The 56,416-nt window shown below is 72.2% G+C and carries 54 protein-coding genes and 1 rRNA gene (1 of these 55 cut by a window edge); 39 read left to right on the forward strand and 16 right to left on the reverse strand.

Features of this window, described 5'->3' with window-relative positions; genetic code table 11:
• The first annotated feature begins 93 nt into the window (after positions 1-93).
• From rrf to IE305_RS20790, 7 genes are all read left to right on the forward strand, one after another.
• Positions 94-210, forward strand: a 5S ribosomal RNA gene (gene rrf, locus IE305_RS20760).
• A gap of 76 nt (positions 211-286) precedes the next feature.
• Positions 287-1,465: an acetoin utilization protein AcuC gene (locus IE305_RS20765; RefSeq protein WP_190131194.1), complete on the forward strand. Its 1,179-nt coding sequence runs from the start codon at positions 287-289 to the stop codon at positions 1,463-1,465.
• A gap of 146 nt (positions 1,466-1,611) precedes the next feature.
• Entirely contained in the window at positions 1,612-2,472 is an 861-nt protein-coding gene (locus tag IE305_RS20770) for a phosphatase (protein WP_229891290.1), read from the forward strand.
• Between the two features lie 128 nt (positions 2,473-2,600).
• Entirely contained in the window at positions 2,601-2,810 is a 210-nt protein-coding gene (locus IE305_RS20775; protein ID WP_190131195.1) for a helix-turn-helix domain-containing protein, read from the forward strand.
• 110 nt (positions 2,811-2,920) lie between these two features.
• Positions 2,921-3,019, forward strand: a complete 99-nt coding sequence (locus IE305_RS20780) for a 30S ribosomal protein bS22 (protein ID WP_003948845.1) — start codon at positions 2,921-2,923, stop codon at positions 3,017-3,019.
• Positions 3,020-3,322: 303 nt separating this feature from the next.
• The gene (locus IE305_RS20785) at positions 3,323-4,369 is read left to right on the forward strand and encodes an NAD-dependent epimerase/dehydratase family protein (RefSeq protein WP_190131196.1); all 1,047 of its coding nucleotides are present in this window, start codon (positions 3,323-3,325) and stop codon (positions 4,367-4,369) included.
• A gap of 14 nt (positions 4,370-4,383) precedes the next feature.
• Positions 4,384-5,496 (forward strand): lysophospholipid acyltransferase family protein, encoded by a 1,113-nt coding sequence (locus IE305_RS20790; RefSeq protein WP_190131197.1) that lies wholly within the window; start codon positions 4,384-4,386, stop codon positions 5,494-5,496.
• A gap of 54 nt (positions 5,497-5,550) precedes the next feature.
• Here the strand turns inward: IE305_RS20790 and IE305_RS20795 are convergent, their stop codons facing one another.
• The 4 genes from IE305_RS20795 to IE305_RS20810 all read right to left on the reverse strand — a co-directional run bounded on the left by IE305_RS20795 (position 5,551) and on the right by IE305_RS20810 (position 9,679).
• Positions 5,551-6,735 carry a DUF5667 domain-containing protein gene (locus IE305_RS20795; protein WP_190131198.1) on the reverse strand — a complete coding sequence of 395 codons (1,185 nt, stop codon included), beginning with the start codon at positions 6,733-6,735 and terminating at the stop codon, positions 5,551-5,553.
• A 285-nt stretch (positions 6,736-7,020) separates the two neighbouring features.
• A complete protein-coding gene (locus tag IE305_RS20800) occupies positions 7,021-7,836 on the reverse strand; it encodes an ECF subfamily RNA polymerase sigma factor, BldN family (protein ID WP_190131199.1) in 816 nt (271 codons plus the stop codon).
• 444 nt (positions 7,837-8,280) lie between these two features.
• The gene (locus IE305_RS20805) at positions 8,281-9,234 is read right to left on the reverse strand and encodes an HAD family hydrolase (RefSeq protein WP_190131200.1); all 954 of its coding nucleotides are present in this window, start codon (positions 9,232-9,234) and stop codon (positions 8,281-8,283) included.
• Between the two features lie 157 nt (positions 9,235-9,391).
• The gene (locus IE305_RS20810; RefSeq protein WP_190131201.1) at positions 9,392-9,679 is read right to left on the reverse strand and encodes a glutaredoxin family protein; all 288 of its coding nucleotides are present in this window, start codon (positions 9,677-9,679) and stop codon (positions 9,392-9,394) included.
• 370 nt (positions 9,680-10,049) lie between these two features.
• Here IE305_RS20810 and IE305_RS20815 point away from each other — a divergent pair, with 370 nt between their 5' ends.
• The 6 genes from IE305_RS20815 (at position 10,050) to IE305_RS20840 (ending at position 16,600) form a co-directional block, all read left to right on the forward strand.
• Entirely contained in the window at positions 10,050-10,895 is an 846-nt protein-coding gene (locus IE305_RS20815; protein WP_190131202.1) for a redox-sensing transcriptional repressor Rex, read from the forward strand.
• Positions 10,892-12,274: a glutamyl-tRNA reductase gene (locus tag IE305_RS20820; RefSeq protein WP_190131203.1), complete on the forward strand. Its 1,383-nt coding sequence runs from the start codon at positions 10,892-10,894 to the stop codon at positions 12,272-12,274. Before IE305_RS20815 ends, IE305_RS20820 begins: the two co-directional genes overlap by 4 nt.
• Positions 12,271-13,263: a hydroxymethylbilane synthase gene (gene hemC, locus IE305_RS20825; protein ID WP_190131204.1), complete on the forward strand. Its 993-nt coding sequence runs from the start codon at positions 12,271-12,273 to the stop codon at positions 13,261-13,263. Before IE305_RS20820 ends, hemC begins: the two co-directional genes overlap by 4 nt.
• The gene (locus IE305_RS20830) at positions 13,260-14,909 is read left to right on the forward strand and encodes a bifunctional uroporphyrinogen-III C-methyltransferase/uroporphyrinogen-III synthase (RefSeq protein ID WP_190131205.1); all 1,650 of its coding nucleotides are present in this window, start codon (positions 13,260-13,262) and stop codon (positions 14,907-14,909) included. Before hemC ends, IE305_RS20830 begins: the two co-directional genes overlap by 4 nt.
• On the forward strand, positions 14,906-15,901 hold the full coding sequence (hemB, locus tag IE305_RS20835) for a porphobilinogen synthase (RefSeq protein ID WP_190131206.1): 996 nt from the start codon (positions 14,906-14,908) through the stop codon (positions 15,899-15,901). Before IE305_RS20830 ends, hemB begins: the two co-directional genes overlap by 4 nt.
• A 249-nt stretch (positions 15,902-16,150) precedes the next feature.
• Positions 16,151-16,600 (forward strand): ATP-binding protein, encoded by a 450-nt coding sequence (locus IE305_RS20840; protein WP_190131207.1) that lies wholly within the window; start codon positions 16,151-16,153, stop codon positions 16,598-16,600.
• A gap of 4 nt (positions 16,601-16,604) precedes the next feature.
• Here IE305_RS20840 and argS read toward each other — a convergent pair whose 3' ends face one another.
• A complete protein-coding gene (gene argS / locus IE305_RS20845; protein WP_190131208.1) occupies positions 16,605-18,362 on the reverse strand; it encodes an arginine--tRNA ligase in 1,758 nt (585 codons plus the stop codon).
• A 160-nt stretch (positions 18,363-18,522) separates the two neighbouring features.
• Between argS and lysS the strand changes: the two genes are divergently transcribed.
• Complete coding sequence (gene lysS / locus IE305_RS20850; protein ID WP_190131209.1) at positions 18,523-20,238, forward strand: lysine--tRNA ligase; 1,716 nt, start codon at positions 18,523-18,525, stop codon at positions 20,236-20,238.
• A gap of 87 nt (positions 20,239-20,325) precedes the next feature.
• On the opposite strand, the gene IE305_RS20855 is transcribed toward lysS, so the two are convergent.
• On the reverse strand, positions 20,326-21,048 hold the full coding sequence (locus IE305_RS20855) for a hypothetical protein (protein WP_190131210.1): 723 nt from the start codon (positions 21,046-21,048) through the stop codon (positions 20,326-20,328).
• A 141-nt stretch (positions 21,049-21,189) separates the two neighbouring features.
• The gene (locus tag IE305_RS20860) at positions 21,190-22,041 is read right to left on the reverse strand and encodes a hypothetical protein (RefSeq protein WP_190131211.1); all 852 of its coding nucleotides are present in this window, start codon (positions 22,039-22,041) and stop codon (positions 21,190-21,192) included.
• Between the two features lie 173 nt (positions 22,042-22,214).
• Between IE305_RS20860 and IE305_RS20865 the strand changes: the two genes are divergently transcribed.
• Positions 22,215-23,408, forward strand: coding sequence for an RtcB family protein (locus IE305_RS20865; RefSeq protein ID WP_190131212.1), 1,194 nt, complete (start codon positions 22,215-22,217; stop codon positions 23,406-23,408).
• A gap of 18 nt (positions 23,409-23,426) precedes the next feature.
• Here the strand turns inward: IE305_RS20865 and IE305_RS20870 are convergent, their stop codons facing one another.
• Both IE305_RS20870 and IE305_RS20875 read right to left on the reverse strand, forming a co-directional pair.
• Positions 23,427-24,191: an SDR family NAD(P)-dependent oxidoreductase gene (locus IE305_RS20870; RefSeq protein WP_190131213.1), complete on the reverse strand. Its 765-nt coding sequence runs from the start codon at positions 24,189-24,191 to the stop codon at positions 23,427-23,429.
• Positions 24,192-24,250: 59 nt separating this feature from the next.
• Positions 24,251-24,823 carry a hypothetical protein gene (locus IE305_RS20875; RefSeq protein ID WP_190131214.1) on the reverse strand — a complete coding sequence of 191 codons (573 nt, stop codon included), beginning with the start codon at positions 24,821-24,823 and terminating at the stop codon, positions 24,251-24,253.
• A 127-nt stretch (positions 24,824-24,950) separates the two neighbouring features.
• Here IE305_RS20875 and hemL point away from each other — a divergent pair, with 127 nt between their 5' ends.
• The 9 genes from hemL to IE305_RS20920 all read left to right on the forward strand — a co-directional run bounded on the left by hemL (position 24,951) and on the right by IE305_RS20920 (position 34,026).
• Positions 24,951-26,276 carry a glutamate-1-semialdehyde 2,1-aminomutase gene (gene hemL, locus IE305_RS20880; protein WP_190131215.1) on the forward strand — a complete coding sequence of 442 codons (1,326 nt, stop codon included), beginning with the start codon at positions 24,951-24,953 and terminating at the stop codon, positions 26,274-26,276.
• A 50-nt stretch (positions 26,277-26,326) separates the two neighbouring features.
• Complete coding sequence (locus IE305_RS20885; RefSeq protein WP_190131424.1) at positions 26,327-26,974, forward strand: histidine phosphatase family protein; 648 nt, start codon at positions 26,327-26,329, stop codon at positions 26,972-26,974.
• A 198-nt stretch (positions 26,975-27,172) separates the two neighbouring features.
• Positions 27,173-28,393 (forward strand): polysaccharide deacetylase family protein, encoded by a 1,221-nt coding sequence (locus tag IE305_RS20890; RefSeq protein WP_190131216.1) that lies wholly within the window; start codon positions 27,173-27,175, stop codon positions 28,391-28,393.
• Between the two features lie 86 nt (positions 28,394-28,479).
• Positions 28,480-29,100: a TlpA family protein disulfide reductase gene (locus IE305_RS20895; RefSeq protein ID WP_190131217.1), complete on the forward strand. Its 621-nt coding sequence runs from the start codon at positions 28,480-28,482 to the stop codon at positions 29,098-29,100.
• A 13-nt stretch (positions 29,101-29,113) separates the two neighbouring features.
• Positions 29,114-29,887, forward strand: coding sequence for a cytochrome c biogenesis CcdA family protein (locus tag IE305_RS20900; protein ID WP_190131218.1), 774 nt, complete (start codon positions 29,114-29,116; stop codon positions 29,885-29,887).
• Positions 29,888-29,892: 5 nt separating this feature from the next.
• Positions 29,893-31,695, forward strand: a complete 1,803-nt coding sequence (gene resB / locus IE305_RS20905; protein WP_190131219.1) for a cytochrome c biogenesis protein ResB — start codon at positions 29,893-29,895, stop codon at positions 31,693-31,695.
• A complete protein-coding gene (gene ccsB / locus IE305_RS20910) occupies positions 31,692-32,777 on the forward strand; it encodes a c-type cytochrome biogenesis protein CcsB (protein WP_190131220.1) in 1,086 nt (361 codons plus the stop codon). The genes resB and ccsB overlap by 4 nt, the downstream gene beginning before the upstream one ends.
• Positions 32,778-32,909: 132 nt before the next feature.
• Complete coding sequence (locus IE305_RS20915; protein ID WP_190131221.1) at positions 32,910-33,470, forward strand: Uma2 family endonuclease; 561 nt, start codon at positions 32,910-32,912, stop codon at positions 33,468-33,470.
• A 37-nt stretch (positions 33,471-33,507) separates the two neighbouring features.
• Entirely contained in the window at positions 33,508-34,026 is a 519-nt protein-coding gene (locus IE305_RS20920; protein ID WP_190131222.1) for an SRPBCC domain-containing protein, read from the forward strand.
• Here IE305_RS20920 and IE305_RS20925 read toward each other — a convergent pair.
• A complete protein-coding gene (locus tag IE305_RS20925) occupies positions 34,023-34,319 on the reverse strand; it encodes a PLD nuclease N-terminal domain-containing protein (protein ID WP_190131223.1) in 297 nt (98 codons plus the stop codon). The two genes, IE305_RS20920 and IE305_RS20925, sit on opposite strands and share 4 nt — an antisense overlap.
• A gap of 87 nt (positions 34,320-34,406) precedes the next feature.
• Between IE305_RS20925 and IE305_RS20930 the strand changes: the two genes are divergently transcribed.
• The 3 genes from IE305_RS20930 to IE305_RS20940 all read left to right on the forward strand — a co-directional run bounded on the left by IE305_RS20930 (position 34,407) and on the right by IE305_RS20940 (position 37,655).
• Positions 34,407-35,861, forward strand: coding sequence for a menaquinone biosynthesis decarboxylase (locus tag IE305_RS20930; RefSeq protein WP_190131224.1), 1,455 nt, complete (start codon positions 34,407-34,409; stop codon positions 35,859-35,861).
• A 79-nt stretch (positions 35,862-35,940) separates the two neighbouring features.
• Complete coding sequence (gene mqnP / locus IE305_RS20935; protein ID WP_190131225.1) at positions 35,941-36,849, forward strand: menaquinone biosynthesis prenyltransferase MqnP; 909 nt, start codon at positions 35,941-35,943, stop codon at positions 36,847-36,849.
• A gap of 125 nt (positions 36,850-36,974) precedes the next feature.
• Entirely contained in the window at positions 36,975-37,655 is a 681-nt protein-coding gene (locus IE305_RS20940) for a UbiX family flavin prenyltransferase (RefSeq protein WP_190131226.1), read from the forward strand.
• An 8-nt stretch (positions 37,656-37,663) separates the two neighbouring features.
• Here IE305_RS20940 and IE305_RS20945 read toward each other — a convergent pair whose 3' ends face one another.
• Positions 37,664-37,804, reverse strand: coding sequence for a hypothetical protein (locus IE305_RS20945; protein WP_190131450.1), 141 nt, complete (start codon positions 37,802-37,804; stop codon positions 37,664-37,666).
• A gap of 141 nt (positions 37,805-37,945) precedes the next feature.
• On the opposite strand from IE305_RS20945, the gene IE305_RS20950 reads away from it, so the two are divergent.
• The 4 genes from IE305_RS20950 (at position 37,946) to IE305_RS20965 (ending at position 41,578) form a co-directional block, all read left to right on the forward strand.
• On the forward strand, positions 37,946-38,401 hold the full coding sequence (locus IE305_RS20950; protein ID WP_190131227.1) for an Lrp/AsnC family transcriptional regulator: 456 nt from the start codon (positions 37,946-37,948) through the stop codon (positions 38,399-38,401).
• Positions 38,402-38,461: 60 nt separating this feature from the next.
• Positions 38,462-39,625 (forward strand): aminofutalosine synthase MqnE, encoded by a 1,164-nt coding sequence (gene mqnE / locus IE305_RS20955; protein WP_190131228.1) that lies wholly within the window; start codon positions 38,462-38,464, stop codon positions 39,623-39,625.
• Between the two features lie 94 nt (positions 39,626-39,719).
• A complete protein-coding gene (locus IE305_RS20960; RefSeq protein WP_190131229.1) occupies positions 39,720-40,052 on the forward strand; it encodes a DUF4229 domain-containing protein in 333 nt (110 codons plus the stop codon).
• Between the two features lie 191 nt (positions 40,053-40,243).
• Positions 40,244-41,578: a dicarboxylate/amino acid:cation symporter gene (locus IE305_RS20965; protein WP_190131230.1), complete on the forward strand. Its 1,335-nt coding sequence runs from the start codon at positions 40,244-40,246 to the stop codon at positions 41,576-41,578.
• A 77-nt stretch (positions 41,579-41,655) separates the two neighbouring features.
• Here IE305_RS20965 and IE305_RS20970 read toward each other — a convergent pair whose 3' ends face one another.
• On the reverse strand, positions 41,656-41,847 hold the full coding sequence (locus tag IE305_RS20970) for a DUF1918 domain-containing protein (RefSeq protein WP_190131231.1): 192 nt from the start codon (positions 41,845-41,847) through the stop codon (positions 41,656-41,658).
• A 273-nt stretch (positions 41,848-42,120) separates the two neighbouring features.
• Between IE305_RS20970 and IE305_RS20975 the strand changes: the two genes are divergently transcribed.
• On the forward strand, positions 42,121-42,741 hold the full coding sequence (locus tag IE305_RS20975) for a TetR/AcrR family transcriptional regulator (protein WP_190131232.1): 621 nt from the start codon (positions 42,121-42,123) through the stop codon (positions 42,739-42,741).
• Between the two features lie 97 nt (positions 42,742-42,838).
• On the forward strand, positions 42,839-44,731 hold the full coding sequence (locus tag IE305_RS20980) for an AMP-dependent synthetase/ligase (protein WP_373311698.1): 1,893 nt from the start codon (positions 42,839-42,841) through the stop codon (positions 44,729-44,731).
• A gap of 54 nt (positions 44,732-44,785) precedes the next feature.
• On the opposite strand, the gene IE305_RS20985 is transcribed toward IE305_RS20980, so the two are convergent.
• Both IE305_RS20985 and IE305_RS20990 read right to left on the reverse strand, forming a co-directional pair.
• Positions 44,786-45,946: a lipase family protein gene (locus IE305_RS20985; RefSeq protein ID WP_190131234.1), complete on the reverse strand. Its 1,161-nt coding sequence runs from the start codon at positions 45,944-45,946 to the stop codon at positions 44,786-44,788.
• A 119-nt stretch (positions 45,947-46,065) separates the two neighbouring features.
• The gene (locus IE305_RS20990) at positions 46,066-47,124 is read right to left on the reverse strand and encodes an AraC family transcriptional regulator (RefSeq protein ID WP_190131235.1); all 1,059 of its coding nucleotides are present in this window, start codon (positions 47,122-47,124) and stop codon (positions 46,066-46,068) included.
• Between the two features lie 149 nt (positions 47,125-47,273).
• On the opposite strand from IE305_RS20990, the gene IE305_RS20995 reads away from it, so the two are divergent.
• The gene (locus IE305_RS20995) at positions 47,274-49,055 is read left to right on the forward strand and encodes an AMP-dependent synthetase/ligase (RefSeq protein WP_190131236.1); all 1,782 of its coding nucleotides are present in this window, start codon (positions 47,274-47,276) and stop codon (positions 49,053-49,055) included.
• Positions 49,056-49,251: 196 nt separating this feature from the next.
• Here IE305_RS20995 and IE305_RS21000 read toward each other — a convergent pair whose 3' ends face one another.
• Positions 49,252-49,458 carry a cold-shock protein gene (locus tag IE305_RS21000; RefSeq protein WP_190131237.1) on the reverse strand — a complete coding sequence of 69 codons (207 nt, stop codon included), beginning with the start codon at positions 49,456-49,458 and terminating at the stop codon, positions 49,252-49,254.
• 308 nt (positions 49,459-49,766) lie between these two features.
• Between IE305_RS21000 and IE305_RS21005 the strand changes: the two genes are divergently transcribed.
• A complete protein-coding gene (locus tag IE305_RS21005) occupies positions 49,767-50,660 on the forward strand; it encodes a menaquinone biosynthetic enzyme MqnA/MqnD family protein (protein WP_229891293.1) in 894 nt (297 codons plus the stop codon).
• Between the two features lie 92 nt (positions 50,661-50,752).
• On the opposite strand, the gene IE305_RS21010 is transcribed toward IE305_RS21005, so the two are convergent.
• Positions 50,753-51,718 (reverse strand): alpha/beta hydrolase, encoded by a 966-nt coding sequence (locus tag IE305_RS21010; protein ID WP_308440268.1) that lies wholly within the window; start codon positions 51,716-51,718, stop codon positions 50,753-50,755.
• 572 nt (positions 51,719-52,290) lie between these two features.
• Here IE305_RS21010 and IE305_RS21015 point away from each other — a divergent pair.
• From IE305_RS21015 to IE305_RS21030, 4 genes are all read left to right on the forward strand, one after another.
• Positions 52,291-53,922 (forward strand): serine/threonine-protein kinase, encoded by a 1,632-nt coding sequence (locus IE305_RS21015; RefSeq protein WP_190131239.1) that lies wholly within the window; start codon positions 52,291-52,293, stop codon positions 53,920-53,922.
• 78 nt (positions 53,923-54,000) lie between these two features.
• Positions 54,001-55,197, forward strand: coding sequence for a cyclic dehypoxanthinyl futalosine synthase (gene mqnC / locus IE305_RS21020; protein ID WP_190131240.1), 1,197 nt, complete (start codon positions 54,001-54,003; stop codon positions 55,195-55,197).
• 31 nt (positions 55,198-55,228) lie between these two features.
• Complete coding sequence (locus tag IE305_RS21025) at positions 55,229-55,897, forward strand: amidohydrolase family protein (RefSeq protein ID WP_190131241.1); 669 nt, start codon at positions 55,229-55,231, stop codon at positions 55,895-55,897.
• A 124-nt stretch (positions 55,898-56,021) separates the two neighbouring features.
• Positions 56,022-56,416, forward strand: the 5' portion of a protein-coding gene (locus tag IE305_RS21030) for a Uma2 family endonuclease (protein ID WP_190131242.1). Its footprint extends 211 nt past the window's final position; only the first 395 of its 606 coding nucleotides appear in the window; it begins with the start codon at positions 56,022-56,024; its stop codon lies off the right edge, out of view.

The raw sequence follows: 56,416 nt of genomic DNA on the forward strand, positions 1-56,416 counted from the left end.
CCGAGGGCTTGTCCATAGTTGCTCGCGTTCACTGTGTTGGTTCTGAAACAACAACCAAGATTGCCATGTGTCTGGTTGACAGTTTCATAGTGTTTCGGTGGTTATAGCGTTAGGGAAACGCCCGGTTACATTCCGAACCCGGAAGCTAAGCCTTTCAGCGCCGATGGTACTGCAGGGGGGACCCTGTGGGAGAGTAGGACGCCGCCGAACAATTTTTGAGCCGTAGGCCCTGGTTTTTGACCGGGGCCTACGGCGTTTTTGCGTTCCGGGATATACCGTGGCCGCCATGAGTGGTGGTCGTGCGCAATTGATGTGGGACGAAGCGGTGACGGGCTATGACTTCGGGCCCGGGCATCCCATGGATCCCGTCCGGCTTTTCCTGACCATGCGGCTCGTCGAGGCATTCGGCCTCGACCGCGTCGCCCGCACCGTCGCGGCGCCGCCGGCCGGGGAATCGACCCTGCGGCTCGTCCACCGCCCCGACTACATCGCCGCGGTGCGTGCGGCGTCCGCCGATCCGCAGACGGCCGACGCGTCGTACGGCCTCGGCACCCCCGACGACCCCGCGTTCGCCGGCATGCACGAGGCCGCCGCACTGATCGCCGGTCAGTCCGTCGCGGCCGCAGAAGCGGTGTGGGCCGGCGAGGCCCTGCACGCGGTCAACTTCACGGGCGGGCTGCACCACGCGATGCCGGGCTCCGCCTCCGGCTTCTGCGTGTACAACGACGCCGCCCTCGCCGTCGCCCGGCTGCTCGAACTGGGCGCCGAGCGCGTCGCGTACGTCGACGTGGACGTCCACCACGGCGACGGCGTGCAGGCCGCGTTCTGGGACGACCCCAGAGTGCTGACCGTCTCCCTCCACGAGGACCCCGGCACGCTCTTCCCCGGCACCGGGCGCGCCCACGAGACCGGGGCCGAGGGCCCCGCCGCCGGGTCCGCGGCCAACCTGGCCCTGCCCGCCGGCACCGGGGACGCCGGCTGGTTGCGGGCCTTCCACGCCGTCGTACCGGAGCTGCTGACGGCCTTCCGGCCGCAGGTGCTGGTCACCCAGCACGGCGCCGACACCCACTTCGAGGACCCCCTCGCGCACCTCGCCGTCTCCGTCGACGCCCAGCGGGCCGTCGCCGACACCTGCCACCGGCTCGCCCACGACCTCTGCGACGGCCGGTGGGTGGCGCTCGGCGGGGGCGGCTACGACGTCACGGACGTCGTACCGCGCTCCTGGACCCACCTCGTGGCCCTCGCCGCCGGCCGGCCCGTCGACCCCGCCACCCCCGTACCCGAGGACTGGCGCCACGAAGTGTTCCGCCGCACCCGGCAGTTGGGGCCGCTGCGGATGACCGACGGCGCCGCGGCGCAATGGCGGGACTTCGAGACCACCGGCTACGACCCGGCCGACCGCCTCGACCAGGCGGTCCTCGCCACCCGCCGCGCCGTCTTCCCCCACCACGGCCTCCTGCCCTAGTCACGGCGAAGCCCCTCCAACCCCGGACCACCCCCGCCCCGTAACCCTCCCGGGTAACTCCCCGGTCCCTTCGCCGTTAGCCCGCGCGGGGGACCGGGCACCCGATCCCGTACCGCCCGCCCCTCCCGCCGCCCAGCATCGGAGGCGTGTTGGACCGCACCAACCCCACCGACCCGGCCCCCAGCGGGGCCCGCACCGACCGCGACGCCCTCCGGGCCCACCTGCTGGCCGCCGGGCTGGCCGGCACCGTGGCGACGTCGCGGGAGCGGAGCCTCGCCCGGTACCGGATGTTCGCCGCCCGCGACCCCCGGGTCCTGATCGGTTTCGAGCCTGAATATGACTGGCGTTTCGCCGACTTGCTTCACCTGATGAGCCAAAGGTGTGGAGTTTCGGCCGATTCCAAGGACACTTCAGGGCAGGATGTGATCGACCCCGATCGCACTCTGGTGGCACTCGATGCCTTCGCGGACCGCCTGGCGACCGTCGCCGCGACCGGCGCGCCCGTGCTGCTCGGCACCGGGCACCCCCACTGCCTCCTCGGCTTCTACGCCGCGTTGGCCGCAGCCCTCTCGTCGGCGGGGTGCGGTGTCCTCACCCCGGCGCAGGGTCAAAGTGTCGACATAACGACCCGGTTCGGCGTACGCACCCATCACCTGACCTACGTCCGGGGAGTCGCGCTGATGCGTGAACCCGGCGCACGGCCCGAGGCGAGTGAGCCGGGCGTGCACACGCATTCGCCGCTCCCGGTTCGGCTCGCGCTGGCCGCCGCGGCCGAGGCCGGAGGACCCCTTCCGGCGCTGGTCATCGGGGACCACGGATGGGCCTGCGGGGCAGGTCAGCTGGGTTTTGAGGCCATCGGGCTGGCCGACTCGGACGACCCCGCGCCGTTCGCCGCGGAGGCCGAGGGCCGCCTGTCGGTGGCCGTTCCGCTTGATGACACAGTGCGGTCTGATTACTACGGACCGCTTACTCGCTATGTACTCAATCGAGCGTGTCTGTCACAGTAGGCGGCCGATGGCTGCTCCTCTTCCCCACTCGTATCACGCGCCCCTAACCTGGGGAGTGAGCGCGCAGCGACGAGGAGTCACCGGAGGGGAAGCCGGTGCGCGTCATGTGCGGAAGGTACAGGTGTGTCATGGCTGCTGGCGAAAGGCCTCTCAGCGACGTTGTGTTCCTGACCGTGGCGGAAGTAGCCGCGGTGATGCGAGTATCCAAGATGACCGTGTACCGCCTGGTGCACAGTGGTCATCTGCCGGCGATCCGGGTCGGTAGGTCGTTCCGGGTGCCGGAGAACGCGGTGCACGAATACCTGCGAGAGTCCTTCGTGGGGGTGGAAACAGCCTGAGCGGCCCCCCGGATTACTCTGATTGCCCGGTGCCGGGTAGGCTGGCCCGATGTAGGTCGTGTGGGCTCGGACGCCCCGCACCGAGTGATTCGATGTAAGCGAGGGTAGTCGTGGGCTCTGTCATCAAGAAGCGGCGCAAGCGGATGGCCAAGAAGAAGCACCGCAAGCTGCTGAAGCGTACGCGCGTTCAGCGCCGCAACAAGAAGTAAGAGCGGCGGCAGCAGCGCCGCTCGGTTCGTGCCGCAGCCCTCCCACCGTCACCGGTGGGAGGGCTGCGGTGCGTTCGGGGGACCCTCGGCCGGCCCCTGCCGGCGCAGCCGCCGATGTAGCGATCAGTGAGCTTCTCGCTACGGCTTGAAATGTCGCCAGGTGCCCCCGGCGGTCATCACAGTGCAACAACGACCCGCTACGGTGGCCGCGACAGGGCGCCGGACAGGCACCGCCCGACCACCGGGCCGCCTGCCGGTTCGTCCCCCGACCCGTCCGCCGAGGGTGGAAGGAAGGCGCTGATCTTGGGCAAGGTCGTGCTCGTCACCGGAGTCGCACGGCAGCTGGGCGGCCGGTTCGTCCGCCGCATCCTGCGCGAGCCCGACGTCGACCGGGTCATCGGGGTGGACGCAGTGCCACCCGAGCACCATCTCGGCGGGGCCGAATTCATACGGGCGGACATTCGCCACCCCACGATCGGGCGGGTGCTGGCCGAGCAGGGCGTGGACACCGTGGTGCACATGGACGTCAACGGCACGCCGCTGGGCCGCAGCGGCAGCCGGACGACGGTCAAGGAGACCAACGTCATAGGCACCATGCAGCTGCTCGGCGCCTGCCAGAAGACGCCGTCGGTCCGGCGTCTCGTGGTGAAGTCGAGCACGAACGTCTACGGCTCCGCGCCCCGCGACCCCGCCGTGTTCACCGAGACGACGCCGCCGAAGTCGCTGCCCGGCGGGGGGTTCGCCAAGGACGTGGTGGAGGTCGAGGGGTACGTCCGGGGCTTCGCCCGGCGCCGGCCCGACGTGGCGGTGTGCGTGTTGCGGTTCGCGAACGTCCTGGGGCCCTGCGTCGACTCGCCGCTCGCCGAGTACTTCGCGCTGCCCGTCCTGCCCACCGTCCTCGGCTTCGACCCGCGGCTCCAGTTCGTGCACGAGGACGACGCGATCGAGGTGCTGCGGATCGCGGCCGGCGAGCCCGCCCGGGGGACGCTCAACAGCGGGACGTTCAACGTGGCGGGCGACGGCGTCCTGCTGCTCTCCCAGGCCGCCCGGCGCCTCGGCCGGCCCACCCTGCCGTTCTTCCTGCCCAGCGTGACGTGGGCCGGCTCCGCCCTGCGGGCGCTGGGCGTGCTGGACTTCTCGCCCGAGCAGATCCGGCTGCTCACCCACGGCCGGGTCGTGGACACCGCGCAGATGCGCGAGACCCTGGGCTTCCACCCCCGCTACACCACCCCGGAGGCGTTCGCCGACTACGCACGCAGCCGCGGACCGGGGCTGCTGCCGCCGGAGACCCTCGCCCGTACCGTCGACCGGATCGCCGCGCTGATGCCTGCCGGCCGCGGCCAGAACTGAGGAGCGCACGCACGATGGCCGATGCGAAGGTGATTCCGTTCGGCGACGAGCCGCGGGCCAAGAGGCGGACGAAGCGCACGGGCCGGGCCCGTACGGGCCGGGTGCCGGCCCCGCTGGCCCCGGTGGCGCCCGGCGGGGGCGAACGGGCCCCGCAGCCCCGCCGGGAGGGCCCGCAGCGGCCCGCCGCGGCGGCCGGCGGGGCCGCCGGGGCCCGGGACGGTGCGGTGCCGCCCGCCGCGGCCGCGGAGGCCGCCACGGGCGGCCCGGGGGCCGCGGAGGGCCAGGAGGGCGGCTGGGAGCGGAAGCTGGCCCACGGGCTGAGCTTCCTGCGGCGGCGCATCACCGGCGAGTACGAGGTCGACGACTTCGGCTACGACCGGGAGCTCACCGACCAGGTGGTGATGTCGCTGCTGCGGCCCTTCAAGGAGAAGTACTTCCGGGTCGAGGTGAAGGGCGTGGAGAACATCCCGGAGGACGGGGCGGCCCTGATCGTGGCCAACCACTCCGGGACGCTGCCGGTGGACGGCCTGATGCTGCAGGTGGCCGTGCACGACCACCACCCGGCCGGGCGGCATGTGCGGATGCTCGCCGCGGACCTGGTGTTCATGCTGCCGCTGGTGAACGAGTTGTCGCGGAAGCTGGGGCACACCCTCGCCTGCGCCGAGGACGCGCAGAAGCTGCTGGAGCGCGGCGAGGTGGTGGGGGTGATGCCGGAGGGCTTCAAGGGGATCGGGAAGCCGTTCTCGGAGCGGTACAAGCTCCAGCGCTTCGGGCGGGGCGGCTTCGTGCAGACGGCACTGCGTGCCGGGGCGCCGATCGTGCCGTGCTCGATCGTGGGCGCGGAGGAGATCTACCCGATGATCGGCAACTCCCGGACGGTGGCGCGGCTGCTGGGCATCCCGTACTTCCCGCTGACGCCGAGCTTCCCCTGGCTGGGGCCGCTGGGCCTGGTGCCGCTGCCGACGAAGTGGACGATCCAGTTCGGGGAGCCGATCCCCACGGACGACTATCCGCCGGAGGCGGCGGACGACCCGATGCTGATGTTCAACCTCACCGACCAGGTACGGGAAACGATTCAGCACACGCTGTACAAGCTCCTCGTACAGCGGCGGTCGGTGTTCTTCTGAGCCGGAAACCCGGCCCGAAGAACACCGACCGCCGAAGCGGCGACCGGCCGCGGCCTAGCGGTCGTCCTCGCCGTGGATGCCCAGCCCCGGCAGGATGTCCGGGAGCACCGGCGGGATGACGACGTCCGGCTGCTTGCCGGGCTTGCCGTCCCGGCCGCGCGGGGCGTGCGACGCGCCACCGGAGTCGGGGCTGGACGGGGGCTGGAGCAGCCCCGTGCCGCCGAGCAGGCCGTCGTGCTCGTCGTGGTGGTCGGGCGAGGCGGGGCGGGGCTTGTCGCCCGGGTGCTTGCCGTCGTGGGCCGGGGGGGCCTGCGAGGCGGGCGCCGAGCGCTCGGTCGCACCGGGGTGGCCCTGGCGGGCCCCGTCCGGGCGGGCCGTGGAGCCCTGCTTGCCGTGCTCCTGGCGGAGCAGCGGGCGCAGCGGCTCGACCTCACTGTCTATGGCGGCGAAGACCGAGGTGACCTGGTCGCCGACGTCGGCGAGCTGGACGGGGAGCCGGGAGCGCAGCTTGCTCCACGCCTCCTGGTGGGAGGCGGTGAAGGAGGACAGCCGCTGGATGGCGCCGAGCGAGCCGTCGCGCTGGTAGACCCCGTGCAGCAGGCGGTGGCCCTCGGCGGCGTCGTGCTGCATGCCGGCGAGGGTGCGGCGGATCTCGCTGAGGGACTCGTGGTCGAGCCGGCCGGCCTTGTCGCGCTCCATCAGGCGGCGGGCCTCCTGGAGCCGGGTGGACGCCTGGTCCAGCAGCAGCCCGCCCTTGGCGGAGTCGCCCTCCGCCATGTCGAGTCTGAGGTCCTCCATGCCGCGTTTGAGCCCGTAGAGCGTGTCCCCGGGCAGGGCGTTGGAGCTCGCCGTGGCGACGCCGCCGAAGGCGCCGGCCGCCACGCCCACCGTGAGCCCGCCGGCCGCCAGCCCCTTGGACCAGCGGGAGCGGGGCCGCAGCCTGCTGAGCGCGCGCGCCCGGTGGGCGCCCCGGCCCCGCTGCGGGGGCACGGCGGCGCCGGAGGCGAACTGGGCCTCCATGGCGGCGATCAGCTGGGCCCGTTGAACGGTCTTGACCTCGGGATCGAGCTCCGGGGACGGCAGCGCGCCGAGCCCGTTCGCGAGGGCCAACAGCTTTCCCTGCTCGGCGTCTTCCGCCGGTGGGCCGGACTGTACGGCCTCAGCACCCCGGACGTCCTGGTCCTCCAGGGCCTGGGCGAAGGCGTTCGCCCGCCGGTGCGCCGATACGTTCGCGATCACAGGCGGCACCTCCTCTCGTCATGACGGTCGACTCCCCTGGGCACCTGAAGGGTTGCACGCCTTGAGGGCATCCACTCGATCGAGTGAGTGAATTCGGGTGCGACACGGCATGGGGAAGTCTGCATCCCGGACAACGAGCGGCGCGGCAGTCGGGTTACGCGGCGGGCGGGAGCCTGCCGCCGCTGAGTGAACCGGTGGGTGTACGGGGTGGACGGGTGGGTGAACCTGTGGGTGAAGGGGTGCATCGCACGGGGGGCTTCGGCGGCGGAGGGGTGGCGGGGAGGGTCAGCGGGCGTCGTCCGGGAGGAGCCTTGCCAGGGTGCGCACGGCGCGGTACTGGAGGGTCTTGATGGCACCCTCGTTCTTCCCCATGACGCGGGCGGTCTCGGCGACGGAGAGGCCCTGGAGGAAGCGCAGGGTGACGCACTCCTGCTGCTGCGGGTTGAGCTTGCGCACCGCCTCCAGCAGGGCGGCGTTGGAGAGGGATTCGAGGACGGAGTCCTCGGGGCTGCGCTCGACCTCGTTGGCGTCGAGCATCTCGCCGGTGGTGACCTCCAGCCGGAAGCGGGAGGACTTGAAGTGGTCGGCGACGAGGTTGCGGGCGATGGTCACCAGCCAGGCGCCGAAGTCGCGCCCCTGCCATGTGAAGGTGCCGATCCGCCGCAGGGCGCGGAGGAAGGTCTCGCTGGTGAGGTCCTCGGCGGTGGCCCGGCCGCCCACCCGGTAGTAGATGTAGCGGTAGACCGTGTCGGCGTACTGGTCGTAGAGGCGGCCGAAGGCCTCGGCCTCGCCGGCCTGGGCGCGCTCGACGAGGTCGAGCATCCGGGCGCTGTCGCTGTCCGCGCTGGGGCGGCGGGTCGTCGTGGACGTGCCGGCGCCCGTGCCCGAACCGCGGCGGGTGCGTCTGCCGACGGCCGCACTGGCCGCGCTGCTCTCGGCGAGCGCGTAGCAGGGGCCGGCAGGGCCGCCCACGGCGGCAGGGGCGAGCGTGGCGAAGGCGGGGACGGCGTACGCGGTGGGGACGAAGCCGCGCAAGCGGTCGAGGACCGCTGCGCGCAGCGTAGCCAGGCCCGAGGCGTCAACCCCGACGTGTGGGTACACGGGACTCCCAGAGGCAGAGCTTCCATCACGTGCAGTGCGGTGCCGTTCACTCGTCGTAGGGACAAGCGGGTACCGGCTTGCGTCTGAGGAGAATAACCCTTCGTACAGGCAGCACTACGCCGAGTTGCTCAAATCATCGTTTCCGTTCGATCTCCTTCTCATTGGCGCCCGTTCAAATATCGAATTCAGAGCGGAAGTTGACAGGATTTGCCGATGGTGTGGCCGATTGGGCTGCGTGTTGTGGCAATCCGGTCGCGACGGGAGTGCATGGGGCCATGTGGGGGTATGACAACAGGATTGCCTGTGCGGCCGATGTGGTTACGCGCAGTGGCGAGGAGGCGCGCCGCAGGGGTCGCCCGTTCCGGTGACCCGGCCGGTGGACGCCGGCCGGGCCGATGACGGTGCGTCAGGGGGCGGCAGGGGGCGTCGGGGAGTGGCGGGGAGTTACCGGCGGCTGCGGCGGTGCAGGGCGATCGCGGCGGCTGCGCCGCCCGCCAGGGCGCCGGCCCCGGCCGCGGCCGGGATGCCGATCCGGGCCGCCTTGCGGCCGGTGCGGTAGTCCCGCAGCCGCCAGCCGTGCTCGCGGGCGTGCTTGCGCAGCCGGCCGTCGGGGTTGATCGCGTAGGGGTGGCCGACGAGCGAGAGCATCGGGATGTCGTTGGCCGAGTCGCTGTATGCGGCGCAGCGCGCGAGGTCGAGGCCCTCGGCGGCGGCGAGCGCGCGGACCGCCTCGGCCTTCGCCGGGCCGTGCAGCAGCTCGCCCACGAGCCGGCCGGTGTAGACGCCGCCGACGGACTCGGCGACGGTGCCGAGGGCGCCGGTCAGGCCGAGCCGGCGGGCGATGATCGTGGCGGTCTCCACGGGGGCCGCGGTGACCAGCCAGACCTTCTGCCCGGCGTCGAGGTGGGCCTGGGCGAGGGCGCGGGTGCCGGGCCAGATGCGCTCGGCCATGTACTCGTCGTAGATCTCCTCGCCGATGGTCATCAGCTCGGAGACGCGGTGGCCCTTCACGATCGACAGGACGCTGTCGCGGGCCTCCTGCATGTGCTCGGGGTCCTCGATGCCGGCGAGCCGGAACCAGGTCTGCTGCCAGGCGAAGCGGACGAGCTCGCGCTTGCCGAAGAACTGCCGCTTGTACAGGCCGCGGCCGAAGTGGTAGATCGCGGCGCCCTGCATGACCGTGTTGTCCAGGTCGAAGAACGCGGCGGCGTGCGTGTCGCCCGGAACCGGGAACTCCGGCTCGGGCTCCTGCGGCGCGCCCGGCCCGCCGGCCAGGGCGGCCTCCTGCTCGGTCTCCTGGGCGGTCTTGCGGGCGGCCTCCGCCGCCGCCTCGCCCGCCAGCACGCTGCGTGCGGTCGCGGAGCGCCTGCGGTGGGTGAGCCATGCGAGTGCGGCCATGGCGCGAGCATAGCCAGTTTGTTCGGGGTAACCCGAGCCCGGAGTGGTGCGATGGCGTGAACAGTGCGCGTCGGCGCGGTGACACGCCGCGCCCGGGCCCCCGCTACGGGGAAACGTTCAGCCGCCGTCGGCCGCCCGCAACCGCCGCCGGCCGCCCTCAGCCGCCGAGCGCCTTGCGCAGCCGGTCGGGGTTCACGCGCCAGAAGTCGTGCTGCTCGCCGTCGATCAGGACGACGGGGATCTGCTCCCAGTACTTGCGGTGGAGCTCCTCGTCCTGAGTGATGTCCTTCTTCTCCCAGGGCGTGCCCAGTGCGCCGCAGACCTCGGCGATCACGGCCTCGGCGGCCTCGCACAGATGACAGTCGGGCTTTCCGATCAGTGTGACGAGACGCTCGGCGGGGTCCTTGCGGGCGGTGCGGCGCAGCAGCGGGCTCATGGCGGCCATTGTGCCGCGTACCGCCGGGAGCGCGGCCGGGCCTCCCGCCGGTTCTGCGCGGTTCCGCTGGTCGGGGATAGGTGCCTGGGTCGACTACCATCGTGGGCGATTTGTTGGTGTCCGGGGGTATAGCGGTGAGGAGTGAGCGCCCGTGTCCCCGTCGCTGCACTCCCGGTACCCCTGTGGTGCCCGTGACGGTCGACACGAGGTCGCCGACGGTTCCCGGATCGGGCCGAAACACCGCGTGACACCCATCACTTTGGCCGGGCAAATCGGACACCATCTTTGTGCACGCGTTCACAAAGACATAGCCTGCCTTCGACGGGGCGGTCCAGGGACGAGGCGCCGCCCGCAGCCCCGCTCTACCCGCAGGAGCACCGTGGCAACTGGCCGAACTCACCGACCGGCGACCCGAAGCCGAGGGATCCCCGAGGCCACCGTCGCCCGGCTACCGCTGTATCTGCGTGCGCTGACCGCGCTCTCCGAGCGCTCGGTCCCCACGGTCTCCTCCGAGGAGCTCGCGGCCGCGGCGGGCGTCAATTCCGCCAAGCTCCGCAAGGACTTCAGCTACCTCGGCTCCTACGGCACCCGCGGCGTCGGCTACGACGTCGAGTACCTCGTCTACCAGATCTCCCGCGAGCTGGGCCTGACCCAGGACTGGCCCGTGGTCATCGTCGGCATCGGCAACCTGGGCGCGGCCCTCGCCAACTACGGCGGCTTCGCCTCGCGCGGCTTCCGCGTCGCCGCGCTGATCGACGCCGACCCCGCCATGACCGGCAAGCCGGTGGCCGGGCTGCCCGTGCGGCACACCGACGACCTGGAGTCGATCATCCGGGACAACGGGGTGTCCATCGGCGTGATCGCCACGCCCGCGGGCGCCGCCCAGCAGGTCTGCGACCGGCTCGTGGCCGCCGGCGTCACCTCGATCCTCAACTTCGCGCCGACCGTGCTGTCCGTGCCCGACGGCGTGGACGTGCGCAAGGTCGACCTCTCCATCGAGCTGCAGATCCTCGCCTTCCACGAGCAGCGCAAGGCGGGCGAGGAGCCCGGCCGTCCCGCCGCCCCGGCCGGCCCCGTCGCCGCCGCGGCCCGCCCGGCCGCCGCCCCCGCCGCCCCCACTGCGCCCACCACGTCTGCCACCGGCTCCGCCGCGGCCGTCACCGCCGCCACCGCCGGTGGCCGGAAGGGACCGGAGGGGGACGTCCCCGCCGTGATGCCGGCATGAGCCTCCTCGTCGTCGGCCTCAGCCACCGCAGCGCCCCCGTCAGCGTGCTGGAGCGGGTCGCCCTCGCCCCCGGGGCGCGGGCCGCCCTGGTGCGCGACACCCTCGCCGCCGAGCCCGCCACCGAGGCCGCGGTGCTGGCCACCTGCAACCGCGTCGAGCTCTACGCGGACGTGGACAAGTTCCACGCCGGCGTCGCCGAGCTGTCCACGCTGCTCGCCCGCCACTCCGGCGTCGGCCTGGACGAGCTCACCCCCTATCTCTACGTGCACTACGAGGACCGCGCCGTCCACCACCTCTTCTCGGTGGCCTGCGGCCTGGACTCGATGGTCGTCGGCGAGGGCCAGATCCTCGGCCAGATCAAGGACGCGCTCGCCCTCGGCCAGGAGCTGCACACCGCCGGCCGGCTGCTGAACGACCTGTTCCAGCAGGCGCTGCGGGTCGGCAAGCGCGCCCACAGCGAGACCGGCATCGACAAGGCCGGCCAGTCGCTGGTCACCTTCGGCCTGGAGCAGCTCGCCGACGGCGCGCCCGTCGAGGGCTGGGCCGCCGGCCGGCGCGCGCTGGTGATCGGCGCCGGCTCGATGTCGTCGCTGGCCGCCGCCACCCTCGCGCGCGCGGGCGTCGCCCACGTCGCCGTCGCCAACCGCACCCTGGAGCGGGCCGAGCGGCTCGCCGCGATCCTCACCGAGCCCGGCGGCCCCGGCCGGCAGGACGGCTCCGCCCCGGGCTTCACCGCCTCCGCCGTGCAGATGGACGCGCTCGCCGCCGAGCTCGCGCTCGCCGACGTCGTCGTCTCCTGCACCGGCGCCACCGGCCTGGTCCTCACCGCCGACGCGCTGCGCACCGCCCTGGCCGCCGGCCACGGCCGGCTCGCCGTGCTCGACCTGGCCATGCCGCGCGACGTCGACGCCGCCGCGCACCGCCTGGAGGGCGTGCGCCTGGTCGACATCGAGACGCTCGCCGAGGCGTCCGCGGACGCCCCCATGGCCGCCGACGTCGACGCCGTGCGCACCATCGTCTCCGACGAGGTGGCCGCCTTCGGCGCCGCCCAGCGCGCCGCCCACATCACGCCGACCGTGGTCGCCCTGCGCGCCATGGCCGCCGATGTCGTGGCCGGGGAGATGGCCCGCCTCAACGGCCGGCTGCCCGGCCTGGACGACAAGCAGCGCGCGGAGATCACCCAGACCGTGCGCCGCGTCGTCGACAAGCTGCTGCACGCGCCGACGGTACGGGTGAAGGAGCTGGCCGCCACCCCCGGCGGGGCCGGCTACGCCGACGCGCTGCGGGAGCTCTTCGACCTCGACCCGCAGGCGGTCGCCGCCGTCAGCCGGGCCGACCAGCCCACCGCCCACCGGCAGGACACTCGGGAGCCGGCATGAACGACACCTCCGCCCAGCAGCGACCGCTGCGCCTGGGCACCCGGCGCAGCGCGCTGGCCATGGCCCAGTCCGGGCAGGTGGCCGACGCGGTGCGCCGGCTGACCGGCCGCCCGGTGGAGCTGGTCGAGATCACTACCTACGGGGACGTCTCGCGCGAGGCGCTGGCGCAGATCGGCGGCACCGGCGTGTTCGTCAACGCGCTGCGCGAGCGGCTGCTCGCGGGTGACATCGACTTCGCGGTGCACTCGCTGAAGGACCTGCCGACCGCGCAGCCGGAGGAGCTGCTGCTGGCGGCGGTGCCCCGGCGCGAGGACCCGCGCGACGTGCTCGTCGCCCGCGACGGCCTGTCGTTCCGGCAGCTGGCGGAGTTGTCCGCCGCCGGCCGGCCGGCCCGCATCGGCACGGGTTCGCCGCGCCGCATGGCGCAGCTGAACGCGTGGGCGCGGCAGCTGGGCCTGCGGGTGGAGACGGTCGCCGTGCGCGGCAACGTCGACACGCGGATCGGCTATGTCGCCGAGGGCGAGCTGGACGCCGTCGTGCTGGCGGCCGCCGGCCTGTCCCGGCTGGGCCGGACGGCGGAGATCACCGAGTTCCTGTCCACGGACCAGGTTCTGCCCGCCCCCGGCCAGGGGGCCCTGGCGATCGAGTGCGCCGCGACCAACGCACCGCTCGCCGCCACGCTCGCGCAGCTCGACGACCCGTTCACGCGGGCCGCCGTGACCGCCGAGCGTTCCCTGCTCGCCGCCCTGGAGGCCGGCTGCAGTGCACCCGTGGGTGCGCTGGCCGACCCCTTGGCCGACGGGCAGGCTGTCACCGAATTGCGCCTGCGCGGCGTCGTCGGCACGACCGACGGTTCCACGCTGGTGCAGCTGTCCACCACCGGTCCCGTTCCCGCGTCCGAGCAGGACGCCGTCGCTCTCGGCCGCGAACTCGCCGCCGAGATGCTCGACAAGGGTGCGGCCGGTCTTATGGGGGAGCGAGCACATTGAACCCCACCGCCCCGAACCACCCCGCGCACGGGCACGTCACCTTCCTGGGTGCCGGCCCCGGAGACCCGGGCCTGCTGACGCTGCGTGCCGTGGAGGCACTGGCGGCCGCGGACGTCCTGATCGCCGACCCGCAGGTGCTCGACGTGGTGCGTACGCATGCCCGGGCCACCGTGGACATGCCGGCCCCGACGGTTACTGACGAGTCGTCAAAGGCCGCCGGAGTCCCGGTCCTCCGGGACACCGCCAATCTTGTCATGACGGCCGCGCGCGGCGGCAAGCGGGTCGTCCGCGCCGTGCTGGGCGACCCCGGCCTCGACGGCGACGCCGCCGAGGAGATGCTGGCGTGCGCCGCCGAGGGCATCACCTTCGAGGTGGTCCCCGGCATCGCCACGGCCGTCGGCGTGCCCGCGTACGCCGGTGTGCCGCTGCGCGACGGGCAGGGCGGCGACGTCCGGTTCGTCGACGCCCGCACCGCCACGGCCACCTGCTGGGCCGAGGTCGGCGCCAGCGAGGTCACCGCCGTCGTCTCCACCACGCTCGACAGCGTGGTGGCCGCCGCCGGGGAGCTCGTCTCCGCCGGCCGCCGCCCGGAGACGCCGGTCAGCGTCACCGTCGCCGGCACCACCACCCGCCAGCGCACCTGGACCGCCACCCTCGGCACGCTCCAGCAGGTGCTCAAGGCCGCCAAGGTGCTGCCGTCGGCCGACGGCGCCCAGCCGGTCATAGCCGTGGTCGGCGAGCGCAGTGCCGCCGACCGGCGCGAGCAGCTGTCGTGGTTCGAGTCCAAGCCGCTCTTCGGCTGGAACGTGCTCGTGCCGCGCACCAAGGAACAGGCCGCCTCGCTCTCCGACCAGCTCCGCTCGTACGGCGCCGTGCCGCACGAGGTGCCGACCATCGCCGTGGAGCCCCCGCGCACCCCGCAGCAGATGGAGCGCGCGGTCAAGGGCCTGGTCACCGGCCGCTACGAGTGGATCGCCTTCACCTCCGTCAACGCGGTGAAGGCCGTCCGGGAGAAGTTCGAGGAGTACGGGCTCGACGCCCGTGCCTTCGCCGGCATCAAGGTCGCCGCCGTCGGCGAGCAGACCGCGAAGTCGCTGGTCGAGTTCGGCGTCAAGCCCGACCTGGTGCCCAGCGGCGAGCAGTCGGCCGCCGGCCTCCTGGAGGACTGGCCGCCGTACGACCCGGTCTTCGACCCGATCGACCGCGTCTTCCTGCCGCGCGCCGACATCGCCACCGAGACCCTGGTGGCCGGCCTGATCGAACTGGGCTGGGAGGTCGACGACGTCACGGCCTACCGGACCGTACGGGCCTCGCCGCCGCCGGCCGAGACCCGGGAGGCGATCAAGGGCGGCGGCTTCGACGCCGTGCTGTTCACCTCCTCCTCCACCGTGCGGAACCTCGTCGGCATCGCCGGCAAGCCGCACAACGTCACCGTCATCGCCTGCATCGGCCCGGCCACCGCGAAGACCGCGGAGGAGCACGGCCTGCGGGTGGACGTGCTGTCGCCCGAGCCCTCGGTGCACAAGCTGGCCGAGGCGCTGGCGGAGTTCGGGGCCGCGCGGCGCGACGCCGCGCTGGCGGCCGGCGACCCCGTCACCCGACCGAGCGAGCGACGGCCCGGATCGCGTAGAAGGGCACGGAGTTGAGCACCACCTACGGCACGTTCCCGGGGTCCCGGCCCCGCCGGCTGCGGACCACCCCCGCCATGCGCCGCATGGTCGCCGAGCACCGGCTGCACCCGGCCGACCTGATCCTGCCCGCCTTCGTGCGGGAGGGCATCACCGAGCCGGTGCCGGTCTCGGCCATGCCCGGCGTCGTCCAGCACACCCGCGACACGCTCCGCAAGGCCGCCGTGGAGGCCCGTGAGGCCGGCGTCGCCGGCATCATGCTCTTCGGCGTGCCCGAGGACGCCAAGAAGGACGCGCTCGGCACCGCCGGCACCGACCCCGACGGCATCCTCCAGGTCGCCATCCGCGACGTGAAGGCCGAGGTCGGCGACGACCTCGTCATCATGTCCGACCTGTGCCTCGACGAGTTCACCGACCACGGCCACTGCGGCGTCCTCGACGCCCACGGCCGCGTCGACAACGACGCCACGCTCGAGCGGTACGCCGAGATGGCCCAGGTCCAGGCCGACGCCGGCGTCCACGTCGTGGGCCCCAGCGGCATGATGGACGGCCAGGTCGGCGTCATCCGCGACGCCCTCGACCAGACCGGCCACGAGGACGTCTCCGTCCTCGCCTACACCGTCAAGTACGCCTCCGCGTTCTACGGCCCGTTCCGCGAGGCCATCGGCTCCTCGCTCCAGGGCGACCGCAAGACCTACCAGCAGGACCCGGCCAACGTCCGCGAGTCCCTGCGCGAACTCGCCCTCGACCTCGCCGAGGGCGCCGACATGGTCATGGTCAAGCCCGGCCTGCCCTACCTCGACGTCCTCGCCAAGGTCGCCGACGCCGTCGACGTGCCCGTCGCCGCGTACCAGATCAGCGGCGAGTACGCGATGGTCGAGGCCGCCGCGGCCAACGGCTGGATCGACCGCGACCGCGCCATCATGGAGACCCTCACCGGCTTCAAGCGGGCCGGCGCGGACATGATCCTCACCTACTGGGCCACCGAGGTCGCCCGGCAGCTCGCCTGACGGACGACGTCACACAGCGCGACGGCGGCGCCCGGACCCCGAGAGGGGCCGGGCGCCGCCGTCGTCGTACGCCCGCCGCCCGCCACTGCTGCGAACCCCTCGCGTTTGCGCTGCTCACGCGAGCAACTGCGGACCCTTCACGATCGTCACCCACACAGGTCGAGTCTCGCGGAAACAGTGAAGGCGGGCCGCGCACGCTCCGACCATGATTACGGTGGGTGTCAGGCCGCTTACGCTACGGAGGCGTGCATGAGTCACGACCCGGAACTCACGGACGACTGGGAGTACACCCTCCAGGTCCCGTCCGACCCCATGGCGCCGTGCATCGCACGACGCACGCTGCGCACCATCTTCGAGGAGCACGGATTCCTCGAACTCGCCGACACGGCCGAGCTGCTCACCTCGGAGCTCGTCACCAACGCGTACCGCTACTCCGACGGCCCCGCCTCCGTACGCGTCAAACGCGAGGGCGACCGCGTACGCGTGGCCGTGTGGGACACCAACCCGCGCCTCCCCGCCCTCGACGGCGTCGCCCTCCCGGACGGGGACGGGGAGGACGACGGCGCCGAGCGCGGGCGCGGCCTCGGGCTGGTGCAGTGGTGCGCCGACAGCTGGGGCGGATTCGCCCTGCGCGACCAGCCCCAGGGACTGGTCGGCAAACTCATCTGGTTCGAACTGGGCGCCCCCGCCGCCGGCTGAGGACCTACAGCTTCTCGGGGGTGCGGATGCCCAGCAGCTCCATGCCCTGGCGCAGCGTGCGCGCGGTCAGCTCGCACAGGAACAGGCGGTTCTCCACCTGCCCGGGCGTCTCCGCCCGCAGCACCGGGCACTGGTCGTAGAACGTCGTGTACAGCGAGGCCAGCTGGTACAGGTACCCGGCCAGCTTGTGCGGCGCGTACTCGGCGGCCGCCTCCCGCACCGTCTCCCCGAACTGGTCGAGGTGCAGCCCCAGCGCACGCTCGGCCGGTGCGAGGGCGAGCTCGGGGTGGGCGACGGGCGCGGCGTCGCCGGCCTTGCGCAGGATCGACTGGATGCGCGCGAACGCGTACTGGAGGTACACCGACGTGTCGCCGTTGAGCGACACCATCTGGTCCAGGTCGAACTTGTAGTCGCGGCTCGCGGACGTCGACAGGTCGGCGTACTTCACCGCGCCGATGCCCACCTGGGCACCGCGCTCGGCGATCTCCTCCTCCGTGAGGTCCTGCGCCTTCTCCCGGACGATGGCCGACGCACGGCTGATCGCCTCGTCCAGCAGGTCCACCAGCCGCACCGTCTCGCCCTCACGGGTCTTGAACGGCTTGCCGTCCTTGCCGAGCACCGTGCCGAAGCCCAGCTGCACCGCCGTGACCTCGTCGTTCAGCCAGCCGGCCCGGCGGGCGGTCTCGAAGACCATCTTGAAGTGCAGCGACTGACGGGCGTCCACCACGTACAGCAGCGTGTCCGCCTTCAGGTTGAACACCCGGTCCCGGATCGCCGACAGGTCCGTCGCCGCGTAGCCGTAGCCGCCGTCCGACTTCTGCACGATCAGCGGCACCGGGTTGCCCTCGGGGCCCTTCACGTCGTCGAAGAACACGCACAGCGCGCCCTCGGAGCGCACCGCGACGCCCGACTCCTCCAGCAGGCGGCAGGTCTCGGCGAGCATGTCGTTGTAGCCGGACTCGCCGACGATGTCCTCGTCGCGGATCTCCACGTCCAGCTTCTCGAAGACCGAGTAGAAGTAGATCTTCGACTCGTCGACGAACTTCTGCCACAGCGCCAGCGTCTCGGGGTCGCCGGCCTGGAGCTCCACCACCCGGCGCCGGGCCCGGCCCTTGAACTCCTCGTCCGCGTCGAACAGCGCGCGCGAGGCCTTGTACAGCCGGTTGAGGTTGGACATCGCCTCCTCGCCCGAGGTCTCACCGGCCTTGTGGTCCAGCTCGTGCGGGTGCTCGATCAGGTACTGGATGAGCATGCCGAACTGGGTGCCCCAGTCGCCGATGTGGTGGCGGCTGACCACCTTCTCGCCGGTGAACTCCAGCAGCCGGACGACCGAGTTGCCGATCACCGTGTTCCGCAGGTGGCCGACGTGCATCTCCTTGGCCACGTTCGGCTGCGCCCAGTCGATCACCGTGGTGCCGGGGTGCTCCTTGAACGGCACGCCCAGCCGGTTGTCCGCGGCACGCGCCGCCAGGTTCTCCGTGATCGCGCCGTCGGTGACGGTCACGTTGAGGAAGCCCGGGCCGGACACCTCCACGTCCCGCACCAGGCCCTCGGCGGGCAGCGCGGCGACCACCTTGGCGGCCAGCTCGCGCGGGTTCCCGCCGAGCTTCTTGGCCAGCGCCAGCATCCCGTTCGCCTGGAAGTCGGCCCGGTCGCTCCGTCGCAGCAGCGGGTCGGCGGCGCCGGCCTCCGGCAGGGCGGAGGACAGGGCGGCCGACAGGCGCTGGTGGAGCGAGGAGGCGAGCGAGGGAACCGAAGCCATGAGGTGGGTGCCATTCCGGTAGACGGCAAAAGCGACACCCCGAGTATCCCACGCGCGTACCACGGCCCCCCGGGCATTTCCCCGCCGCGGCGGGCAACCCCGTCACCCCCCGCTCCGTCTGGGACAATGGTCATGCCAGGACCGTAAGGAAGGAAGTGCCGTGGCTCAGGCTCAGAGCACCGAGGCCGACTGGGTCTCCCGTTTCGCCGACGAGGTCATCGCCGAGGGCGAGCGCCGGGCGCCCGGCAAACCGATCGTCGTCGCGTCGGGCCTGTCCCCCTCCGGCCCCATCCACCTCGGCAACCTCCGCGAGGTCATGACCCCGCACCTGGTCGCCGACGAGATCCGCCGCCGCGGCCTGGAGTGCGTCCACATCCTCTCCTGGGACGACTACGACCGGTACCGCAAGGTCCCGGCCGGCATCGACCCGTCCTGGGCGGAGCACATCGGCAAGCCGCTGACCTCCGTCCCGGCCCCGCCCGGCAGCAGCCACGCCAACTGGGCCGAGCACTTCAAGGCCGCGATGATCGAGGCGCTCGCCGAGCTGGGCATCGAGTACAAGGGCATCAGCCAGACCGCGCAGTACACCTCGGGCGCCTACCGCGAGCAGATCCTGCACGCCATGAAGCACCGCGGCGACATCGACGCGATCCTCGCCCAGTACCGCACCAAGCCGAAGCCGGCCGCGAAGAAGCAGCAGAAGCCGGTCGACGAGGCCGAGCTGGAGGCCGCCGAGGGCTCCGGCGCCGCCGCCGAGGACGACGGCAGCGGCAGCACGGGCTACTACCCGTACAAGCCCTACTGCACCGCCTGCAACAAGGACCTCACCACCATCACGGCGTACGACGACGAGACCACCGAGCTCTCGTACGTCTGCGCCTGCGGCCACGGCGAGACCGTGCTGCTCAAGGAGTTCGACCACGGCAAGCTGGTCTGGAAGGTCGACTGGCCCATGCGCTGGGCCCACGAAGGCGTGATCTTCGAGCCGTCCGGCGTCGACCACTCCTCGCCCGGCTCGTCCTTCCAGGTCGGCGGCCAGATCGTCGGCCCCGTCTTCGGCGGCGAGCAGCCCATCGGCCCGATGTACGCCTTCGTCGGCATCAGCGGCATGGCCAAGATGTCCTCCTCCAAGGGCGGCGTCCCCACCCCCGGCGACGCCCTGAAGATCATGGAGGCACCGCTGCTGCGCTGGCTCTACGCCCGCCGCAAGCCCAACCAGTCCTTCAAGATCGCCTTCGACCAGGAGATCCAGCGGCTCTACGACGAGTGGGACAAGCTCGGCGCCAAGGTCGCCGACGGCACCGTCCTGCCCGCCGACGCCGCCGCCCACGCCCGTGCCGTCCGCACCGCCGCCGGCGAGCTGCCCGTCACGCCGCGCCCGCTCCCGTACCGCACGCTCGCCTCGGTCGTCGACATCACCGCCGGCCACGACGAGCAGACCCTGCGCATCCTCGGCGACCTCGACCCGGCCAACCCGGTCACCTCGCTCGACGAGTGCCGCCCGCGCCTGGACAAGGCCGAGCACTGGATCAACACCCAGGTCCCCGCCGACCAGCGCACCATCGTCCGCGCCGAGCCCGACACCGAGCTGCTCGGCTCCCTCGACGACCAGGGCCGCGAGTCGCTGCGGCTGCTGCTCGAGGGCCTGGACGAGCACTGGTCGCTGGACGGCCTGACCAACCTCGTCTACGGCGTGCCCAAGGTCATGGCCGGCCTGGAGCCCGACGCCAAGCCGACCCCCGAGCTGAAGGTCGCGCAGCGCCAGTTCTTCGCGCTGCTCTACCACCTGCTCGTCGGCCGCGACACGGGCCCGCGCCTGCCCACCCTCCTCCTCGCCGTCGGCGCGGACCGGGTGCGCAAGCTGCTCGCCGCCTGACCCTGCACGACGCGCACGACGCGTACGACACGAACGCCGCCCGGTGCCTTTCGGCGCCGGGCGGCGTTCGTCGTACCGGGGCGCCGGTCACTTGTTGGCGTCGGCGACCGCCTTCACCACGTCCTTCGCCGCCTGCTGGGCGTTCTTCTTCAGCTCGTCGGGGTCCGGCGACTTCGCGCCCTGGAGACCGGCACCGCTGTACTTCACCGTCAGCACGACGTTGGCCGTCCGCGCGACCACGATCTCGTTCTTGTACTCGTCGTCGTTCTTCTTCGTGTCCGTGCTGACCAGGGCGGCCTCACCGTCACCGATGCCGGAGACCTTCTCCGTCTTCGCGTTCGTCGCGCCGTCGGCCGTCGTGACCGCCGTCGCCTGCTGGGCCGCGAAGTCCTGGGCGCGCTTCTCGCCGGTGCCCAGCGTCGGGTCCGAGGTGAGCCGCTTCAGCGACACCACCAGGACCCGGTTCTGCATGTTCTTCACGTCCTCCTTGTCGAGGCCGCTCCAGATGCAGCTGGCGATGTCGTTGGTGTCACCCGTGTTGAGGGGCTTGCCCTCCTTCTTGTCCACCTTCGGGACGATGTCCTCGATCGTCTTCTCGGTGACGGTCTTGCACGCCTCCGGCAGCTTGCCGAACCGGGCGGCCTGAACGCTCGGCGCCGTCTGCGGCGTGGCCGCCGACTTCGTCGGCTTGGCCGACTCCTTCTTCGAGCCGGAGTCCCCGTCGGAGGAGCAGCCGGTGGCGACGAGCATCACCGGTACTGCGGCGCAGGCGAGGATTCGGGCGAGTCGCGGGGCTGTACGTCGGTGCATGGGTCCTTCGCTCATTCGGTCGCTCATTCGGTGGAAGGGGCCTGTGAGGTCCTGTGAAGTCCTGAGAGGTCCTTGAGGCACGGTACGCCGGGCGGCCGCGGCGGCGGCCGGAACGGCACGCAGCGCGCCGCGCCACCCGGCCTAATTGCCGAAGTGCCCGGCGTCCAGCTCGCGGGCCAGCGCCTGCGCCCTGCCCTGGAGGTCCTGGCTCGTCGGCACGTGGTGCGGGTCGCTGCTCCACTGGTCGTAGGCGACGGTGACCAGGACGTTCGCGGACCGGAAGACGACGGTGACGTCGCGGTGCACGCCGGAGCCGGTGGTGACCAGGCGGTCGTCCACGTACGCGTCGTCGCCGAGGTCGTCCAGGGTGCGGGGCGCGAGGCGGGGATCGGTGGCCGGCGCGGACGGCGGGACCGAGGGCGCGACGGAGGCGTCGCCGAGCTGCGGGCCGGGCCCGGGGCTCTGGCTCGCGCCGGGGGAGGGGCTGCCGCTGTTCCCGCTGCCGCTCGGGGAGGGGGTCGGGGACGGCGAGGGGGAGGCGGCGGGGATGTGCGCGGCGGTGGCCATGCGCTGGTACAGCTGCTCGGCGCGCTTCTCGTCGCTGACGCCCGGCTGGTACGACACGACGCGCTCGAAGTCGACCGACAGGTGCCGGGAGCCGGTGGGCGTCTCCAGCTTCCAGCGGCAGCCGACGCGCCGGTCGGTGTCGTACGTGAGGGTGGCCTGGCCGCGGAGGATCCGGGTGGCCTCCTCCTCGCCGTTCTCGTCGGCGCCGGGCAGCATGCGGCGCACGGTGTCGCGGCTGACGTAGCCGCAGGGCTCGGGGAGGCTGTGGTACTTGCCGGGCTGCGGCGCGGGTGCCGAGGCGCCGGTCAGGCCGGGCTTGGCGTCGTTGCCGCCGGTGGTCGCCGACCCGGCGTCACATGCGGTCAGACCGGCCGAGAGCACGGCTGCGGCCAGTGCGGCTGCCGGTGCGTACGCCCTTCGCTGCACTGTCCGTGGCTCCCTTCGTCGCCGAAATCCTGTTGCCGCCCCGGGGCGGCGGCTGGAGACAATGTCTACCGCACGCGCTGCCGCGTCTGCCGGTCCGCCGTCGTGGATGAACTGATAGTTCCGGCTTTTGCGCTATTCACACTTTTCACTGTTTTCGGGGGAATGAGGAAGGTATGTCCTACACCGAGGTGCCCGGCGCCCGGGTACCGATCCGTATGTGGGCCGATCCGGCCACGGTCGAGCCGGTGGCCATGCAGCAGCTGCGGAACGTCTCGACGCTGCCGTGGATCGAGGGCCTCGCCGTGATGCCGGACGTCCACTTCGGCAAGGGCGCCACGGTCGGCTCGGTGATCGCGATGCGCGGCGCGGTCTGCCCGGCGGCCGTGGGCGTCGACATCGGCTGCGGCATGTCCGCGGTGAAGACGTCGCTGACGGCGAACGACCTGCCGGGCGATCTGTCGGGCCTCCGCTCGAAGATCGAGGCGGCGATCCCGGTGGGCTTCGCGATGCACGACGACCCGGTCGACCCGCGCCGCCTGCACGGGTTCCCGACGGCGGGGTGGGACGGGTTCTGGGAGCGGTTCGACGCGATCGCGGAACCGGTCAAGAAGCGTCAGACTCGGGCGTGGAAGCAGATGGGTTCGCTCGGATCGGGCAACCACTTCCTGGAATTCTGTCTTGATGAGACAGGTTCGGTCTGGTTGATGCTCCACTCCGGCTCGCGGAACATCGGCAAGGAGCTGGCCGAGTACCACATAGGCCGGGCGCAGAAGCTGTCGCACAATCAGGGGCTCGTCGACCGCGACCTCGCCGTGTTCCTGGCGGAGACGCCGGAGATGGCCGCCTACCGGCACGACCTGTTCTGGGCGCAGGAGTACGCGCGCCTCAACCGCGAGGTCATGATGGGGCTCTTCAAGGACGTGGTCCGCAAGGAGTTCAAGAAGGCCAAGCCGATGTTCGAGTCCGTCATCTCGTGCCACCACAACTACGTGGCCGAGGAGACGTACGAGGGCGTGGACCTGCTGGTGACGCGCAAGGGCGCGATCCGGGCCGGCAGCGGCGAGTACGGCATCATCCCGGGCTCGATGGGCACGGGCTCGTACATCGTGCGCGGCCTGGGCAACGAGGCGGCGTTCAACTCGGCCTCGCACGGCGCGGGCCGCCGGATGAGCCGCAACAAGGCGAAGAAGCTGTTCTCGGCGCAGGACCTGGCCGAGCAGACGCGCGGTGTGGAGTGCCGGAAGGACTCCGGCGTGGTCGACGAGATCCCGGCCGCGTACAAGCCGATCGAGCAGGTCATGGAACAGCAGCGGGACCTCGTCGAGGTGGTGGCGAAGCTGAAGCAGATCGTCTGCGTGAAGGGCTGACGCCGCTACGGCCTGCCCCTACCGCTGCTCGCGGTGGATCTTGTAGTTGGAGGCCTGGGCGCGGGGGCGGACGATCAGGAGGTCGATGTTGACGTGCGGGGGGCGGGTGACGGTCCAGGTGATGGTCTCGGCGACGTCCTCGGCGGTGAGGGGGTCCGGGACGCCGCCGTAGACCGCCTCGGCGCGGTCCTGGTCGCCGGCGAAGCGGGTGAGGGCGAACTCCTCGGTCTTCACCATGCCGGGGGCGATCTCCACGACGCGGACGGGCTCGCCGCACAGCTCCAGGCGGAGCGTCTCGGTGAGGGCGTGGGCGCCGTACTTGGCGGCGGCGTAGCCGGCGCCGCCCTCGTACGTGCCGTGGCCCGCGGTGGAGGTCACGACGATCACCGTGCCCTCGGCGGCGCGGAGGCGGGGGAGCAGGGCCTGGGTCATGTGGAGCACGCCGAGGACGTTGACCTCGTACATCGTGCGCCAGTGGGCGGGGTCGGCGGTGGCGACGGGGTCGAGGCCCAGCGCGCCGCCGGCGTTGTTGACCAGGACCTCGACGGGGCCGTGGTCGTCGAGGGACGCGGCGAAGGCGTCGACGGCGGCGCGGTCGGTGACGTCGAGGGGGTACGGGACGGCCTCGTGGCCGGCGGCGGTGATCTCGTCGGCGAGGGCCTTCAGCCGGTCCGCCCGGCGGGCGGTGATCACGACGCGGTAGCCGGCGGCGGCCAGGGCGCGGGCGGTGGCGGCGCCGATGCCGCTGCTGGCTCCGGTGACGACGGCGGTGCGGGTGGTCATGCGGTCCTCCTGGGCGGGGGCGGGCTCCGCCCGAAGGATATGCGGCCCCGGGCGTGAGGCTAGGGCCAGACCAGGCAGTACGGCTCGTGGCCCGCCTCGTGCAGGCGGTGGCTGAAGTCCTGCCACTCGTGCAGCAGCCGGTAGACGTCGAAGGCGTCGCGCGGGCCGCCGCGGTCGGGGACCGTGGACCAGATGAAGGCGGCGGCGCCCACCGATTCCTCGCCGATTCCGCGCAGCGGGTCGACGACGGTCATGGGGGGCAGCTTGACCACGGCGTAGTCGGGGTGGAGGACGACGAGCTCCAGCGGGGGCACCTTGTGCAGGGGTATGCCCTCGATGCCGGTGAGGACCATGGCGGCCACGGTCTCCGGCTTGATCCGGGTGAACATCCCGCCCATGCCCAGCTCGTCACCGCCGAGCTCCTCGGGGCGCATGGAGATGGGGACGCGCGCCGCGGTGGCGCCGTTGGGGGCCCCGAAGTACTTGTAGGTCACCCCCACCCGGCCACTCCTGCTTCCCGTGCTGTGTTCCTGGCGGTGCTCCTCGCGCCGGTGCCGCCCCCTGTGGCCGCGCCGGGCTCGCTCGGGCCCCAGGTCATCGGTGCCCTCGCCCAGTCCGCCACCGCGATGCATATCTCCACCCGACCGCTTTTTTACGCAGCACAGCCCCCGCCGCGCAACCAGATCATCGTCTCAGAGACCTCCCCCGTGCGCGGCGTGCGAAACGCCCGGCCGCGAGGGACCGGGACGCTCTGAGACCATGGCAGGCGTGAGCTATCCATTCAGTGCCCCAGTCTCCCAGACGCTCTTCGACCGCGCGGCTGCCGTGACGCCCGGTGGCGTGAACTCTCCGGTGCGCGCTTTCCGTGCCGTGGGTGGTACGCCCCGGTTCATGGTGTCCGGCACCGGTCCGTACCTCACGGACGCGGACGGCCGGGAGTACGTGGATCTCGTATGTTCCTGGGGGCCGATGATTCTCGGCCATGCGCACCCCCAGGTCGTGGCGGCCGTGCAGGAGGCCGTGGCGCGCGGTACCTCCTTCGGGACGCCCGGTGAGGGCGAGGTGGCGCTGGCCGAGGAGATCGTGGCCCGGGTGGAGCCCGTGGAGCAGGTGCGCCTGGTCTCCTCGGGCACCGAGGCGACGATGTCGGCGATCCGGCTGGCGCGCGGCTTCACCGGCCGGGCCAAGGTGATCAAGTTCGCCGGCTGCTACCACGGCCATGTGGACGCGCTGCTGGCCGCGGCCGGCTCGGGCGTGGCCACGTTCGGGCTGCCGGACACGCCCGGCGTCACGGGTGCGCAGGCGGGCGACACGATCGTGCTGCCGTACAACGACCTGGAGGCCGTGCACGAGGCGTTCCACGCGTACCCGGGGGAGATCGCCTGTGTGATCACCGAGGCGTCGCCGGGCAACATGGGCGTGGTGCCGCCGCTGCCGGGCTTCAACGAGGGCCTGAAGACGGCGTGCGCGCAGAACGGTGCGCTGTTCATCTCCGACGAGGTGATGACGGGCTTCCGTGTGTCGAAGGAGGGCTGGTACGGCATCGACCGGGTGAAGCCCGACCTGATGACCTTCGGCAAGGTCATGGGCGGTGGCTTCCCGGCGGCGGCGTTCGGCGGCCGCGCCGACGTCATGGCGCACCTGGCCCCGGCCGGCCCCGTCTACCAGGCGGGCACCCTGTCCGGTAACCCGGTGGCCACGGCAGCGGGCCTGGCGCAGCTGCGGCTGCTGGACGACGCCGCGTACGCCAAGGTCAACGCGGTGTCGGAGGAGATCCGCGGGCTGGTGACCGAGGCGCTGGCGAAGGAGGGCGTGGCGCACCGGCTGCAGACTGCCGGGAACATGTTCTCGGTGTTCTTCACCGACAAGGACGTCACGGACTACGCGGCGGCCCGGACGCAGGAGGCGTTCCGCTACACCGCGTTCTTCCACTCGATGCTGTCGCAGGGCGTCTACCTGCCGCCGTCGGCGTTCGAGTCGTGGTTCGTGTCGACGACGCACGACGAGGCGGCGGTCGGCCGGATCGCGGCGGCGCTGCCGGCGGCGGCCCGTGCGGCGGCGCAGGCCACGGAGGGGGAGAAGTGAGCACCGGCGACAAGGGCGCCAAGAGCGGCGACATCACTGTCGTTCATCTGATGCGGCACGGCGAGGTGCACAATCCGGAGGGTGTGCTGTACGGCCGCCGTGCGGGCTACCACCTGTCCGAGCTGGGCCGGCGCATGGCGGACCGGGTGGCGGAGCACCTCGCCGAGCGGGACGTGACGCACGTCGTGGCCTCGCCGCTGGAGCGGGCGCAGGAGACGGCGGCGCCGATCGCCAAGACGCACGGCCTGGACGTGGCGACCGACGAGCGGCTGATCGAGGCGGCGAACGTCTTCGAGGGCAAGACGTTCGGCGTGGGCGACGGTGCGCTGCGCAAGCCGGCGAACTGGCGGCACCTGACGAACCCGTTCCGTCCGTCGTGGGGCGAGCCGTACATCGAGCAGGTCGTGCGGATGATGGGTGCGCTGGACGCGGCGAAGGACGCGGCGCGGGGCCACGAGGCGGTGCTGGTCAGCCACCAGCTGCCGATCTGGATCGTGCGGAGCTTCGTGGAGAAGCGCCGGCTGTGGCACGACCCGCGGAAGCGGCAGTGCACGCTGGCGAGCCTGACGACGTTCACCTACCGGGGCGACAGGATCGTTTCGGTGGGCTACAGCGAGCCGGCCCGTGATCTGGTGCCGCCTCACCTGCTGGCCGGCGCCAAGCCGGTGAAGGGCGGGTCGAAGGCGTTCGGCGCCTGAGCCCTCGACAGGGTTTCCGTCCCCGTCGTTTCTGTCTCCGTCGTTTCCGTCCCCGTCCGGGTGGTCCGCCGTCGGTGAACCGCCCGGACGGCTTCGTGGAAGAGCGCATCCGTCGTAGTCCGGCGCGCCCTCGTACCTGATGTCCATTTATATGGACGGCATATGGTACGAGGGCTCACGAGCACGGACGGAACCGACATGCGCGACATCACCCGAAGGGACCTGCTCGGCCTGGGCGTGGGGGCGGCCGCCGCGCTCACCGGTATCGCCGGTTGCTCGTCGGGCATACCGGACGCCCCCCGGTCGCGGCCCCGGCCCGCGGACCCGGCCGCCAAGGCCGCCGCGCGGGCCCGGCTCCGCCTCATCGGGGACGGTTCCACGGCGGACGCGGGGGAGCAGCCCAACCAGCCGTCGCGCCCGGAGCCGCTGGAGCCGGGGCAGAAGCCCCCGCAGTTCGTGATCTTCTCGTGGGACGGGGCGGGCGAGGTCGGCAACGGCCTCTTCCCCCGGTTCCGCAAGCTCGCCCGGGACCACGGCGCCCGGATGACGTTCTTCCTCTCCGGGATCTACCTGCTGCCGGAGGACCGCCGGCACCTCTACGAGCCGCCGAACAACCCGCGCGGCGCCTCCGACATCGGCTACCTGTCGGACGAGCACATCCGGGCCACGCTGGAGAACCTGCGGGCGGCCTGGCTGGAGGGCCACGAGATCGGGACGCACTTCAACGGCCACTTCTGCTCCGGCTCCGGCTCGGTCGCGCACTGGACGCCCGAGGACTGGGAGGACGAGATCGAGCAGGCCGTGTCCTTCGTCACCCGGTGGCGGAGCCACACGGGGTTCAAGGACCTGGAGCCGCTGCCCTTCGACTACCGCAAGGAGCTGATCGGCGGCCGCACCCCCTGCCTGCTGGGCCAGCACAACCTGCTGCCGGTGGCGCGGCGGCTGGGCTGGCGGTACGACGCCAGCTCGCCCGGCGGCGAGCAGGTCTGGCCGCGCAAGCGGCACGGCGTCTGGGACCTGCCCCTCCAGCAGATGCCCTTCCCGGGCCGGTCCTTCGAGGTCCTCTCGATGGACTACAACATCCTCGCCAACCAGTCCGGCAACTCCACCCGCGGCGTCCCCGCGCACTACCCCGGCTGGCGGCGGCAGGCGACGGAGGCGTACATCGCGGGCTTCGACCGGGCCTACGAGACGAACCGGGCGCCGTTCTTCATCGGCAACCATCTGGAGGAGTGGAACGGCGGGATCTACATGGACGCGGTGGAGGAGGCGTTCAAGTACATGGCCGACGACCGGCGCAAGGACGTCCGGATCGTGTCGTTCCGGCAGTTCGTCGACTGGCTCGACGTGCAGCGCCCGGAGGTGCTGCGGAAGCTGCGGCGACTCGACGTCGGGGAGAAGTGGAGCGCCCACGACTGACCCACGGCTGAACGTCCGGAACCAGCCCGACGGGCCCCGGCGGGGGGTGCGGAAGATCCGCAAACCGCCCATGCGAAACTTTTCACATGAGTGCCCGCGCCCTCCGACGCCACCTCCGTCGCCGTCGTACCCTCCTGCCGGTCACCGGCGCCGCCCTCCTGGGGCTGGCGCTCAGCGCCTGCGGCTCCGGCGGCAGCTCCGGCGGCGGTGGCCAGACGCAGTTCGTGCAGGGCAGCGGCGGCGTCGACGTGGTCAAGGACCGCGCCGGCCGGCAGGCGGCCCCCGAGCTGTCCGGCAGGACGATCGACGGCAAGGACCTCGACGTCGCCAAGGAGTACCGCGGCAAGATCGTCGTCCTCAACGTGTGGGGCTCGTGGTGCCCGCCCTGCCGGGCCGAGGCCAAGAACTTCGTCGCCGTCGCCAACGCGTACAAGGACAAGGGCGTGCAGTTCGTCGGGATCGACACCCGCGACCCCGACCCCGCGCCGGCGGTCGCCTTCCACAAGGAGTTCGGGGTCCCGTACCCGAGCCTGTACGACTCCTCCGGCAAGCTGCTGCTGCGCTTCCCCAAGGGCAGCCTCAACCCGCAGTCCATCCCGTCCACGATCTTCATCGACCGGGACGGGAAGATCGCGGCCCGGGCGCTGACGCCGCTCGGCGAGGACCAGCTGCGCGCGACGCTGGACCCGCTGGTCGCGGAGAAGTGAAAGAGATGACCCCGTGACCGCCGTCACCCTCGCCGCCGTGTCCGGCGCGCCGAACGAGACCGTCCTGTCCGGGGCGCTGCTGCTGGCGCTGCCGGTGGCGGTGCTCGGCGGCCTCGTCTCGTTCTTCTCGCCGTGCGTCCTGCCGCTGGTGCCCGGCTACCTCTCGTACGTCACCGGCGTCACCGGCGCCGACCTGGGGCAGGCGCGGCGCGGCCGGATGCTGGCCGGCTCCTCCCTCTTCGTGCTCGGCTTCTCCGCCGTCTTCGTCTCCACCGGCGCGCTCTTCGGGTTCTTCGGCCGGACGCTCCAGGAGTACCGCTCGGAGATCGGCATCGCGCTCGGCGCCCTGACGATCGTCCTGGGCCTGGGCTTCATGGGCGCCTTCAGCCTCTTCGGGCAGCGCGAGTTCCGCTTCCACAAGCGGCCCACGATGGGCCTCGCGGGCGCCCCCCTGCTGGGCGTGCTGTTCGGCGTGGGCTGGACGCCCTGCATCGGCCCGACGCTGGCGGCCGTGCAGTCGCTGTCGTTCAACCAGGCCAGCGCCGGCCGCGGCGCCCTGCTCACCGTCGCCTACTGCGTGGGCCTCGGCCTGCCGTTCGTGCTGGCCGCGCTCGCCTTCCGGCGGGCGCTGGGCGCCTTCGGCTGGGTGAAGCGGCACTACGCGTGGGTGATGCGCATCGGCGGTGGCATGCTCGTCGTGGTCGGCCTGCTCCTGGTCACCGGCGTGTGGGACCGCATGATCGGCGAGCTCCAGACGTGGTCGAGCACCTACACCCCCGGGATCTAGCGACGATGGCCGACAAGGACAGCACCGTGACGGACCGCGACGACCGCGACGCCCGTGAAGAGGACGACCGCGAGGAGGACGGCGGCGCGCCGCTCTCCACCGCGCCCGCCGAGGACCGCGGCACCGCCGTGCCCGGCTCGTTCGGCGGCGTACGGCGGCCCGGCGTGCTCGGCGCCCTGGCGTGGGCGTGCCGCGAGGCGCTCGGCTGGGTGCGCTGGGTGTGGCGGCAGCTGACCTCGATGCGGGTCGCGCTGATCCTCCTCTTCCTGCTCTCCCTCGCCACGATCCCCGGCTCGCTCGTGCCGCAGACCGGCGTGGACGCGCTCAAGGCCGACCAGTGGAAGAAGGACCACACCACGCTGGCGCCCCTCTACGACAAGCTGGGGCTGTTCCACGTCTACAGCTCGGTGTGGTTCTCCGCGATCTACATCCTGCTGTTCGTCTCGCTGATCGGCTGCATCATCCCGCGCACCTGGCAGTTCGTGGGCCAGCTGCGCAGCCGCCCGCCGGCCGCGCCCCGCCACCTCACCCGGATGCCGGCGCACGCCACGTGGCACACCACCGCCGCCCCCGGGGCGGTGCTGGACGCGGCGGAGCGGCTGCTGAAGCGGCGGCGGTTCCGCGTGGCGCGGGCGGACGGGTCCGTCGGCGCGGAGAAGGGCTACCTGCGCGAGGCCGGCAACCTCCTCTTCCACATCTCGCTGATCGTGCTGCTGGTGGCGTTCGCCTCCGGCCAGCTGTGGAAGTCCGAGGGCGGCAAGCTCGTCGTCGAGGGCGACGGCTTCTCCAACACGCTCACGCAGTACGACGACTTCAAGTCCGGCTCGCTGTTCGACGCGCACGACCTGGACCCGTTCGGGTTCACGCTGGACAGCTTCTCCGGTTCGTACGAGCGCACCGGCCCGGAGAAGGGCACGCCGCGCGACTACGCCGCCCACGTCACGTACTGGGACGGAGCCGACGGCACGTCCCGCAAGGCGACGATCAAGGTGAACGAGCCGCTGGAGACCGCCGGCTCGAAGGTCTACCTCATCGGCCACGGCTACGCGCCCGTCGTCACCTTCCGGGACGGGCAGGGCAACGTGGCCTTCCGCGGCCCGGTGCCGTCGCTGCCGCTGGACAGCAACGTCACCGAGACGACGGTGCTGAAGGTGCCCGACTACCGGGACAAGGACGGCAACAAGACGCAGCTCGGCTTCCAGGGCAACTTCGTGCCCACCCTCGACCTGCGCAGCGGCACGATGCTGTCGCAGTTCCCCGCGCTGGACAACCCGGTGCTGGTGCTCACCGCCTACCGCGGGAGCCTGGGCATCGACTCGGGCGTGCCGCAGAGCGTCTACCAGCTGAACACGTCGAAGATGAAGCAGTTCAAGGAGGACGACGGCTCGGCGTTCGCCAAGATGCTCAAGGTCGGCGACACCATGACGCTGCCGGACGGCGCGGGCACGCTGCACTTCGACGGCATCAAGCAGTGGGCGACGTTCCAGGTCTCCCAGAAGCCCGGCAACGGCCTCGCCCTCGCCGGTGCGGTCGCCGCCGTGCTGGGCGTGGCCGGGTCGCTGTTCATCCAGCGCCGCCGCGTGTGGGTGCGGGCGGTGCCGGGCGCCGACGGCGGCACGGTGGTGGAGCTGGCCGGCCTGGGCCGCAGCGAGTCCGCCCGCCTGCCGGAGGAGCTGGCCGCCCTGGCCGCCGCCCTCCAGCCCGACGCCCCGCCCGCGACCGCCGAAGCCGCCGCCGAAGCAGCCGCAGCAGCAGCCGACGAAGCCGCCGAGGAATCGGCACGACCGTCCGAAGGAGCGCGCGCGTGATCCTCGCCGCCGCAACGAACGAGAACCTGGCCCAGGTCAGCAATGTGCTGATCTACTCGGCCATGGCCGTCTACACCCTCGCCTTCCTCGCGCACATCGCCGAGTGGGTGTTCGGCAGCCGCAGCGCCGTCGGCCGCACCGCCGCCGCCCTGACGCAGGAGGCCCCCGCGGCCGCCGCGTCGGTGAGCGTCACGGTCAAGCAGGCCGGCGGCGGCACCGCCGTCCTCGAACGCCCGAAGGTCGTCACCCGTTCGGGCCCCGGCAGCCGCGACGTGCCGGACGGCCCCGGCGCGGCCGGCACCAGCGAGAAGGGCGACCTGTACGGCCGCATCGCGGTGTCCCTGACGGTGCTGGCCTGGGTGCTGCACGTCGGCAGCGTGGTCAGCCGCGCCCTGTCGGTGCAGCGGGCGCCGTGGGGCAACATGTACGAGTTCTCCACGACGTTCGGTGCCACGGCCGTCGCGGTCTACCTGGGCCTGCTGCTGGCGAAGAAGAACGTCCGCTGGCTCGGCCTGCCGCTGGTCACGTCGATCCTGCTGGACCTGGGCCTGGCCGTCTCGGTGCTCTACACCGCCAGCGACCAGCTGGTGCCGGCGCTGCACTCGTACTGGCTGTGGATCCACGTCTCCTGCGCCATCCTGTGCGGCGCGGCCATGTGGGTGGCGGCGGCCTCGACGGTGTTCTACCTCTTCCGCGACGGCTACGAGGCCCGGCTCGCCGAGGGCCGCGACGGCGGCGGCGCCTGGAGCAACGTGCTGTCCCGCCTGCCGTCGGCGGCCTCGCTGGACAAGTTCGCGTACCGCATCAACGCGACCGTCTTCCCGCTGTGGACGTTCACGATCGTCGCGGGCGCGATCTGGGCCGAGGCGGCCTGGGGCCGCTACTGGGGCTGGGACCCCAAGGAGGTCTGGTCCTTCATCACCTGGGTGGCCTACGCCTGCTACCTGCACGCCCGCGCCACGGCCGGCTGGAAGGGCCGCAAGACCGCCTACCTGGGCCTGCTGGCCTTCGCCTGCTACCTGTTCAACTACTACGGCGTCAACATCCTGCTGAGCGGCAAGCACTCCTACGCGGGGGTCTGAGCCGGCAGCACGGCGCGTACGCGCACGCCTGAAGGCACGGCCCGTGTCCCCCGTCCGGGGGGATGCGGGCCTTTGTGCGAGTGGGGGAGGCTGTGCGTCCATAGAGTCAGGCGCGACATGGGGAGGTGCCGGATGGCAACCGTGGAGGACACCGCTCAGCTCGATGAGATGTTCGCGCTCATCGAGGGGATGAACGTGCCCGCGGGTTATCGGGCGGAAATCATCGAGGGGGAGATCGTCCTGAACCCGCAGCGCGATGTGCACTCAATGATCATTCGGTTGCTGTCCCGCGATCTGGAGGCCGTTCGGGGAGTGGCGGACCCGGGCATCCTGTGGGACGTCCGCATCGACTTCCCGGGGCACCTCAACGGTTACGCGCCCGATGTCGCTCTCGTGCGGGTGGGGGCGCAGAAGAACGAGAAAGGCCTGTACCAGTACCAGGACCTGGAGCTGGTGGCCGAGGTGGTGTCACCGAGCAGCCGGCGCGACGACTTCGGGGCGAAGCTGACGACGTACGCGGTGGCCGGAGTGCCGACGTACCTCATCGCCGACCCGAGGACCGGGTTGGCGCACGTCTTCCACGCCCCGCGCGGGGACCGGTACACCGACGAGGTCACCTACACGTTCACCAGCAAGTTCACCCTGCCGGCTCCTGAGATCGCCGTCGACACCACCCACTGGCCCCGCGACTGACGCGCGCGTCGCCCCCCGGCGTGCTACACGTGGACGTATGGAGATCCCCTCCCCCTACGGCGCCTCCGAGACCGAGGGCGACACGCACACGCTGCGGTACGAGCTGTCGATCCCGTACCCGGTGGAGGAGGTGTGGGCCGCCGTGGCGACGCCGGAGGGGTTGCCGACGTGGCTGGCGGCCGCCGAGCCGTTCGAGCAGCGGCCGGGCGGGGCCATCACGTTGCGGTGGCTGAACACCGGGCCGCAGGGGCAGGCGACCGTGGCGCCGGGGCGGGTGACCGCGTGGGAGCCGCCGCGGGTCGTGGAGTACACCGTCGAGGTGCACGGGCGCGTCCGGTTCGAGCTGGAGCCCGGGCCGCTGGGCGTCGGCGGCACGCTGCTGCACTTCAGCAACGAGATGGCCGGCGACGAGGACCTGCGGCTGGACTGCCTGGCCGGCTGGCACCACCACTTCGAGTACCTGCTGCAGGCCCTCGGCGGGCACCCCGCCGACTGGTCCGAGTGGACCCCCGACCGCTGGCAGGAGCTCCGCGACCGCTACCGCAAGGGGCGCTAGCCCGCCCGGCCCTCCGGGCCGTTGTCCGTGTCGGGCTTGAGGGAGCGCAGGAACTCGGGGTTGTCGTCCGGCGCCACCCAGCGCTGTTGCCCGGCCGCCGGTGCCGGACGCTTCGGGCGGCCCGCCACCAGCCACGCCACCGGCCCCACGAGCACCTCGCCGAACAGCAGGATCACGAACACCCAGGCGATCTTCGGCAGGCCCCGCACCTCGTCCTCCGGGGTGTTGAGGCAGTCGATGAACGCGTAGATCCACAGCGCCAGAACCAGCAGGAACGGCAGGTACCTGAGCATGGCGGCGGCCCCCGGTGTGCGGTGGTTCGGGCCGCTTCGCGGCCCCCGTGACGGGTCCAGGGTAGTGCGTGCTCGATACTGGAAGGCATGGCTTACGACGATCTTCGCTCGTTCCTCCGGGCACTCGAGCGCGACGGCGACCTCAAGCGCGTCAAGGCCGAGGTCGACCCTCATCTGGAAGTCGGGGAGATCGTCGACAGGGTCAACAAGGCCGGCGGGCCGGCCCTGCTGTTCGAGAACGTCAAGGGCTCCGCCATGCCCCTGGCCATGAACGTCTACGGCACCGACCGCCGCCTCCTCAAGGCGCTCGGCCTGCGCTCGTACGACGAGATCGGCGAGAAGGTCGGCGGGCTGCTCAAGCCCGAGCTGCCGCACGGCTTCGTCGGCGTCCGCGAGGCGTTCGGCAAGCTCGGCGCGATGGCGCACGTGCCGCCGAAGAAGGTGAAGGGCGACGCTCCCGTCCAGGAGGTCGTGCTCACCGGCGACGACGTCGACCTCGACGCGCTGCCCGCGCTGTTCACCTGGCCCGAGGACGGCGGCTCGTTCTTCAACCTGGGCCTCACCCACACCAAGCACCCCGAGACCGGCGTCCGCAACCTCGGCCTCTACCGCCTCCAGCGCCACGACAAGCGCACCATCGGCATGCACTGGCAGATCCACAAGGACAGCCGCAACCACTACCAGGTCGCCGCCCGCCGCGGCGAGCGGCTGCCCGTGGCCATCGCCTTCGGCTGCCCCCCGGCCGTCACCTACGCCTCCACCGCCCCGCTCCCCGGCGACATCGACGAGTACCTCTTCGCCGGCTTCGTGCAGGGCAAGCGCATCGAGATGGTCGACTGCAAGACCGTGCCGCTCCAGGTCCCGGCCAACGCCGAGGTGGTCCTGGAGGGCTGGCTGGAGCCCGGCGAGATGCTGCCGGAGGGGCCGTTCGGCGACCACACCGGCTTCTACACGCCGCAGGAGCCCTTCCCCGCCCTCACCATCGACTGCGTGACGATGCGGCGCCGGCCGCTGCTCCAGTCGATCGTCGTGGGCCGGCCGCCCACGGAGGACGGCCCGCTGGGCCGCGCCACCGAGCGGTTCTTCCTGCCCCTGCTGAAGATCATCGTCCCGGACATCGTGGACTACCACCTCCCCGAGTCCGGCGGCTTCCACAACTGCGCGATCGTCTCGATCGACAAGAAGTACCCCAAGCACGCCCAGAAGGTCATGCACGCCATCTGGGGCGCGCACATGATGTCGCTCACCAAGCTGATCGTCGTCGTGGACGCCGACTGCGACGTCCACGACCTGCACGAGGTGTCCTGGCGAGCGCTGGGCAACGTCGACTACGCGCGCGACCTGACGGTCGTCGAGGGCCCCGTCGACCACCTCGACCACGCCTCGTACCAGCAGTTCTGGGGCGGCAAGGCCGGCATCGACGCCACCGCGAAGTGGCCCGAGGAGGGCTACACGCGCGACGGCGGCTGGCCGCGGATGGTGGAGTCGGACCCGGACGTCGCCGCACGGGTGACGCGCCGCTGGAAGGAGTACGGGCTGTGACAGTCCTCGGCAGTATGGGAACGGGCAGCGTGAAGCCGGGATCTCCCCGCTTCCGCGGGGGTGAACCGGAGTACGGCCTGTGAGCTCGGCTGCCGCCGCGGCGGTTCCCCAGCCCGGTCGGACCAGGGCCTTCCTGCGCCTGGTGATGATCGAGCACTCGGTCTTCGCGCTGCCCTTCGCCTACATCGCCTCGCTGACGGCGATGCACGAGGACGAGGGCCGCATCGACTGGTGGACGCTCCTCCTCGTCACCGTCGCCATGGTGGGCCTGCGCACCTTCGCCATGGCCGCCAACCGCATCATCGACCGCGAGATCGATGCCCGTAACCCGCGCACGGCCGGCCGCGAGCTGGTCACCGGCGCGGTGACGGTGCGCTCGGCGTGGACGGGCGCGCTGGTGGCCGCGGCCTTCTTCCTGGGCGCGGCGGCGCTGCTCAACCCGCTGTGCCTGGCGCTGGCGCCGGTCGCCGTCGTGCCGATGGTGGTCTATCCGTACGGCAAGCGGTTCACGCACTTCCCGCACGCCATCCTCGGCCTGGCGCAGGCCATCGGCCCGGTGGGCGCGTGGCTGGCGGTGACGGGCTCCTGGTCGTGGGACGCGGTGATCCTGGGCCTGGCCGTGGGGCTGTGGATCGGCGGCTTCGACCTGATCTACGCGTGCCAGGACGTGGCGTCCGACCGCGAGCACGGCGTGAAGTCCACGCCGGCCCGCTTCGGCGTGGCGGCGTCGCTGTACGGCGCGCGGGTGTGCCACGTCCTGACGACGGTGCTGCTGGCGTGGTACGCGCTGGCGACGCACGCGGGCACGTTCTTCTGGACGGGGCTGGTGGTGGTCGCGGCGACGTTCGTGTACGAGCACAGCATCGTGCGCCCGGACGACCTGTCGCGGCTCAACCGGGCGTTCTTCACCGTGAACGGTGTCATCGGCATCTGCCTGTTCGTGTTCACGTTGATCGACCTGTTCGCGCGCGGGCTGAGCATCGTCTGACGCGTCGTAGGCCATGCGCGAGGGGCGGCACCCACTCCGGTGGGTGCCGCCCCTCGCGTGTGCCCGGCAGGGTGCGCCCGGCGCCCCGCCGGGCGGAGGCGCGTCGGCCGGATAGGCTCGGTGCCGTGGAGCCGTACGAAGAGACGCGGCGCCGGCCCTGGGTGGTCGGCGTCTCCGGCGCGTCCGGGACGCCGTACGCGGCCGCCGTGCTGCGCGGGCTGCTGGCGGCCGGCGAGGCCGTGGACCTGGTGGTGAGCCGGGCCGCGCGGCTGACGCTGCTGGACGAGACCGGGATCCGCTTCCGGGACGCGCACTGGCGCGAGGACCTGGCGGAGTGGCTGGCGCGGGGCGCGGACGGCAAGCCGCACCCCGCGGGGGTGCCGGAGCTGTCCGGCGTACGGCACTGGGCGGCCGGCGACCTGGCCGCGGGGCCGTCCTCGGGGTCGTACCCCGCGAAGGGGATGCTGATCGTGCCGGCGAGCACCGCATCGGTGGCCGGTGTGGCGCTGGGGCTGTCGAAGGACCTGTTGCAGCGCGTGGCGAGCGTGACGCTGAAGGAGCGCCGGCCGTTGATCGTCGCGGTGCGGGAGACGCCGCTCGGCGGTCAGACGCTCCGGCAGCTGGTGGCGCTCGACGACGCGGGGGCCGTGGTGCTGCCCGCCTCGCCCGCGTTCTACGCGGGGGCGACGCACATCCAGGACCTGGTGGACTTCGTCGCCGGGCGGGTGCTGGACGCGGCGGGGGTGCCGCACCGGCTCTACCGCCGCTGGGGAGGAGAGCTCGGTGGGGCTCGTGGTGAGGGTTAGGGCTGGCGCTAGCGCTTCTTGGCGCGCGGCAGCCGGATCTTCACCGCGGCGGCACGCTGCAGGGCCGCCGGGGTCTGGTGGGCACGCGAGCGGTTGGCCAGGTCCTGCAGCTCGCGCATGCGGGCGTAGGCCATCTCGATCGAGTACACGGGGGCCTCACTCCTGAGAGATCGAAGGATCGTCGTTGATTCAGTGATCTGATGAAAGATTTACGGGGTTTGGCGCCCCGTACGCCTTAGATTCTACACCCGAAACGTTGAGTTCGCTCATTATTTGAAAGGTGCCAGGCTATGGACGCGGTGGACAGGCAGCTCATCCAGGCGCTGCGGGAGAACGGCCGGGCGTCGTACGCCGAGCTGGGCAGGCTCGTGGGCCTGTCCGGGCCCAGCGTCACGGACCGGATCAACCGCCTGGAGGCGGCGGGCGTCATCACCGGCTACCGCGCCACCGTGAACGCCGCCTCGCTGGGCCTGGGCGTCACGGCGCTGATCGGCATCCAGCTCTCCGACGCGGCCGACCACGAGGACGTGGCGCGGCGGCTGCGCGACCTGGAGGAGATCGAGGACTGCTGGTTCATCGCGGGCGACGACTCGTACATGCTCAAGGTGCGGGTCGGTGACGTGGACGGGCTGGAGCGCACGATCCGGCGGCTGTCGGGCACCAAGGGCGTGAGCCGCACCCGCACCACCATCGTCCTGTCGACAAAGTGGGAGAACCGGGTCGGAGAGCTGCCCGAAGAGGCATAACGGAGGGGGAGTACGCTTCCAGGGGTTGCACAGCGGAAGCGACAGAGAGGCGGCGCACCCATGGACGCGGGGCTCAAGCGCGAGCTGGAGGAGAAGGTCCGTGCCGGAGAGCGGCTGTCCCGCGAGGACGGCATCGCCCTCTACGAGTCCGACGACCTGGCCTGGCTGGGCGGTCTCGCCCACGAGGTGCGCACCCGTAAGAACGGTGACGTGGTGCACTTCAACGTCAACCGGCACCTCAACATGACCAATGTGTGCACCGCGTCCTGCGCGTACTGCTCCTTCCAGCGCAAGCCGGGGGAGAAGGACGCCTACACGATGCGCATCGAGGAGGCCGTGCGGCTGGCCAAGGCGATGGAGAGCGAGAACCTCACCGAGCTCCACATCGTCAACGGCCTGCACCCCACCCTCCCCTGGCGCTACTACCCGCGCTCGCTGCGGGAGCTGAAGAAGGCGCTGCCGGGCGTCTCGCTGAAGGCGTTCACCGCCACCGAGATCCACCACTTCGAGAAGATCTCCGGCCTGCCGGCCTCGGAGATCCTCGACGAGCTGATCGACGCCGGTCTGGAGTCGCTGACCGGTGGCGGCGCGGAGATCTTCGACTGGGAGGTCCGGCAGCACATCGTCGACCACGACACCCACTGGGAGGACTGGTCGCGCATCCACCGTCTCGCGCACGAGAAGGGTCTCAAGACCCCGTGCACGATGCTCTACGGGCACGTCGAGGAGCCGCGCCACCGCGTGGACCACGTGCTGCGGCTGCGTGAGCTCCAGGACGAGACGGGCGGCTTCCAGGTCTTCATCCCGCTGCGCTACCAGCACGACTTCGTGGACATGAAGGACGGCAAGGTCCGCAACCGGCTCCAGGCCCGCACCACGATGGCCACCGGCGCGGAGGCGCTGAAGACCTTCGCGGTCTCCCGGCTGCTGTTCGACAACGTGCCGCACGTGAAGGTGTTCTGGGTCATGCACGGCGTGCAGACCGCGCAGCTCGCGCTCCAGCACGGCGCCGACGACATGGACGGCTCGGTCGTCGAGTACAAGATCACGCACGATGCCGACAACTACGGCACGCCGAACAAGCTCACCCGCGACGACCTGCTGGAACTCATCCGCGAGGCGGGCTTCCGGCCGGTGGAGCGCAATACGCGCTACGAGATCATCCGCGAGTACCCGGGTCCCGACGCGGCGCTGCGCGAGTCGCCGCAGCCGATGCGCGTGTGACGTGACGGGTGAGGTGCGGGCATGACGGTTCCGTCCGGCCCGTGCTTGACTGGTTGCGACCCTTTCGGTTGTCGTTGAGAAGAAGGTCCCGCCCGTGAACAGCGAGAAGAACCAGACCGGCCAGAGCGGCCCGAGCGGCGCCGGCGCCCCGCGATTCGCCTCGCTCCGTTACACCGCCCTGCGTGCGGCGCTGTTCGTCGCCTGTTTCGCGGTGGTGTGGGGGCTGTGCGCGGCGCGCCTGATCCCGCTGGGCGTGGGCCGGTCGAACCTGGTGTGGATGGTGCTGCTGGCGCTGATCCTGTCGGCGCCGCTGAGCTGGGTGCTGCTGCGCAAGCAGCGCGAGGCGATGTCGGAGCAGATCGTGGACCGGGTGGACCGCGCGAAGGCCCGCATCGCCGCCAACGCAGGCCAGGAGGACGGGGTGTGACCTCCGCCCCTCCGTCAATGTAAGCCTCGTCACATCTCCGGAACGCCCCGGCGCGGGAACAACCCCTCCGCGCCGGGGCGTTCGCGTTCTCGTATGCCCATGACCCAAAGGCGTCCTTTAGGTCCCTCAAAGCATCGGTTGTTACGGTGTGGGAGTCCCCAGCGAGCCCATCGGAGAGTGCGTTGTCTTCCGTGTCCCCCGAGTCGTCCCCCGAGGCCCCCGTGCCCTCGGGGCGCCGCATACCCAAGGTTCCCTTCTGGGCGCAGATCCTCCTCGCCCTCGTGCTGGGCGGACTGCTGGGCTGGGCCGCCAAGAGCGGTGACATCGCCTGGCTGCGGACCACGCTCGACAAGACCGGCAGCATCTTCGTCCAGCTGCTGATGGTCGTGGTGGCGCCGCTCGTCTTCTTCGCGATCCTGGTGTCGATCACCAACCTGCGGAACGTCTCGAACGCCGCCCGCCTGGCCACCCGCACCCTGCTGTGGTTCATGGTGACCTCGCTGATCGCCGTGGTCATCGGCCTCGTCATCGGCCTGCTCACCGACCCGGGCTCCGGTACGGGCCTGACCGCCGCGGACGGCGCCGACCCCAAGAAGAAGGGGTCGTGGCTGGACTTCCTCACGGGCATCGTGCCGACGGACGTCATCACGCCGTTCACCCAGCTGAACGTCCTCCAGATCGTCTTCATGGCCGCCGTCGCCGGCATCGCCGTGCTCCAGCTCGGCGAGAAGGCCCAGCCGCTGCTGACGTTCAGCGAATCGGTTCTCCAGCTGCTCCAGAAGGTGCTCTGGTGGGTCATCCGGCTCGCCCCGCTGGGCAGCCTCGGCCTGGTCGGCAAGGCCGTCTACAAGTACGGCTGGGACCTCATCGGCAAGTACGCCACCTTCACGGCGGACATCTACGTCGGCTGCGCCATCGTGCTGTTCGTCGTCTACCCGCTGCTGCTGGCCACGGTCGCCAAGGTCAGCCCGGTCCGCTTCTTCAAGGGCGCCTGGCCCGCCATCCAGCTGGCCTTCGTCTCCCGCTCCTCGGTGGGCACCATGCCCCTCACCCAGCGGGTCACCGAGCGCCTCGGCGTGCCGCGCGAGTACGCGTCCTTCGCGGTGCCGTTCGGCTCCACGACCAAGATGGACGGCTGCGCCTCGATCTACCCGGCCATCGCCGCGATCTTCGTCGCCCAGGTCTTCGGTGTGCACCTGGAGCTCCGCGACTACCTGCTGATCGTCTTCGTCTCGGTCATCGGCTCCGCCGCCACCGCCGGCCTCACCGGCGCCACGGTGATGCTCACCCTGACCCTGTCGACGCTGGGCCTGCCGATGGCGGGCGTGGGCCTGCTGCTGGCCATCGACCCGATCGTGGACATGATGCGCACGGCGACGAACGTCGCCGGCCAGTCGGTCGTTCCGATCATCGTCGCGTCCCGCGAGAACATCCTCGACCGCGAGGCGTACGCCACGGCCGACGGCTCGAAGCTGGACGACGAGCAGGAGGCCGCCGAGGCCCCCGCCGCCCTGGCCGCCGCGTAGGCACGCGGAGGCGGGACCGCCGGCACGCTGCGCCCCCGGGCCCTCATGGGACCGGGGGCGTTCGGGGTTGCGGCGGGTCAGTCCGTGGTGGCCGGGACGACGAGGCAGTCCGGGCCCGGGAAGAGCAGGGTTTCGTGGCCGTCGGCGAAGCGGACGACGTAGGGCGGTGCGCCTTCTGCGCCGCGTACTTCGATGATCTCGCCGATGTGTTCCCTCATCCCCACGATGCGTCCCTTGATGTGGACGCGGTCACCGACCGTTGCCTTCATGCGCTTCCCGACCGCCTTTCCTCCTGCCGACGCCAGAGCCGGAAGGGCCTTACCCCGTTCTCGGTGCCGGTATCCGCGGCGGTCCGTCAGGTTCGGCCAGTCGGGCCGGAATTCATCCCTTGACGCCCCTGCGGCCCGTGATATTACTTGCCGGTAGCGTGACGGGGGGAGGGGGTTTCTGTCATGAATGTGGTGAATGTGGTGAACGACGGACCGGCTGCACCGGGGGCGAGGGGGGCCCGGCGGCGGGCCGGGGGCGGGCGGGCGAAGCGCATGCCGCGCGAGGTGCGCGAGCGGCAGATGCTCGACGCCGCCGTGGAGGTGTTCGCCCGCCGCGGCTACAACGCCGCGTCGATGGACGAGATCGCCGAACTCGCCGGCGCCTCCAAGCCGCTGGTCTACCTCTACCTGCGGTCCAAGGAGGAGCTGTTCAGCGCCTGCCTCGAACGCGAGTCCGGCGCGCTCCTCGCCGCCGTCAAGGCGGCCGTCGACCCCGGCGCGCCCCCCGACCGCCGCCTGTGGGCGGCGCTGCGCGCCTTCTTCGCGCACACCGCCGCGCACCCCGCCGGGTGGGCCGTCGTCAGCGTCGAGGCCCGGCGGCACGGCGAGCCGTTCACCAACGCGGTCGCCGCGATGCGGCAGGAAATGGTGGGGCTCGTCGCCCGGCTCATCGCCGACACCGCCGAGGCGTGCGAGCACGCCGAGGCCGCCGGCCTCGCGCACGCCCTCGTCGGCGCCGCCGAGTCGCTCGCCGGCTGGGCCAACGCCGAACCCGGCGCCGTACCGTCCGCCCACGACGCCGCGGCCACCCTCATGAACGTCGCCTGGGTGGGGCTGGAGAACCTGCTCGGCGGCCGGAGCTGGACGCCCCCGGGGCCGGGTCCCCACTCCTGACCCCACGTGGTCTGGAGCGCCGCGCGTACCCGGCGTACATTGCGGTCCGTCGGAACTACCCCCGAGTAGGGGACAGTTGGCCGAACAGGAGCCGCACGTGCCCGTACGCAGCCCAGCCCCGACCGTCCCCGCCCGCCCCGTGCCGCCGCGCACCACCGCCGTCGCCGGCGTGGTCCGCGAGGCGGCCCTGCCGGCGCTCGCCCCGCCCGTCGACCACGGCACCCTGGGCGACCTGCCCTTCGGCAACGCCGCCGAGGCACCCGGCGACGTCGTCCTCGCCCGCAAGCAGCCCGACGGCCTGTGGCGCGACGTGACGTCCGCCCGCTTCGCCGCCGAGGTGCTCGCCGTCGCCAAGGGCCTGGTCGCCCACGGGCTGGCCCCCGGCGACCGGCTGGCCATCATGTCCCGCACCCGCTACGAGTGGTCGCTGCTCGACTTCGCCGCCTGGGCCGCCGGCCTGGTCACCGTGCCCGTCTACCCCACCGCCTCGCCGCGCCAGGTGCACCACATCCTGCGCGACTCCGGCGCCGCCGCCTGCGCGGTGGAGACCGCCGAGCAGGTGCGCACCGTCGCCGCCGGCCGCACCGGACTGCCCGCCCTCGGCCACGTCTGGCAGATCGACACGGGGGCCGTGGACCGGCTGGCCGCCACCGGCCGCGACGTGCCCACCGAGGAGGTGGAGAAACGGCGCGCCGCCCGCGGCCCCGCCGACATCGCCACCCTCGTCTACACCTCCGGCACCACCGGCGACCCCAAGGGCTGCGTGCTCACCCACGCCAACTTCTTCGCCGAGGTCGACAACGCCGTCGCCCTGCTGCACCCCGTCTTCCACGCCGTCAGCCGCGGCCCCGGCGCCTCCACCCTCCTCTTCCTGCCCATGGCCCACGTCCTCGGCCGCATGGTCGCCGTGGGCTGCCTGCGCGCCCGCGTCCGGCTCGGCCACGCGCCGTCCCTCAAGGCCGAGGACCTCCGCCCCGACCTGGCCGGCTTCCGCCCCACCTTCCTCCTGGCCATCCCCTACGTGCTGGAGAAGGTGCACGACACCGCCCGCGCCACCGCCCAGCGCAGGGGCCGCGGCGAGGCGTTCGACCGCGCCGCCCTCGTCGCCCGCCGGTACGGCGCGGCCACCGGCGCCGGCCGGGAACCGGGCGTACGGCTGCGCGCGGGCCGCGCCCTGTACGAACCGTTGGTGTACCGGCGGGTGCGGGCCGCCCTCGGTGGCCGCGTACGGCACGTCATCAGCGGCGGCTCCCCCCTCAACCCGGACCTCGTCGCGTTCTTCGCCGGCTGCGGCATCGAGGTCCACGAGGGCTACGGCCTCACCGAGACCACGGCCGCCGCCACCCTCACCCCGCCGTGGCGGTCCCGCCCCGGCACGGTCGGCTGGCCGCTGCCGGGCAGCGCCGTGCGCATCGCGGACGACGGCGAGGTGCTGCTGCGCGGCGGCCACGTCTTCGCCGGCTACTGGGACGCCGGACGGCAGCAGGCCGTGCCGCCGGCGCCGGGCGAGTGGTTCGCCTCCGGCGACCTGGGCAGCCTCGACGCCGAGGGCTACCTCACCATCACCGGGCGGAAGAAGGAGCTGATCATCACCTCGGGCGGCAAGAACGTCGCCCCCGCCCCGCTGGAGGACCGGCTGCGCGCCCACCCGCTGGTCGGCCAGTGCATGGTCGTCGGCGACGACCGGCCGTACGTCGCCGCGCTCGTCACCCTCGACCCCGACGGGCTGGCGCACTGGCAGCGGATGAACGGCATGGAGGACGTGCCGCCGGAGGAACTGGTCACCGACGCGGGCCTGCGCGCCGAGGTGCAGGCCGCCGTCGACGAGGCCAACACGCTGGTGTCGCGGGCCGAGTCGGTACGGCGGTTCGTCCTGCTGCCGGGCGAGTTCACCGAGGGCCGCGGGCACATCACGCCGTCGCTGAAGCTGCGCCGGGACGTCATCGCCCGGGACTTCGCGGCGGAGATCGAGGAACTGTACGCGCAGTGAGAGGGAGGGGCGGGGCCCGTCCGGCCCCGCCCCTCCGTGCCCACCTGCCGTCCGTCAGCAGTTGCCGTCCGTCGACGCCCCGGCGAATCGTTCCGCCAGCCAGTTCGCCGCCGGTATCGCCTCCGCGATCACCCCGGTGACGTGCGCCCCCAGCGGCAGCGTCTTCCACTGCACCGTCGCGCCCCGGCCGCACCAGTCGGCCCGCAGCTGCCGGCCCGCCCCGTACGGGATGAGCTCGTCCAGCAGCCCGTGGTACAGGTACACCGGGCGGTCCGGCGCGTGCGTGCCCAGGTCCGACTGGTGCAGCACCCGCTGCCAGTCCGCCTCGTGCAGCGGGTTCCTGACCGTCACGTCCTCGATGCGCTGGAACATCCCGGCCGCCACGTCGATCACGACGCAGTTGTTCTTCATGAAGTCGACGTACCGGCGGCCCTTGTCGTTGAGGTACTGGTCGAGCCGCAGCTCGGGGTAGGCGGCGTTCTGGCCGGCCGCCGCCATCAGCACCAGGCCCGCGCCCACGTTGCCGCTGCTGAACTCCGCCGTCTTCAGCATGTCCGCCGGCACACCGCCGGTGACCGTGCCGCGGACGTCCAGCTCCGGCGCGTACGAGTCGTGCAGCTCGGCGGCCCAGCTGCTGGCCTGGCCGCCCTGCGAGTAGCCCATGATGCCCACGGGGCCGTTGCGGCCGATGCCGGCCTGCGGCAGCCGCTGGGCGGCCCGCGCCATGTCCAGCACCGCGTGGCCCTCGGCCCGGCCCACCGCGTACGTGTGGTCCCCGGGCGTGCCCAGGCCCTCGTAGTCGGTGACGGCCACCGCCCAGCCCCGCCACGTCAGTTGCTGGATGAGGTTGGCCTCCAGCGTCGTGCCCTTCGGGAAGCCCGCCGAGGGCGCGCACCGGTCGGCGAGGCCGACGGTGCCCACCGCGTACGTCACCAGCGGGCGCGGCCCGGTTCTGCCGTCCTGCGGCACGATGACGGTGCCCGACACGACGTTCGGCGCGCCCTTGGCCGTCGTCGAGCGGTACGTGATGCGCCACGCCTTGGTGTTGGTGGGCTGGCCGGGCAGCGGGTGGAAGGAGGTGGGGGCGGCGCTGACGACGTCACCGGGCGACCCGGCCGGCGGCGCGTCGTCCGCCGCGGCGGTACCCGTGGCGGCCGCGCCGAACGCGGCGGCCAGCGCGGCCGCCACGGCCACGGCAGTCCTGCGCAGAAGCATGCGGCTCTCCCAACTGGCCGGGGCGCGGAACCCGTTCCGGGGGTTCGGCAGGCACGCCGCGCGGCCGGTGCCGGGAGACCGTAAGTGACCGGTGAGTAGCCAGGGGCTGGCCGGGACGCTCAGCTTTTCTGACCGTACAGCGCGCGCGGCCCGCCCAGCCGGTACGCGCCCGGTGTCGTACCCGTCCAGCGGCGGAACGCCCGGTGGAACGCCGTGTCCTCCGAGAACCCCAGCCGCGCCGCCAGCTCAGCGATCGGCTCCCGCCCCTCCACCAGCCCGGCGAGGGCCACCTCCAGCCGCACCTGGTCCTTCAGCCGCTGGAACGACGTGCCCTCCTGCTGGAGCCGCCGCCGCAGCGTCGCCGGGCTCACCGCCAGCCGCGCCGCCACCTGCGCCACCTCCGGCAGCCGGGCCGGGCCGCCGCCCCCGCCGCGCAGGGCCGCCGCCAGCGCCCGCCGCACCTGCTCGGCCACCGTCGTCCCGTACTCCCGCCGGTCCAGCAGGTCCGCCGGCGCCCGCCGCAACAGCTCCGCCAGCCCCGCCTCGTCCCGCACCAGCGGCACCCCCAGCCACCGCGCGTCGAACGCCGCCACACCCGCCGCCCCGCCCGGCGCACTTCCGAACCCCACCGGGCAGCCGAACATCGCCACGCACTCCGCCGCGTACGGCGGCTCCGGCCCGGCGAACCGCACCCACCGCAGCGGGATGCGCCGCCCGGTCAGCCAGCTCGCCAGCCGGTGCCACACCAGCAGCACGCTCTCCGCCAGGAACCCGCCCTCCGGCACCTCCCGCAGGTCGTTGCGCAGCCCGAACACCGCCTGCCCGCCCTCCCGCCGGAACAGCAGCTCCGGGCCCTGCGGGAACAGCCCGTAGAACCGCACCGCCCGCCGCAGCGCCGCCCCCAGGTCCGGGCACGCCAGGCAGGCGTGGCACATCATCGCGAACGTCCCCGGCCGGCTCGGCGCCGGCGCCAGGCCCAGGAACTCGTCCCGCGTCGCCCGCTGCACCGCCCGCACCAGCAGCGCGAACTGCTCCGGCGACACCCGCGCCCGGTCGTCCCCCAGCAGCAGCGGCGGCACGCGCGCCGCCTGGAGCAGCGGCAGCGTGTCCACCCCCAGCCGCCGCGCCCCGCCCAGCGCCGCCCGCACGTGGTGCACGGTGATCGTCCGGCTGCCCATGCCTGCACGGTACGCCGACTGAGCGCCGAGGTCAGTGGTGCTGACCGTTCCGGTCAGTGCCCGTGGGCGGCCGGGCTTCCTAGCGTCGTGCCGGTGTGTTCGCCCACGGTCCCCACGGTCCCCACGGTCCCCGCGGTCAGGGAGGCGTCATGCGGCACGAACGGCCCGGCACGTACGCACGGTTCACCGAGTGGGCCGCCGGCCGGTACGGCGACCTGCCCGCGCTGCGCCACCGCGCCCCCGGTGGCGGCACCGGCTGGGCGGACGTCACGTACGACGAGCTGTGGGCCCGCGTACGCGCCGCCGGGCGCGGCCTGCTCGGGCTCGGCGTACGGCCCGGCGACCGCGTCGCGATCCTCGCCGAGACCCGGCCGGAGTGGACCGTCGCCCAGCTCGCCGCCCTGACCGCCGGAGCCGTCGTCGTCCCCGTCTACCCCACCGCCGCGCCCGACGAAGTGGCCTGGGTGCTCGCCGACTCCGGCACGTCGGTGCTGATCTGCGAGAACGCCACCGCACGGGACCGGCTGGCCGCCGTACGGCACGGTCTCCGGCACGTGCTGCTGCTCGAAGGCGGCCCCGGCGACCCCGTTCTCGAACGGCTGCCCGCCGGCGCGCCCGAGGACGAGCTGCTCGGCCGCGCCGCCGCCCGGCGCCCCGAGGACCCCTGCGTCCTCGTCTACACCTCCGGCAGCACCGGCCGGCCCAAGGGCTGCCGGCTCACCCACGGCAACCTCGTCGCCAACCAGGACGCCGTCGTCCCCCTCACCGGCGGCGGGCCCGGCGACCTGACCTACCTCTACCTGCCGCTGGCGCACATCATGGCGCAGCTCGTGCAGTTCTCCTCGCTGCGCCGCGGCGGCACCCTGTGCTACTTCGGCGGGCGCGTGGAGGACGTGCTCGCGGAGCTCGCCGAGGTGCGGCCCACGCACCTGCCGTCCGTGCCGCGCCTCTTCGAGAAGGTGCACGCCCGCGTCTCCGCCCTGGCCGCCGCGCAGGGCCCCGACGGCCCCGGGCGGCTCGCGGAGGCCGTCCGTACGGGCCTGGCGGTACGGGAGGCGCGCGAGCGCGGCGAGGAGCCTCCGGACGCGCTGCGCGCGGCGTGGGAGGCGGCGGAGCGCAGCCTCTTCGCGCCGGTCCGCGCGCTCTTCGGCGGCCGCCTGGAGTGGGCCCTGACGGGCGCGGCGCCCATCGCGCGCGGCACCCTGGACTTTTTGCTGGCCTGCGGCGTGCCGCTGTACGAGGGGTACGGGCTCACCGAGTCGTCCGGGGTGATCACCCTCAACCGGCCGGGCGCGGCCCGGCCGGGCACCGCCGGGCAGCCGGTGGCGGGCTGGGAACTGCGGATCGCGGACGACGGGGAGGTGCTGGCCCGGGGCGGCTGCGTCTTCGCGGGCTACCACGGCGACGCGGCGGCCACGGCCCGGACGGTGGACGGCGCGGGCTGGCTGCACACCGGCGACCTGGGCGAGCTGGACGAGGCCGGCTACCTGACGCTGACCGGCCGCAAGAAGGACCTGATCATCACGTCGGCCGGCAAGAACATCGCGCCGGCCGCGGCGGAGGCCGCGCTGCGGCAGTCCCGGTGGATCTCCCGCGCGGTGCTGGTGGGCGACCGGCGCCCGTACCCGGTCGCGCTGCTCACGCTGGACGCCGAGGAGGTCGCCGCGTGGGCGGCCCGGGAGGGCGTGGACCTGGCGGCGGAGGGTGGCGCGGCCCGGCACCCGGCGGTGCTGCGGCTGTGCGCCGCGGCGGTGGACGAGGCCAACGAGGGGCTGGCCCGGCCGGCCCGGATCAGGGCCTTCACCGTGCTGGAGGAGGACTTCTCGGTGGCGGCCGGGACGCTGACGCCGACGCTGAAACTGCGCCGGGCACAGATCGTCGAGCGCCATGCGAAGGAAATCGAGGCGATGTATGAAAAGCGTAAGGATTAGTGGGCGGATTTTTCCGTCACGGAGATGAATCCGCACCGGGAAATCCCGGCAGCCGGCAGCCGGCAGCCGGCAGCCGGCACCCGGCACCCGGCGCCCGGTGGCGGGCGGCGCGCGGAAAAGGCAGGAGCCCTGCCCCCACCATCCGGTGGGGGCAGGGCTCCTTGGGTGGATCCCCGAGGGGATCCGTGCGACAGCGTCAGGCCGCGGGGGTGACGTTCTCCGCCTGCGGACCCTTCGGGCCCTGCGTGACGTCGAAGGTGACCGCCTGGTTCTCCTCGAGGGAGCGGAAGCCGGAGGCGTTGATCGCGGAGTAGTGGACAAAGACGTCGGGGCCGCCGCCGTCCTGGGCGATGAAACCGAAGCCCTTTTCGGCGTTGAACCACTTCACGGTTCCGGTAGCCATAAAGCCCTCCTTGGGCCAAAGGGTTGCCCTGCTCCAGAACCTGCAAAGAAGTCTGAAAACTACAAAAGCCTGCGGGTCACATGCGCTCCGCAGACTCTGTACTGCAAGGGAAACCAAACTGCAACTTGTTGCGAGCGTAGCACGCGAAGGTGTTCCGGGGAAGGAGTTGAAGATCACGCCTACGGTGGGTTTTCGGGTCCTGCCGGCCGGGAAAGTCGAGTGGTCGGGCACCGGCCGGTGCGCCGGCCCCGGCAGCCGCCGGGCACCCCGCCCCCACGCCGCCCCGGGACCGGGGCTAGCCTCCGGATGTGGACATTTCAGCATCAGAGGGAGCGACCGGCGACGGAGCCCCCGAACAGGGCCGCAGCCGCCCGCGCGTCGGCCACATCCAGTTCCTGAACTGCCTGCCCCTGTACTGGGGCCTCGCCCGTACCGGCACGCTGCTGGACCTGGACCTGACGAAGGACACGCCGGAGAAGCTCAGCGAGCAGCTCGCCGACGGCCGCCTCGACATCGCGCCGATCACCCTCGTGGAGTTCCTGCGCCACGCCGGCGACCTCGTGGCCCTGCCCGGCATAGCGGTCGGCTGCGACGGGCCCGTCATGTCGTGCGTGATCGTCTCCAAGGTGCCGCTGAAGGAGCTGGACGGCGCGAAGGTCGCGCTGGGCTCCACCTCGCGCACCTCCGTGCGCCTGGCGCAGCTGCTGCTCGCCGAGCAGTACGGCGTCAGCCCCGCGTACTACACCTGCCCGCCCGACCTCGGCGTGATGATGCAGGAGGCGGAGGCCGCCGTGCTGATCGGCGACGCCGCGCTGCGGGCCTCGCTGCACGACGCGCCCCGGCTGGGCCTGGAGGTGCACGACCTGGGGCAGATGTGGAAGGACTGGACGGGCCTGCCGTTCGTCTTCGCCGTCTGGGGCGTGCGCCGCGACTACCTGGCGCGTGAGCCGCAGCTCGTGCGGAAGGTGCACGAGGCGTTCCTGGCCTCCCGCGACCTGTCGCTGGCGGAGGTCGGCAAGGTCGCCGAGCAGGCGGCGCGCTGGGAGGTCTTCGACGCGGAGCTGCTGGAGCGCTACTTCACCACGCTCGACTTCCGCTTCGGCCCGGAGCAGCTGGCCGGGGTGCACGAGTTCGCCCGCCGGACGGGCCCGACGACGGGTTTCCCGGCGGACGTGCAGGTGGAGCTGCTGGAGCAGCCCTGAAACGACGTGGTGCGGGTCCCCCGCCGGGGACCCGCACCACGTTCGTTCTGCCGAGGAGTCGTCGCTCAGGAGGCTCAGGAGGCTCAGGAGGCTCAGGAGGAGGGCGTCGGCCCCTCCATGACCTTGCTGATGTAGGCGATGCTGCCCTCGCCCATGCCCTTCACATAGGTCTTGGCGTCGTGCTTGCCGCCCTGGATGACCTGCAGGTTGGTGTGGATGGGCCCCTTGTTGCCGTACTCCCTCAGGTACTTGTCCACACCGTTGCGCGTGATCGGGCTCTCCAGCGTGCCGTACTGGAAGGCGACGTAGACGTCCGGCCCCTTGTGCTCGATCAGCTGCTTGGAGAGGAGCTCGGGGTTGTTCTCGGCCTTCTCCTTGTCGTGGCCCTTCCACAGCGGCGAGTCCGGGACGATGTCCGGGCCGGAGGCGATCACGGCCTTGAACTTGTCCGGGTGCTTCAGCACGGCCTTGAAGCCCGCGAAGCCGCCGGAGGAGGACCCCATGAACGCCCAGCCGTCACGCGACTTCAGCGTGCGGAAGTTCTGCTTGATCAGGTCGGGGACGTCCTCGGTGAGCCAGGTGCCCATCTTGGGCTGGTTCGGGATGTCGCTGCCGTCGTAGTAGTACTTGGCGTCCGGGTTGAGGACCGGCATGGCCAGGATGAACGGGAGGCTCTTGCCCTCCTCCGACCACTTGGCGATGGAGGACTCCAGGCCCAGGTCGGTGCCCATCCAGTAGTTGTTCGGGTAGCCGGGGCCGCCGGGCAGCGAGATCAGGACCGGGAAGCCGCTCTTGGCGTACTTGGGGTCCTTGTACTGCTTGGGCGCCCAGACCCACACCTTGCCGGTGAAGCCGGACTTCTTGCCCTGGAGCGTGACGACCCCGATCTCGGTGCCGTCACCCAGCGTGTTCGCGTTCTTGAACTGCGCTGCCGGGCCGGTGGGCATCAGCGTCTTGTCGTCGGCCGGCTTGGCCTGTGCGCCGCCCTTGTCGCCGCCGGAGCCGCCCGAGCCGAAGCTGACCGGGTCGCCCTTCTTGGAGAAGGGGCCTATCTCCATGTACTTCATGACGCCGCCGGCGAGCAGGCCCAGCACGGCTATGCACGCGACGACGATGGTCCACTTCTTGGCGCGCGAGGCACGCTTGCGGCCCTGCGACTGGTAGTCGCCGGAGTCGTGGTCGTCGTGCGGGTCGTAACCGCCGGGGCCACCCGGGCCGCCGTAGCCGTCGTGGCGGCCGTAACCGTCATGGCCGTCGTAGCCGCCCGGACCGCCGGGGCCGTCCTGGGGCCGGCCGTAGCCGCCCGGCGCCTGCGGCGGGTAGCCCTGCGGCCGCTGCTGGTAGCCCCCCGGGGCCGGGGGCGGGTAGCCGGGCTGCTGCTGGCCGCCGGGCTGCCGGTAGCCGCCCGGGGGCTGCGGGGGGTAACCCGCGCCCGGACGGTAGCCCCCGTTGGGTGAGTGCGTCATCGCGTCGCTCCGGATGATGCTGCTGCCCCGAAGGACATGACGGTTTGTTCCGCCCTAGGGGATGGGCAAACCAGCCTGCGGGGTTCCTGGGACGGCCCGTGAATTGAGTCATAGGCTCGTTCCGGGGTCCGAAATGCCCCGCACGGGGGGAGGCGAAAGGCCCGATGCAGCCATTGTCCGGGGAAGACCCGCAGGTCATCGGTGGCTACCGGCTGCTCGGCCGGATCGGTGCGGGCGGTATGGGGCGCGTTTATCTGGGCCGGAGCGCGGGCGGGCGCACGGTGGCCGTAAAGGTGGTACATCCGCATTTTGCCGCCGACGAACAGTTCCGTGCCCGTTTCCGCCGGGAAGTGGCTGCCGCCCGGCGCGTGGGCGGTGCGTGGACGGCACCGGTGCTGGACGCCGACTGCGACTCGCCGGTGCCGTGGGTGGCCACCGGCTACGTGGCCGGGCCCTCGATCGGCCAGGCCGTCGCCGAGGTGGGCCCCTTGCCGGCCGCGACGGTACGGGCCGCGGGCGCGGGCCTGGCCGAGGCGCTGTCCGCCGTGCACGCGCGCGGCCTGGTGCACCGCGACGTGAAGCCGTCGAACGTGCTGCTGACCCTCGACGGCCCCTGCCTGATCGACTTCGGCATCGCCCGCGCCATGGACGGCACGGCCTCGCTGACCACCACCGGTGTCTCCGTCGGCTCGCCGGGCTACATGGCGCCCGAGCAGATCCTCGGCAAGAGCGTGACGGGCTCGGCCGACGTCTTCTCCCTGGGCGCGGTCCTGGCGTACGCCGCCACGGGCGCCCCGCCCTTCGTGGGCGACAACTCGGCGGTGCTGCTCTACAAGGTGGTGCACGAGGAACCGGAACTGGGCGAGGAGCTGACCGGCGACCTCCGCGACCTGGTGGCGTCCTGCCTCGCGAAGGAACCGGACGCCCGCCCGTCCCCGGCCGAACTGGCCCGCCGCCTCGCCCCGGAACGCGGCGCGAGCGGCCTCCTGGTCCCGGGCTGGCTCCCCGCGCCCCTGGTGGAACGGGTGAGCCGGCAGGCGGTGGAACTCCTGAACCTGGAGGTGGAGGCGGACACGGCGGCGGGCGACGCCCCCGGGGGCCCTGTGAGGGAGCGCGCCGGGGCGGCGGCGCCGGCGGACGGCGCGCCCGGAGGCGTACGGCAGCGCATGTGGCGCGTCGGGCGGGGCGCGGGCGGCGCGGCCGCCGTGGCGGACCGGCCCGCGGACGCCCCGGAACCCGGCGGCGCGGGACGGCGGCGGGTGAGCTGCACCCTCGTCGTCACCGTGGCCGGCGCCCTGGCCGCCGTACTCCTCGGCACGTTGCTGCCCGGGCTGCTGGAGGACAAGTCGCCGGAGCGCCCGTCGCCCGCCGCGCCGGCGCCCGGCGCCACCGTGCCGCCCCCCGCGGCGAGCACTGCGCCCTCCGACGGGCCGCAGCTGCCCGCCGTGCCCGAGGCGTTCGTCGGCACCTGGACCGGCCAGGTCGTCCAGGCCGACGGCACCCCGAACGGCACCATGACCTCCGTCGTCACCGGCGGCGGCAAGGACGAGCTCGTCGTGCGCACCACCTACTCCGTGCTCGGCGTCCTGGAGTGCCGGGCCAAGGCCCGGCTCCTGTCGGCGACCGCGCAGCGCATAGCGCTGGAGGAGGTCACCGACGGCGAACCGCGCCCCGGCTGCACGGGCGAGAAGGCGCTCGTCACGTACACCCTGGCGCCCGGCGGCCGGCTGGCCTTCGCCTCCGACGACCCCAAGGGCGGCACGCCCAGAGCGACCCTCACCCGGAAGGGCCGGTGAGGGCGGTGAAAGGGCCGGCGCCGACTCCGCGTAGGCTGGTGCGGAATTGCCGCATACCCCCCTCCGAAGGGACGCCCGGTGACCGTGAACACCGACCTCACAGCCGTCCTCGACCGCGCCGCAGCCGGCGGCCGGATCACCCCGGAGGAGGCGCTCGAGCTGTACCGCTCCGCGCCGCTGCACGCCCTGGGCGCGGCGGCGGACACCGTGCGCCGCCGGCGCTACGCCGGTACGGAGCACATCGCGACGTACATCATCGAGCGCAACATCAACTACACCAACGCCTGCGTGACCGCGTGCAAGTTCTGCGCGTTCTACGTGCCGCCCAAGAGCGACAAGGTGTGGATCCGCTCGCTCGACGACATCCTGCGGCGCTGCGCGGAGACCGTGGAGCTGGGCGGCACGCAGATCATGTTCCAGGGCGGGCACCACCCCGACTTCGGCGTGGAGTACTACGAGGAGCACTTCGCGGCGATCAAGAAGGAGTTCCCGCAGCTCGTCATCCACTCCCTCGGCGCGTCCGAGGTCGACCACATGGCGCGCATCTCCGGCGTCACTCCGGAGGAGGCCATCCGCCGCATCCACGCCGCGGGCCTGGACTCGTTCGCGGGCGCCGGCGCCGAGCTGCTGCCGGAGCGGCCGCGCAAGGCCATCGCGCCGCTGAAGGAGTCGGGCGAGCGCTGGCTGGAGATCATGGAGATCGCCCACACGCTGGGCGTCGAGTCGACCTCCACGATGCTGATGGGCACCGGCGAGACCAACGCCGAGCGGATCGAGCACCTGCGCATGATCCGCGACGTGCAGGACCGCACGGGCGGCTTCCGCGCCTTCATCCCGTACACCTACCAGCCGCAGAACAACGTGCTGAAGGGCCGGACGCAGGCGACGATCTTCGAGTACCTGCGCATGATCGCCGTCGCGCGCCTGTTCCTCGACAACGTCGCGCACATCCAGGGCTCCTGGCTGACGGTCGGCAAGGAGGCGGGCCAGCTGTCGCTGCACTACGGCGCCGACGACCTGGGCTCGGTCATGCTGGAGGAGAACGTCGTCTCCTCGGCCGGCGCGAAGCACCGCTCCAACCGCATGGAGCTGATCGACCTGATCCGCAAGGCGGGCCGCGTCCCGGCGCAGCGCGCGACGACGTACGAGCACCTGGTCGTGCACGACGACCCGGCGAACGACCCGGTCGACGACCGCGTCGTCTCGCACCTGTCCTCGACGGCGATCGAGGGCGGCACGGCCCACCCCGGGCTGAAGATCGTCGAGGCGAGCTGAGGCAGACGAAGCAGGGGAGGCAGGGGCCGCCGTGCTGACGATCCACGCCGCGGAGCTGCTCCTCACCAGTACGGGCGAGGAGCCCGTGCCGCACGGCGCGGTGGCCGTCGACGGCGGCACGGTGGTGGCCCTCGGCCCGTACGAGCAGGTGACGGCCGGCCACCCGCTGGCCCGCGTACGCCGCTGGCCGGGCCTCCTCGCGCCGGGGCTGCGCCAGTGGCACGGCGCGCAGCTGCTGGAGCGCGCCTACCACCCCGATCCGCGCGAGTACGAGGAACTGGGCGACCGCCCCCTGACCGGCGACCGCCTCGCCGCGCTCCGCACGGACCTCACCGAGACCCGCTGGGCGGGCAGCGCCCGCCGCGGCCTGCAACTGCTGCTCCGGCACGGCACGACGGCCCTGGCGGGCCCGTTCCACGACCCGGTGGTGGGCAGGGCGGTGGCCCGCTCGGGCCTGCGCGTGGTTCCGGCGGGGGAGGGGCTGGGGTTCCCGGGGGCCGAGGCGGGCTTCGACGCGGGTTTCGATGCGCTGCGGGGTGCGTATCGCGTGGCCGAGGCGGTCGCGTACCCGCTGGCCGTGGGCGCCCGCGCGGACTTCGCGGCGTTCGACGCACCCGACGAGGCGGCGCTACTGGAACGCGGCGCGGGGGCGTGCGTGATGACGGTGCTGGCGGGGCGCCTGGTGTACCGGGCGCGTTAGCGCGCGGCGCGGCGCGGGGGTTCCTTGCGGTTCGTTACGGCCTTCATCAGTCCGGGTGACGCTACCGTCGTATAGGGGACCGCGTTTCGTATCGGCGTCCACACTCGCAGCCATGGGAGCAGTGATGAGCACTGACCGGATGGTGAAGGCCACTCCAGAGAGCTGGATGAACCCGCCTGGCGGGCAGTGGACGTGGGATCAGGTCAAGCACTTGGAGCTGCCCTTCGACTGGGAACTGATCGACGGAGTGATCGTGGTCCGGGGGATGGCTAAGTGGTGGCACGACCAGGTGCGGGACGAGCTGTATGTGCAACTGAGGCAGGCGCTGCCCAGTCGGGACGTGGGGATCAACGTCGAGAGGTGCGTCCTTCTCGACGATTTCAACGCTGTCAAGCCGGACATCCTGATCTACGACAAGCGCGGTCTTGATCTCTTCACGCTGGACTGCACGCCGGTCGCCAACGCGAAGCTGGCCGTCGAGGTGGTCTCACCGGGGTCCTCGGTGGACGATCGAGTCCG

The organism is Streptomyces mashuensis (genome assembly GCF_014654785.1).
GTDB lineage: Bacteria > Actinomycetota > Actinomycetes > Streptomycetales > Streptomycetaceae > Streptomyces > Streptomyces mashuensis.

Excerpts from the sequence above, each read along its gene's own strand:
- IE305_RS20855 (WP_190131210.1), bottom strand. The coding sequence starts at position 21,048 with ATGCACCGACGTACAGCCCCGCGACTCGCCCGAATCCTCGCCTGCGCC.
- IE305_RS20950 (WP_190131227.1), top strand. The coding sequence starts at position 37,946 with ATGGACGCGGTGGACAGGCAGCTCATCCAGGCGCTGCGGGAGAACGGC.
- IE305_RS20885 (WP_190131424.1), top strand. The coding sequence starts at position 26,327 with ATGCGGCACGGCGAGGTGCACAATCCGGAGGGTGTGCTGTACGGCCGC.
- IE305_RS20920 (WP_190131222.1), top strand. The coding sequence starts at position 33,508 with ATGGAGATCCCCTCCCCCTACGGCGCCTCCGAGACCGAGGGCGACACG.
- IE305_RS20970 (WP_190131231.1), bottom strand. The coding sequence starts at position 41,847 with ATGAAGGCAACGGTCGGTGACCGCGTCCACATCAAGGGACGCATCGTG.
- IE305_RS20875 (WP_190131214.1), bottom strand. The coding sequence starts at position 24,823 with ATGCATCGCGGTGGCGGACTGGGCGAGGGCACCGATGACCTGGGGCCC.
- IE305_RS20985 (WP_190131234.1), bottom strand. The coding sequence starts at position 45,946 with ATGCTTCTGCGCAGGACTGCCGTGGCCGTGGCGGCCGCGCTGGCCGCC.
- hemC (WP_190131204.1), top strand. The coding sequence starts at position 12,271 with ATGAACGACACCTCCGCCCAGCAGCGACCGCTGCGCCTGGGCACCCGG.
- IE305_RS20865 (WP_190131212.1), top strand. The coding sequence starts at position 22,215 with ATGTCCTACACCGAGGTGCCCGGCGCCCGGGTACCGATCCGTATGTGG.
- IE305_RS20790 (WP_190131197.1), top strand. The coding sequence starts at position 4,384 with ATGGCCGATGCGAAGGTGATTCCGTTCGGCGACGAGCCGCGGGCCAAG.
- argS (WP_190131208.1), bottom strand. The coding sequence starts at position 18,362 with ATGGCTTCGGTTCCCTCGCTCGCCTCCTCGCTCCACCAGCGCCTGTCG.
- IE305_RS20775 (WP_190131195.1), top strand. The coding sequence starts at position 2,601 with ATGGCTGCTGGCGAAAGGCCTCTCAGCGACGTTGTGTTCCTGACCGTG.
- IE305_RS20930 (WP_190131224.1), top strand. The coding sequence starts at position 34,407 with ATGGCTTACGACGATCTTCGCTCGTTCCTCCGGGCACTCGAGCGCGAC.
- IE305_RS21000 (WP_190131237.1), bottom strand. The coding sequence starts at position 49,458 with ATGGCTACCGGAACCGTGAAGTGGTTCAACGCCGAAAAGGGCTTCGGT.
- IE305_RS20975 (WP_190131232.1), top strand. The coding sequence starts at position 42,121 with ATGCCGCGCGAGGTGCGCGAGCGGCAGATGCTCGACGCCGCCGTGGAG.
- IE305_RS20925 (WP_190131223.1), bottom strand. The coding sequence starts at position 34,319 with ATGCTCAGGTACCTGCCGTTCCTGCTGGTTCTGGCGCTGTGGATCTAC.
- IE305_RS20995 (WP_190131236.1), top strand. The coding sequence starts at position 47,274 with ATGCGGCACGAACGGCCCGGCACGTACGCACGGTTCACCGAGTGGGCC.
- IE305_RS20805 (WP_190131200.1), bottom strand. The coding sequence starts at position 9,234 with ATGGCCGCACTCGCATGGCTCACCCACCGCAGGCGCTCCGCGACCGCA.
- IE305_RS20810 (WP_190131201.1), bottom strand. The coding sequence starts at position 9,679 with ATGGCCGCCATGAGCCCGCTGCTGCGCCGCACCGCCCGCAAGGACCCC.
- IE305_RS20990 (WP_190131235.1), bottom strand. The coding sequence starts at position 47,124 with ATGGGCAGCCGGACGATCACCGTGCACCACGTGCGGGCGGCGCTGGGC.
- hemL (WP_190131215.1), top strand. The coding sequence starts at position 24,951 with ATGGCAGGCGTGAGCTATCCATTCAGTGCCCCAGTCTCCCAGACGCTC.
- IE305_RS20820 (WP_190131203.1), top strand. The coding sequence starts at position 10,892 with ATGAGCCTCCTCGTCGTCGGCCTCAGCCACCGCAGCGCCCCCGTCAGC.
- IE305_RS20890 (WP_190131216.1), top strand. The coding sequence starts at position 27,173 with ATGCGCGACATCACCCGAAGGGACCTGCTCGGCCTGGGCGTGGGGGCG.
- IE305_RS20915 (WP_190131221.1), top strand. The coding sequence starts at position 32,910 with ATGGCAACCGTGGAGGACACCGCTCAGCTCGATGAGATGTTCGCGCTC.
- IE305_RS20840 (WP_190131207.1), top strand. The coding sequence starts at position 16,151 with ATGAGTCACGACCCGGAACTCACGGACGACTGGGAGTACACCCTCCAG.
- mqnE (WP_190131228.1), top strand. The coding sequence starts at position 38,462 with ATGGACGCGGGGCTCAAGCGCGAGCTGGAGGAGAAGGTCCGTGCCGGA.
- IE305_RS21010 (WP_308440268.1), bottom strand. The coding sequence starts at position 51,718 with ATGGAGATAGGCCCCTTCTCCAAGAAGGGCGACCCGGTCAGCTTCGGC.
- IE305_RS20765 (WP_190131194.1), top strand. The coding sequence starts at position 287 with ATGAGTGGTGGTCGTGCGCAATTGATGTGGGACGAAGCGGTGACGGGC.
- resB (WP_190131219.1), top strand. The coding sequence starts at position 29,893 with ATGGCCGACAAGGACAGCACCGTGACGGACCGCGACGACCGCGACGCC.
- IE305_RS21015 (WP_190131239.1), top strand. The coding sequence starts at position 52,291 with ATGCAGCCATTGTCCGGGGAAGACCCGCAGGTCATCGGTGGCTACCGG.
- IE305_RS20870 (WP_190131213.1), bottom strand. The coding sequence starts at position 24,191 with ATGACCACCCGCACCGCCGTCGTCACCGGAGCCAGCAGCGGCATCGGC.
- IE305_RS20895 (WP_190131217.1), top strand. The coding sequence starts at position 28,480 with ATGAGTGCCCGCGCCCTCCGACGCCACCTCCGTCGCCGTCGTACCCTC.